This window comes from Gordonia mangrovi, assembly GCF_024734075.1.
Taxonomy (GTDB): domain Bacteria; phylum Actinomycetota; class Actinomycetes; order Mycobacteriales; family Mycobacteriaceae; genus Gordonia; species Gordonia mangrovi.
Genome location: NZ_CP102850.1, coordinates 1,548,807 through 1,606,477, shown reverse-complemented (window position 1 = coordinate 1,606,477; position 57,671 = coordinate 1,548,807). Strand labels below are relative to the sequence as shown.

The window sequence follows — 57,671 nt, the reverse complement described above, 5'->3', positions numbered from 1 at the left end:
CTCCTCCGCCGATACTGCGGTCAGGGTGGGCCGGCGCCGCGTCCGGTTCTGCATCCTTTTTCTACTTCATGGTCATCGGTCGTTACAGCCAGAGAATGCGAGATCCGTCACGTCGGCCGTCTGTGCCGGTGCGTTTCCGGCCATTCGGCCACCAGATCGCGGGCACCGGGAACATTCCTCGGGTCGTCGCCGTTGGAGTCAGTGAGAAACTTGAGTCGATATCACTCAACTCAGTTGACTCCGGCTGATTCTTTCAGTAAGACATGAGTCGGATGCGCTGAAGTTCGGGTCCGACGCGGGTTTCGACAGCATCAGCCGAGGTCGTTCGCGAGTGAGCTCGCGGGCACCCCTCGGACCCGACACGAACTTGGGTGCACACCCATGAACTAGGAGGAACACACATGTCTCGTGCAGTTGGAATCGACCTCGGTACCACCAACTCGGTGGTCTCCGTGCTCGAGGGCGGCGAGGCCGCCGTCATCGCCAACGCCGAAGGCTCCCGCACCACCCCGTCAGTCGTCGCGTTCGCGCGCAACGGCGAGGTACTGGTCGGGCAGCCGGCAAAGAACCAGGCGGTCACCAACGTCGACCGCACCATCCGGTCGGTCAAGCGCCACATGGGCGAAGGCGACTGGTCCGTCGAGATCGACGACAAGAAGTACACCCCGCAGGAGATCAGCGCGCGCACGCTGCAGAAGCTCAAGCGCGACGCCGAGTCGTACCTGGGTGAGGACGTGACCGACGCGGTCATCACCGTGCCGGCCTACTTCAACGACGCACAGCGTCAGGCCACCAAGGAAGCCGGCCAGATCGCCGGCCTCAACGTGCTGCGCATCGTCAACGAGCCCACCGCCGCGGCGCTGGCCTACGGCCTGGACAAGGGCGAGAGCGAACAGACAATCCTGGTCTTCGACCTCGGTGGCGGCACCTTCGACGTCTCGCTGCTCGAGATCGGCGACGGCGTCGTCGAGGTCCGCGCCACCTCCGGTGACAACCATCTCGGTGGTGACGACTGGGATCAGCGCGTCGTCGACTGGCTCGTCGAGAAGTTCAAGAGCCAGAACGGCATCGACCTGACCAAGGACAAGATGGCCATGCAGCGTCTGCGTGAGGCTGCCGAGAAGGCCAAGATCGAGCTGTCCGCCTCGCAGAGCACCTCGATCAACCTGCCCTACATCACCGTCGACGCCGAGAAGAACCCGCTGTTCCTCGACGAGCAGCTCTCGCGCAGCGAATTCCAGAAGATCACCTCCGATCTGCTGGAGCGCACCCGCTCGCCGTTCCAGGCCGTCATCAAGGACGCCGGCATCGCTGTCGGCGACATCGACCATGTCGTCATGGTCGGTGGCTCCACCCGTATGCCGGCCGTCACCGAGCTGGTGAAGGAACTGACCGGCGGCAAGGAGCCCAACAAGGGTGTCAACCCGGACGAGGTCGTCGCCGTGGGCGCCGCCCTGCAGGCCGGCGTGCTGCGCGGCGAGGTCAAGGATGTGCTGCTGCTCGACGTGACCCCGCTGAGCCTGGGCATCGAGACCAAGGGCGGCGTGATGCACAAGCTGATCGAGCGCAACACCACCATCCCCACCAAGCGGTCGGAGACCTACACCACCGCCGAGGACAATCAGCCGTCGGTGCAGATCCAGGTGTATCAGGGTGAGCGCGAGATCGCCTCGCACAACAAGCTGCTCGGTTCGTTCGAACTCGGTGGCATCGCCCCGGCGCCGCAGGGTGTCCCGCAGATCGAGGTGACCTTCGACATCGACGCCAACGGCATCGTGCACGTCACCGCGAAGGACAAGGGCACCGGCAAGGAGAACTCCATCCGCATCCAGGAGGGCTCGGGCCTGAGCAAGGACGAGATCGACCGGATGATCAAGGATGCCGAGGCGCACGCCGACGAGGATCGTCAGCGTCGCGAGGAGGCCGAGACCCGCAACCAGGCCGAGTCCTTGGTGCACCAGACCGAGAAGTTCCTGAAGGACAACGAGGACAAGGTGCCCGGCGAGGTCAAGGACAAGGTCAACGCGGCCATCTCCGAGGCGCAGGAGGCCCTGAAGGGCACCGACATCGCGGCCATCAAGTCCGCGGTGGAGAAGCTCTCGACCGAGTCGCAGGAGATGGGCCAGGCGATCTACGCGGCGTCGGCCGCCGAGTCGCCCAACGGCGAGGCCCCGCAGGGTGACAACGCCGGCGCCGACGACGTCGTGGACGCCGAGGTCGTCGACGAGCCGTCGAGCACAGGGGAGAACAAGTGACCGAGCACGAGCCCTCGCACGACGCCGACACCACGGCGGTCGAGCCCGAGCTCGAGGCGGTCCCGGCGGAGCAGGAAGCCGACATGCCGATCACCGTCACGGACCGGCGGCTCATCGATCCCGAGACGGGAGAGGTGCGCCCCGGTGCCGCCGGCGCGGCCGCAGCGGAGTCGGCCACCGACGCCGCCGACGAGCGCGTCGCCGAGCTGACTGCGGATCTGCAGCGGGAACGGGCTCAGTTCGCCAACTTCCGGCGGCGTGCCGCAGAAGAGAAGCAGGGATCGGTCACCTACGGCAAGCAGTTGCTCATCGACAAGTTGCTGCCGGTACTCGACGACCTCGACCGTGCCCGACAGCACGGCGATCTCGACGAGGGACCGCTGCGCAGTGTGGCCGACAAGTTGGTCGCCGCACTGACGAGCGAAGGCCTCTCCACGTTCGGCCAGCCGGGCGATGTGTTCGACCCGGAGCTGCACGAGGCCGTCCAGCACGATGGTGACGGGGCAGAACCCGTCATCGGCGCCGTGTACCGCACCGGCTACCGGCTGGGCGACAAGGTCATCCGTCACGCGATGGTCACGGTCACCGATCCGTCCGACGCACCGAGCGATGCGGCCGAACAGACTGGTGCACAATAAGCGCACCGACGACGGGCCACGAGGGGTTGTCCAGCACGATCCCTCGTGGCCCGCTCCACACAACTTCATCCAGAACAACTTCATCCAGACAACTGAGACATCGAAGGAGGTGACGTCTGGTGGCCCCACAACGGGAGTGGTTGGAACACGACTTCTACAAGGACCTGGGCGTTGCTTCTGACGCTTCTGCTGAAGAGATCAAGAAGGCCTACCGGAAGCTCGCCCGCGAACTCCATCCGGACGCGAACCCCGGCGACACCGCGGCCGAAGAACGCTTCAAGCGGGTGTCCGAAGCACACAGCGTGCTGGCCGATCCAGAGAAGCGCAAAGAGTACGACGAAACCCGCGCAATGTTCGCCGGCGGGCGATTCCGCGGCGGCGGCAACGGCTTTCCCGGCGGCTTCCCCGGGGCCGGCGGAACCCATTACACGACGTCTACGGGTGCCGACTTCAACATCGGCGACCTGTTCGGCGGCGGTGGTGGCGGCGGCGAGTCGGCAGGTGGATTCGGGGATCTGTTCGACGGGCTGTTCAATCGCGGTCCACGAACCTCGACGGCGACGCGGCCCAAGCGTGGCAACGACCTCGAGACCGAGACGACGCTGACGTTCAAGGACGCCGCGACCGGTACGACCGTGCCGCTGCGGGTGACGAGCCCGGCGCCGTGCACCACCTGCCACGGCAGCGGCGCCAAGCCGGGCACCAGCCCGCGGGTCTGCCCGAACTGCAACGGTTCCGGATTTGTCAGCCGCAACCAGGGGGCGTTCGGGTTCAGCGAACCCTGCCAGGACTGCCAGGGCACCGGGTCGCGGATCGACGATCCGTGTTCCGACTGCGACGGCAGCGGCGTGAAGGTCCGCGCCCGCACCATCAACGTCCGCATTCCGGCGGGTGTCGAGGACGGTCAGCGAATCCGCTTGGCCGGCCAGGGCGAGGCCGGACGCCGTGGCGCACCCTCGGGCGACCTCTACGTGGTGGTTCATGTGACCGCCGACAAGGTGTTCACCCGCAGCGGCAACGACCTGAAGGTGCAATTGCCGGTCAGCATCTCCGAGCTGGTGCTCGGCGCGACGGTGTCGGTGCCGACCCTCGACGGCAGCGTCGGGGTGAAGATCCCCGCCAACACCAGCGACGGCCGCACCCTGCGAGTGCGTGGGCGCGGTGTGCCGAAGCGATCGGGTGGGGCAGGTGACCTGCTGGTGACGGTCAAGGTCGCGGTTCCGCCGAAGCTCGACGACGACGCGGTCGAGGCCATGCGCCGCTACGCCACCGCCGAGAAGGCCGCCGGGTTCGATCCCCGCGCCGGATGGGGGCGGTGACCGTGGCCGGCAAGTTCGACAGAAACAGCTTCGACGGGGAGGCCGCCGCGACCTTCATGATCTCGGTCGCGGCGGAACTCGCCGGTATGCACGCGCAGACTTTGCGCACCTACGACCGGCTCGGTCTGGTCACCCCGCAGCGCACCACCGGCGGTGGCCGGCGGTACTCCGCACGCGACGTCGAGGTCCTGCGCGAGATCCAGCGCCTGTCCCAGGAGGAAGGCGTCAACCTCGCGGGGATCAAACGCATCATCGATCTGGAGAACCAGGTCGACGCGCTGCAGCAGCGCATCCGCGAACTGCAGGCCGAGGTCGACAACGCATCCTCCCGACGCGGTGGTGAGCTGGTGCCGGTGCCCCGGACCAGCGCACTGGTGGTGTGGCAACCCCGCCGCAAGCGCAAGACCGACTGACCGGCACCTCTGCCCACCCGCTACCCTGACTCGGGACAAAACGTCGGTGTAGACAGGACGAGGACATGGCCGAGACCAGGAGCGCCCAGATGGGGGGCGGTTCGAACTCGGACGGATCGGTCCTCGGGATCTCCGTGGTCGAGGACCGGGTGGCGTCGGTGGTGCGCAGCTCCGACGGCGACATCATCGCCAGCAATCTGGTCGACCTGCCCGACCCGTCGGCACAGAGCGCCGAGAACGCCATCCACGAACTCGTCGACTCCGTGCCCTACGACATCGACCACATCGGTGTCGCCTGCGCCCGGCCCGCCACCGAGAACTATCTGCGGGCCAATCTCACGCCGGGGACGTCCCGGCCGGGCTGGTACGACAAAGTGGCTGTCACCGACATGCCGGCGGCGTTGGCCGAGACCGCCCGGGGTGTGGCGTCGGGCTCCGGCATCGTCGCGGCGATCGACCTGGATCGCGACGCCGTACCGTCGCCGGGATCGTCGGTGGTCACCCTCGATTCCGCAACCGGCGAGGTGTTGGGGACGGCCGAGTTCGCCTACGGTTCGCCCGGCCCGGTCACCGATCCGGCTCATGCGAGCGCCGTTGCCGACGCGGTGATGGCGGCGCCCGGTGGGTCGTCGGTGACGTCGGTGGTCCTCACCGGCCCCGGCGCGGACATCGACGGGATACCGGCTGCCCTCGAGTATGCGCTGGCCCGGCCGGTCACCGTGGTCGACCAGCCCGCACTCGCCGCAGCCGTCGGAGCGGCGGTGTTGGCATTGCGCCCCGGCGTCGCCTCGCGCGCCACATCGACGCGTCGTTGGTGGCTCATCGGCGCCGCGATGGCGGCCGCTCTGGCGCTCGGTGCGATCGCGGCGTCCGCGGTCTTCGCCGGTGTCGACGCCGCCGAGGAGGAGGCAGCGCCGACGACCACGACGATCACCGAAACGGCGCCGCCGTCGACGGTGACCCGGACCGCTCAGCCGGTCACCGAGGTCCGCACCCGCGTCGACACGACCACGGTGACCGTATCGCGGGAGGCCTCGCCCAGCACCACCACGGCGACCGAAACCGAGACCGAGACGTCGACGGAGACCGAGACGGTCACCGAGCAACCGACCGTGACGGTCACCGAGACGACCACCGAGACCGTCGGCGGCCAGGGGCCTGGACCGGGCAACCCCGGACCGTGACGTCTGAGACGGTCAGACCACCGGGTCGTGCTGGATGAGACTGGCCCGCGCACCTGCGATGAGCATTCGTTGCCGCGTGGCCGCGATCATCTTCGCCGACCCGGCGATGAGCACTTGATGTTCATCCCACGGGCCGGCTGCGGCGGCGACCTCGGCGAGGGTGCCGATGTGGTGCTCGATGCCGAGCACCTCGGGGGCGGCCACCGCTGTGATCCACCACGGGTCGGTGCTCTCCTCGGACACCGCGGTGATGCGCAGCCACGGGTTGGTCGCCGCGATGCGGCGTAGCACGACGAGATCGTAGAGCTCCCCGGGATAACGCATGCCGTAGAAGATGTGGGTCGGTGGGGTGTCGGCGCGCTTCGACATCTCGATCAGCAGCGCCCGCAGCGGCGCCAGGCCGGACCCGCCGGCCACCATTACCACCGGACGACCGGGCTCGATGTGCAGCGTCCCGTGTCCCTGGGCGAAGTGCCAGACGTCGCCGACCCGGGTCTCCCCGACGATCGCGCAGCTCACCGAGCCGCCCTGGATGGCGCGCACGTGGAACTCCAACTCGCCGCGCGGATTGGGTGGTATCGCCGGTGACAGGTTGCGCCACGCCTTCGGACGCTGCGGGATCTGCACCTCGAGGTACTGGCCGGGTGCGAACCGCAGCTGCGCCTTCGTCAGCAACCGCACCACGGCGAGGTCGCGGGTGATGCGGAACTTCTCCACCACCTCCGCCGACCACAACGCCGGGAACGGTGCGGTCTCGGCCGCCCCGCGCATCACCCCGGTCGTGAGCATCATCGCCTGCGTGACGGTCTGGGCGGTCTCGTCGTCCCAGTAGTCGCCGAGCACCGACGCGAATTCGGCGATCAGGGCCTGATAGATGACGCCATAGTGCTCGGGACGGACGCCGTATTTGCGGTGATCGCGGCCGAGCTGAGCGAGGAACTCGACCAACTCGGGGTGCCCGTCCGGCTGCGGGACCACCTCGAGCACGTGGTCGATGACCCGGAAGAACGCATCGCGCTGACCGGACATGACCGCCGGGAACAGTTCGCGAAGATCGGGATCGATGGCGAACATGCGGGTGTAGATGTTCGTCGAGAACCGGTCGGGGTCGCGGTTGATCAGCTCGCGGAGCTGGTGGAGGGTGTGTCGCGAATGGTTGGGCACGGGCCGGTCACCTCCCCTGACTGTGTCGATTCGTCGGACGGAGCAATGCCCCGCTCCAGAGAGCCTAGCGGTCCGTTACCGGTGACTTACGATCGATCAATCGATGTCGGGGTGGCGGGGACTGTGGCAATCTCGGGTACGTGAGCTCGCTCGATGGTGTTGTGCGCGGCATTGTCGACGCCCATCTGCACCAGTGGAATCCGCGGAGCACGCCGTGGGCGGCCAATCGGCTGTCCCGGCTCTATCGGTTCGTGCCCGCGTTCGGTGATCGGGTCTTCCCGATGGTGGTGTCGCAGGCCGACCGGGAATACGTCCTCACCCCGAGCACGGTCGCCCGCGTCTACGAACCGATGCAGTATCTGGCCGACACCGCGCCCGTCGTCAGCACCGCCGGAGTGCGGGTCGACACCGTCGTGCATATGGAATCGCACTGGCGCGGTGACGAGGCCGCCGGTCGTATCGAGAGTCCGGCCGGGCGCTCGGCCGTCGAGGAGACGCGGTACGTGACGACGCTGCCGTTCGGCGCGGACTCGCTGCCGCAGCTGGGAGCCATCGTCGCCCACGCCGACCCCCGTGCCGAACGTTTCGCCGAGCTCATCGACGAACACGCCGCCCTGACCGACCGGCTGCGCGGCATCCGGTGGATCACCACCCGGCACCCCGACCCGAAGATCCGCAACGGTGCCGACACCGACGGCATTCTGTCCTCCTCCGCGTTTCTCAAGGGCTTCGCGGAAGTCGCCGACCGACGGCTGGTCTTCGACGCATTCGTCTATTCGCATCAGCTCTACGACGTGGTCACCCTGGCACGGGAATATCCCGAGGTGATCATCGTCGTCGACCACATCGGCGCGCCGGTGGGTGTGTTCGGCCCCGTCGGTGCGCGCACCGGTGCGACCGCCGGGGCGCGCGCCGACATCATGCGGCTGTGGCGCGAACGAATGGTCACTTTGGCGGCTTACCCGAACGTGATGGTGAAGCTGTCCGGTCTCGGCCTGCCAATCCTCGGCTACGGCCGGGAACGGTGGGGCAACGTCGGGAGCCGGGCGACGCTCACCGAGATGATCGGCCCACTCGTCGATCATGTCCTCACCCACTTCGGTGCCGACCGCGTCATGTTCGGATCGAACTTTCCCATCGACAAGCCGAATGTCTCGTTCGACATGATCGTCGGGTCGCTGGTCGACCTGATCGCGCCCCTCGGCGGCGATTACGCACTCAGGAAAGCTTTTCGCGACAACGCTTTACGGGTCTACCGGATCAATCCACCCAGCTGAGTGGAATCGAGCTGATTCGACAAGCCGGCACGGATCGCCGGTCCACGGTGTCGCGTACCGCGCACCACAATGGTTGTCGTGCAACTTGTTGTGGCCGTCGGGTACGCGACACCATGGTGGCGGCGCCGGTTTACGCTGTGGAGTTCTCAAGGGACGGTTGCGGTCCCGACCGGGGGTCGGGTGCGTGGGAAGTGGTGGCTGGGCGACTATTCGGCCGTGGGGTCAGGTGGCGGCGGTCAGGCGGCTGCGGGCAGGTTGTCGAGGTTGAGGGTGCGCCTGTTGTAGGCGGGTATGGGTCGGCGTTTGGGGTCGACCGAAACGGGTGGGATGAGCCAGGGGTGTCGGTCGTGACCCATGATCACCTCCCATCCGTTGTGGTGGATGTCGGCGTGACACGACGGGCACAGCAGACATCCGTTGTCCAACACCGTGATTCCACCATCAGCCCAATGCACGAGATGATGCCCCTGGCAGCGGGTGGCCGCCACTCCGCATTTGATGCAGCACTGGTCCCGCTTGTGCAAGGCTTTGCGCAGATGCGGCGGGAACAGGCGTTTCTCCTTACTCATCTCCATCGGCACCTGCTCACCGTCGACGATCGCGACGGTCGCGGTGGTGTCGCAGGTCAGGGTGCGCAACGTGGCTTCGGTGAGTGACCCCATGAACGGCAGTTCGGCCAGGTCCGGGGTATCGGCGGGCACGGAAACGAGCATCTGGTGTCGTGGTGCGGACGCGGCATCCCCGCTGCGGGCGGCGATATCCAAGAGCGCTTCGAGGGCGTCGGCGTGGCGGCGCTCGGTGCTGCGGGCATCGGGTGAGCCGTCGGGTTCGGGGCGGGGTGCGGCCAACTCTTCCATCGCGGCGGAGAATTTTTCGCCGACTTCGGTGTTGAGGTCGGCGCGCACCTGCAGGCGCCCGTCGCCGTCGACGTCGTGGGTGAGGGCATTGAGGTTGCGGTCCTCGCAGGCGGGTAGCCCGCCGGTGTCCTCGGCGTGCTGGTTACCCAGTCGGCGGGCGTGTTTACCGATCTCGGCGGGGGTGGCGCCGGAGAAGAATTGGGCGAGGAGGTCGGTCACGATGTTGAGACGCGCTGGGTCGTCGATCGGTTCCGCCGATCTTTTCTCGACATGCTCGACCCCTTTACCCACCGCATCCACGTGTTCGGCCGAGACAGCCCCGTCGGCGGCATGGGCGGCCAGGGTCGGCAGTTTCGTGCGGGCGGCGGCGATCCGGATCAACCGGGAGGCGACTGCCGGGGCCAACCCCATCACGATCAACAACTCACTCAACTTCCGCCCGTGATCGGTGGCCACGCCGAGCCGGTCGAGATGGCCGACCACCGTGGCGGCGTGATGCTCGATCAGATTACGCAACGTGACCAGCGCGGTCATCGCGTCGAACGCCGCCCGCCCGGACATGTCGTCGGCGAAACGCAGTTCACGCAATGAATCAGTGATGGTGGTGAGATCCCCCGAAGTTCTCATGACTCCAAGGTAATCGCAAGAGTGTTCGATGTCAAGGGATCGGTCGTGAGAATTATTCTGGGACAGAGGGTTTGGACGGAAACGCGGTGAATTGTGCTTTTCAGTGGACTTTGGTGATCAGGAGTCACAGGAGTTACATGTTTCGGGTAAAAATCACCGCGAGAAGATAATTCGCCCGAGCGTGCAGCGAGTTCGGCTGGGTAGGCGACTGGTCGCGTGACAACGCGCGGCGCGGTTGGCCGCGGCCGCGCGCCAGGCGCCGGGAACGCGGTGGCGGTGCGCGAGGCTGCCCCGCGCTCGCCGAAGTGCCCCTGCGATGCGCTCAGGGTGTCGCAGATGCGGGGGCATGTGACCGGTCGCTGCCTCGATCAGCCGGCGGTCTCGCGCGCCCACGGCCACCACCGACGACGAGGCGGGCCGGGGACCGGAACATCCTGGAGTGCACGACGAATGATGTCGGAGAATTCGGTACACGTCGCGTAGCGGTCGGTGGGATCTTTCGCCAGCGCCTTCGCGAACACCGAGTTCAGCGACGACGGGAGCCAGGGCTGGGCTCTGGTCAGCCGGGGGACCGGGTCGTTCAGGTGTGCGTAGGTGATCGCGAACGCGGTCGCGCGGGGAAACGGCGGTGCTCCGGTCAACAATTCGAACAGTCCGGCGGCGAAGGCGTACTGATCGGTGGCGGGAGAGAGGCGTTGGGCGGTGAGGAGCTCCGGTGCCGCATAGGCAATCGATCCCTGTACGCGACCGTTGCGGGCGAGTGGTCGGGCGTCGTCGAGCAACTGTGCGATGCCGAAGTCGGTGAGTACCGCGCGCGGGCCACCGGGCCTGGTCGAGACCATGATGTTGGCGGGCTTCACATCTCGGTGCAGTACTTCGCATCGGTGGGCATAGTCGAGGGCGGCGCCGACCTGGGTCGCGATGGCCACGATGGTCGCGATATCGGCCGCCGTCGGATGCGGGTCGACCAGATCATTTGCCGGCCGGCCGTCGATGTATTCCATGGCCATCCACAAAATGGTTGCCCGCGTGCGCTTCTCGTCTGGCACTTCCGGGGGATCGATCTCGCCACGTGCGTACATGTCGACGATGTTCGGATGGTCGAGCAGAGAGGCGATGGTGAACTCGCGATGGAAGCGTTCGCGCACACGTTCCTGATCGCTGGGCGGGGTGTGCAGAACCTTGAGCGCGACCGGTCCGGGCTCGCCGGCACGGTGAGCCCGGTAGACCTCGGCGCTGCTGCCGCTGCCCAGACATTTGTCGATGACGTAGCCCGCCACCTCGTCGCCCACCCGGTACACAACGTCAGAGTAGTCGGGCGTAATCGGATCGGCGCGCCGGTCTGAGTCGGTTCCGACACCGTCGGTGGACAGGCGCGAGTCCAAAGCCGGGAAAGCTCTCACACCGACCCATTCTGCCGTCCCGGGTGGTCGGCCGGGGCGGGATTCTCGATCGGGCGGTCATCGCCTTCGGTCAGACTGCGGGCGAACCACGCTCCCATCGCGAGCAGCAACAGCCCGGTGACGATGAACGCCAGGACCCGGAAGACGCCGTCGAGGGTGGCAAGGTCGAAGAGGAACAGTTTCGCGATAGCCGCACCGACCACTGCCAGCCCACCTGCCAGCAGCGGGGTTCGCACAGTCGACGGCAACCGGCTCGCGCGTGCCAACGCCGCCGCTGCGGCGATCATCCAGGCGACGGTGGCGACCAGATGGCCGGCGAAGAAGCCCTCCTGGGTCCCTGCGGCGAGAACTCCGGCGGTAACGGCGAATTGGGTGAAGGCGTACAACGAGACCACGCCGAGCACCACCCACCACAACTGCTCGCTCGACCGATCGCGGCGGCCGGCCCGGATCCACATGTCGGCCAACGCCCAGACCGCGCCGACGAGCAGCACACACTGGACGAGGATCGTCGCGGCGGCGCCCGGCGCCAGAGTCGTGGCGTACGCGAGGTCGGCGGGCGGCACCAGCGAGAACGTGCCCAGCCCACCGATCACCACGAAGGCGGTGGCGATCACCCGCATCGCACGGGCCATCGAGGTGCTGCGTCGAGCGGACACCGCGACGATCGACCCGAACCCGAGGATCACGACCACCTCGATCCCACCGTTGAAGGCGGTGGCAGTGGCGACCAGTGTCATCAGAGCGACGGTCGCAGCCCAGATCTCCCGAACCCCGGTGGTCACCGCATCAGACCGTGCGCCTCCGACCACCACCAGGAGCAGCGCCGCGGCCGACGTCGCGATGAGCGATGCCGCCGACAGATCATCGAGCAGGGCGCCGGACATCAGCACCGGCAGCGACGTCAACGCGGTGACCGTCGCGAGCAGCGTCGGTTGCGACGAGCTCGGCAGCGCGACCAGAGCGCTGCCGACACCGACGAGCAGCGTCAACCCGGCTGCCACACCGTACGACCACATGCTCTCGTCAGGGCCTACACCGACACTCGCGAGAGCGGCGAGAAACACCAGCGGCACCGTCGGCGCCGCCATCCGGACCAGGAACAGCCACGGCCAATCACGCCCGAGCTGCACCCAACCGGTGGCGGCGGCCAGCACGATCATGAAGGACACCAGGACGATGTCGACGCCCTCGGTCAGTGCCGGTGCCAACACCACGATGGGAGTCACCACCAGCAGGCCGAGCGCCTGACTGCTCCACAGTCGGCTGAGTATCAGCCCGCCACCCGCGATCACTGCGGCCACGCCCAGCGCGGCCGGCACCGGCAGCCACTCGTAGATCCGGGTCGCCGCCAACACATCCAGGTAGCCGGCGGCCACCCCGGTCGCAGCCAACGCCACCGCGCCGGTACGACCTGACGGACGACGCTGCCACCACAGCGAGGCGCCCACCAGACCCGCCGCGAACACGGCACCGCCGGCCACCCGGAACTCCGGACGCAGGATGCCGGCCTGAGCGGCGAGCACCAGCAGCAGCACCACCCCGATCAACGTGACTCCCACTCCCGCCGTGGCCAAGAGGGTCGCGATCGTGCCCCGGCGCGATGCCGCCGCGATGCGGTCGGTCAGCGGGGGACGCGCAGGCCGCGGCGGGGCCGGGTGCCACGCCGGAGGCGCAACGTGGGACGGCGGGGGCGGGACGTAGCCGCCGGGCAGACGGGTGGGGTTCGGTGGCGTCGCTGGTGGCGGTGGCACCCGAACACCGGGATTCCACGGAGCCCCGGGATTCCACGGAGCTCCGGGATTCCACGGATCCCCGGGCATCACGGGTCCGGCAGGCATCCCGGGCGGCGGAACCGGGGACACGGGCGGCGGTGTGGGCGCCGGCGGCGCAGCCGGTTGTGCGCCCTCGGGGTGGGCTGCGGGGTGCTCCGCCATGCCCGACTGCTGGCTCAGCACTGCTCGCAGCGCAGCGAAGTCGTCGGACAGGGAGTGCATCTGACGAGAGATGTCCGCGAACTCGGCGGAGATCCGGGTCAGCAGGTCGTCGGCCTTGGTGGTCATGTGCCAAGAATCGTCTGCGACGCCTCCGCGCACATGAGTAGTCCTACCCGGTCCGGGGGCGTAAACCTGCGTTGTGCAGGCCTTTTGTCAGCTGACGGGTGAGGTCGTGGTCATTCGGATGCCCGACGACCGCCCGACTCACCCCTGTGCGGGAGGTCCGCCGGGCCCACCCGGGGGTGGGCCACCGGGCCCGCCCGGCCCACCGGCCGGAGGCGCACCCATGCTCTGCTGGTTGTCCTCTGCAGACGCCACGCCGATCGTGATCGAGATGTCCATGCCGTCGGCGGGCGTGCCGGTGACGGTCGCGAGTTCGGCGTCCCAGCCGTCGCCGAACACGTTGTCCGACGACAACGTCACGTTCGACATGTTGGAGATGCTCTGCGCGTAGCCGCTGTCGTGATCGAACACCTCGGTGCAGGCGTCTTCGGGTAGCGCGATCTGCGAGGTCAATCGGGCATCCGAGCCGGCGACGGCCTGCTCGAGGGAGTCGAAGACCTCGAAATGGATGTGCGGCCATCGGCCCGCGTAGCAGGCGGGGAAGATCGTGGTGAAGCGCACGACGCCGTCGGCGTCGGCGACCTGCACGCCGCGCAGGTAGTTCTCGTCGGCTGCCGCATCACTGTAGAGGGAGTAGTTGCCCTCCCGGTCGCAGTGCCAGACGTAGACGGCCATCCCCTGGCCGGGCGAACAGTCGTCGACGAGGTCCTGCAGGGTGATGGTCAGGGTGGTCGGCACGCCGTCGGCGGTACCCGAGGCATCGCCGAAACTCGACCGGATGTCGCTGCGGACGATGCCCGAGGCGATCAGCACGTTCGGTCCGTTGCTGCCGTCGCCGGGGTAGGGGCCGGCGGTCTCGCCGGGCGCTGCTTCCACACACTGCTGGGCGGTGCCCGAGGTGCCGGCCGCATCGGTGGACGATGCCGCCTCGGCGGCCGTCGTACCGGACCCCGAAGTGTCGGTACCGCACGCGGCGGCGGTGGTGGCGACCGCGCCGGTCGCCAACAGCATCAGCGCTCGGCGGCGGCTCAGGGAACGCAGGTCATAGCGGAGACCGCGGTCGTGTTCGTGTGTGTCATCGTGGCGCTGCATGGACACAACGTACAAACCGGACCTGCCCGTCGTCGGAAATTCAGCTGTGCGGTTGCTGGGAGGTCTCGGTGTGAGAGAACGCCGGCGACGGGACGGCGGCGTCCTACAGTGAGGTCATGACCGATGTCGTGAGTCCCGAGTCACTGGCTGCCGAACTTCCGCAGGGCATGGTGGTCACTGATCCTGACATCCTTGCGGCCTACCGGCAGGATCGGGCACAGGATCCCGACGCCGGAACGCCGTTGGCGTTGGTGCGTCCGACGACCACCGCCGAGGTACAGGTCACGGTCCGATGGTGTGCGCATCACCGGATACCGCTGGTCACACGCGGGGCCGGTACCAGCCTGTCGGGTGGGTCCACGGCGGTCGACGGTGCAATCATGCTGTCCACCGAGAAGATGCGCGACCTCGTCGTCGACACCGCCACCCGCACCGCGGTGGTGCAGCCGGGACTGTTCAACGCCGAGGTCAAAGCCGCAGCGGCTACACACGACCTCTGGTACCCGCCGGACCCGTCCTCGTTCGAGATCTGCTCGATCGGCGGCAACGTCGCCACCAACGCCGGTGGGCTGTGCTGCGTGAAGTACGGCGTGACCACCGACTACGTCCTCGGACTCGAAGTGGTGCTCGCCGACGGGCGGGCGGTGCGGTTGGGCGGCAAACAGCTGAAAGACTCGGCCGGTCTGCCGCTGACCAAGCTGTTCGTCGGCAGCGAGGGACTGCTCGGCATCGTCACCGAGGTCACCTTGCGGCTGCTGCCGCCGCAGGCTCCGGCGTGCACGGTGGTGGGGAGTTTTGCGACCGTGCACGAGGCCAGTGAGGCGGTTCTCGCCATCACCGCGCAGATTCGTCCTGCGATGCTCGAGTTCATGGACTCGGTGTCCATCAACGCCGTCGAGGACATGCTGCGGATGGGACTCGACCGTGCGGCCGGGGCGCTGCTGGTGGCCCAGTCGGATGCACCCGGACCCGCCGGGACCGCGGAGGTGGAGATCATCCAGCGCGCCTTCGAACAGCACGGCGCCACCGAGGTGTTCGCCACCGACGACGCGAAGGAAGGTGAGGCCTTCACTGCTGCCCGCCGGGCCGCGATCCCGGCGGTCGAGAAGCTGGGGTCGCTGCTGCTCGAAGACGTCGGGGTGCCGCTGCCGCAACTGCCCGCCCTCATCGACGGTGTCGCCGGGATAGCGGCGGCGCGGGAGGTGATGATCTCGGTGATCGCGCACGCCGGCGACGGCAACACGCATCCGCTCATCGTGTTCGATCCCACCGACGACGACGAGGCCGGCCGCGCCCAGACCGCCTTCGGCGAGATCATGGATCTCGCGATCTCATTGGGCGGCACCATCACCGGTGAGCACGGTGTGGGCCGATTGAAGAAGGCCTGGTTGCCGAATCAGGTCGGCGACGACGTGATGGAGCTGACCGCGACGATCAAGAAGGCTCTCGATCCGCACGGGCTGCTGAACCCAGGTGTGCTGCTCTAGGAGGAAGTGTCACGAAGAGCTTCCGCTGATGACCCGATACGTATCTCGCCCGGCATTCTTCGCTTCGAAGAGTGCACGGTCGGCGGCCCGGATCGCGGTGTCGACAAACGTTTCGTCGCCCGTGGGGTGGGTGTGACCCTCGTAGACGACTGCGCCGACGCTGACGGTGATGCGGCGCTCGGTGATCACGTCGAACCGTAGTCTGCGAATGCGGTTGGCCAGGCCGATGGCGGCCGCTTTGTCGAGCGCACCGGCGATGGCGAACTCGTCTCCGCCGAGCCGGCCGACAACTCCGTTGTCTCCGACGACCTCGACGAGCATCGACGCCACCTGCGTGAGCACGGCATCACCGACCGCGTGTCCGTATCGGTCGTTGACGTCCTTGTAGTTGTCGATGTCGACGACGGCGACGGTGAACGGCTTCCCCTGCGGCACTCCCACCGTTGCGATGTAGTGGAAGCCACGACGGTTGAGCACGCCGGTCAGCGGGTCGGTGTTCGCGGACTCGATCTGCAATCGAAGTGCCTTCTTCGATTCGGAGCTGAATATGGTCAACAGCACAACGGTGCCGTTGGCGGCTGCCAACGACACCATGGTGGCGTAGAGCACCGACGGCAGTGCGAGGTTCCCGGAGAGGGCCGACCGCACACCGAGGCCGATGATGATAGCGGTGGTGAAAACCACGTGCCAGAGCATGGGGCGTGCGCGGAGGAAGTGGGCCACGTAGCCGCTGACGACGGCAAACAGTGCGGTGCCGTGCAACCCCATGACCGGGTTCTGGAAGGTCGCGAAGGCGGCGGTGAGGCCCAGGTCCGCGTACACCACGAAGGCGATGTTCACGCTGCGCAGGGATGGCTGCTCCGACCACCAAATCGAGCCGAGATGAACACGGGCCATGACCACCGCCACCGGCACGGTGGAGGCGGAGAGAAAGACGATCGCAGCGACCCGGGCCGGACTGCCGGCTGCGCCATCTGGCGCTGTCGTGGCGATGAGGCCCACCAAACCCACCACCAACGTCAGCCCGGCGATCCCATAGCGCGGCAATCGCTCCGAGATCTCGATCTGATCCAGCACATGCAGCGGATCGTCGTACGCTGCCGTCCGCGCCGGATGGGGCTCTTCACCGAGATTGTCTGCCCCCGCAGACCGATTCTGATCGACAAACACCGTTCGCGTCCCACCCCTGAGTCGTGCCGAGATACCGAACGCACCTCCGCCGCCCCGATCAGGGTGAAGCGTTCCTACGCGATCCTAAAGGGTTCGGCTTCGCTGGACCAGCGTCGGGTGCGACCGGTCAGTGTCGCGCCAGGATCGCGTCGAGATCGGCGTCGCCCGCGAGTGCGCCGTACTCGAAGGCACGGTTCTCGCCCAAGCGGGCTGCGATGAATGCATCAGATACGGGTTCTGGTGAGAACCGGACCAACAGACTGGCTTCGAGCGCCAAGGCCATGGATTCGACGACGCCGCGCGCGTGTCGCTGCGCCGACGACGCATCCATCCGGGCGAGTTCACCGAGTCGGTCCCGCAGTCGCTCGAGGTGCAGGTCCAGGGTGCGGTTGGCGCCCAGAGCCTTCGAGATCTCGGCGTCGAAAGCCGCGACCGACTCCGGCTCGCGGGTCATCGCCCGCAGCACATCGAGAGCGATCACGTTGCCGGAACCCTCCCACACGGCCATGACGGGCTGCTCGCGATAGCGCATCGCCAGCGGGAAGGCCTCGGTGTATCCGTTGCCGCCCAGGCATTCCAGCGCCTCGTAGGAGTGGTGCGGTCCGCGCTTGCAGATCCAGTACTTGGCGACTGCAGTGGCGAGACGTCGGAACGCTTTCTCCTGATCGCTCGCATCCTCGTCGTGCGCCCGTGCCAGACGTATCGCGGTCACTGTTGCTGCTTCGGATTCCAGCGCAAGGTCGGCGAGCACCGCGGTCATCGCCGGCTGATCGGCCAGCGTCGCCCCGAAGGCGGCCCGATGACGAGCGTGCCACACCGCCTCGGCCACCGACTGCCGCATACCGGCGGCACTGCCGAGTACACAGTCCAGCCTGGTCTGCGCGACCATCTCGATGATGGTGCGCACGCCGCGGCCCGGCTCGCCGACCATCACCGCGACGGTACCGTCGAGTTCGATCTCCGACGATGCGTTCGACTTGTTGCCCAGCTTGTCCTTGAGGCGTTGGATACGGAACACATTGCGGGTGCCGTCGGGCAGCACGCGGGGCAACAGGAAGCACGAAAGTCCTTCACCGCCGGGTCCTTCCGCCTGGGCCAAGACCAGAAACGCATCCGACATGGGAGCGGAGCAGAACCACTTGTGTCCGGTCAGCAGATAGTCGGCGCCGGGCCCGCCGCGGCCGACCGGTTTCGCTACGGTGGTGTTGGCGCGGACGTCGGAGCCGCCCTGCTTCTCGGTCATCGACATCCCGAAGATCGCGGACTGCTTGTCGGCGGACAGGTCGGGGGAGTAGTTACGCGACAGTGCTTTCGGTACCCACTGAGCTGCCACGTCGGGTTGCAGCTCCAGTGATGGGATCACCGCGTGGGTCATCGACACCGGGCAGGCGTGGCCGGGTTCGATCTGGCCGAACAGCATGAACCCGGCCGCACGGGCGACATGGGAGCCGGGCTGCGGATCGGCCCAGCATCGGGTGTGCGATCCATGGGCGACCGACGCCTCGATGATCCGGTGGTAGGAGGGGTGATACTCGACCTCGTCGATCCGGTTGCCCCAGCGGTCGTGGGTGTGCAGCACCGGCGTGATCGTGTTGGCCACGTGGGCGTCGTGCTGGAACTGTGCACTGCCCACGTGCGCACCGATCTCGCGCAGTTCGTCCTCGGCCCATCCGGCATCGTGGCGTCGGATCGCCTCGACCAGAACGGTGTTCATGTCGAACTCGTTGATGTCGATCCGCGGGGCGGACTGGTTGAGGACGGTGTGGGTGAGATGCGGTTGCGGGTGGGTGGTGGTCTCGGTGGAGTGCGTCATGGGTTTGCCTTTCGGACGGCGTCATTGCTGGTCGATCTCGATACAGGCCCTCGCAAGCTCGGTCCCACTCGATCCAAGGAGTAGGTCGCGAACGAAGTGAGTGACCGTATCGAGACCACGTCAGATCGCATGGGCCAACACCTGTTTCGGGATCTGCAGGTTGGTGAATACGATCGCGACCGCGTCCTCGAGTCCGGAGCCGAGCTGATCCCCGGCGGCCGCTTGCTGGATGACGAGGCCGAAGATCGCCGACCAGAAGGCCTTCGCCTCCACATCGATCGGCGCCCGCAGCTCCCACCCGGTCCGCACGAGGGTCCGCATCAAGGCTTCGGCACCGCGGTCATGCAGCACAGCGAGTGCGTCGGCGATCTGCGGGCGCAGGTCGGCGCGGCGCGACGCCATCGACATCGCCGTGGTGAACAACTCGACATCGCGGGCGCGCTCGCCGAGCAGGGTGGAGATCAGTACGTGGGTGTACTCGCCGACCGTCGTGGCCGTCGCGGCGGCCTCCTCCGCGGCACGCCCCGCGCGCAAGACGGCACCGCAGGCCACCTCGACAAACAGTTGATCCTTGGAGCCGAAGTAGTAGGTGACCTGGTTGGGGTGCGTGCCGGCGCCCGCGCAGATCTGGGCGACCGATGCCGTCTCGCCGTGCTCGGCGAATACGTCGGCCGCCGCGCGCAGCAAGGCTTGGCGGGTTGCCTTACCCGCTTCCCGGCTACCGCGACCCGGTGCATTCATGTGACCACGGTCCCACATTTTTGTTTGTATGACAAACAAGAAAGTGGTCGCCCGGCAGCATCAGTGAGCGGGGACCACGAACGCGCAACAGCCGCCGTCCGGGGTGGGGACGGCGGCTGTCGTGGTCGAACATTCGACGACGGTCCCGCACAATGCGCCTCTCGGCGAGTGGCCGCTCGAAGCGGCGAAATGAGTTGGGGCCCGGGGCAGAGATTCCGAGACCGTCAGCTCTTTCAACGGGGCGCCACCGGTATCTATTCCGCCCGGCATCATCCCTGCGAATGCGGCTTCCGCCCGGCGTCGGACCGGCACAATGACCCCATGATCCGGATGGCGACGATCGGTACCAGCACCATCACCGGCCGGTTCATCGCCGCGGCCGCCGAGGTGCCGGCCGTGCGGGTGGCCACGGCGTATTCTCGCGACGCCGACCGCGCCGCCCGATTCGCCGCCGAGATGGGCCTGACAGGCTCGGCGTCCGATCTCGATCAGCTGCTATCCGACCCGGCCATCGACGCGGTCTACATCGGATCACCCAACGGCATCCACGCCGATCAAGCGCACGCCGCGATCGCCGCCGGCAAGCATGTGCTGGTCGAGAAGCCCGCAGTACCCACCGAGGCCGAGTTCGGCGGCCTGATCGCCGCGGCCTCGGACGTCGGGGTGACCCTGCTGGAGGCGATGCGCAACTGTTACGACCCGGGAATGCAGGCGGTGGCCGCTCTGCTGCCCGAACTCGGGGTGCTGCGACGGGCGTCGCTGGCCTACTGCCAACGGTCGGCCCGCTACGACAAGGTCCTCGCCGGTGAACGCGTGAACATCTTCGATCCCGCTCTGGCCGGGGGTGCGCTGTACGACCTCGGCGTCTACCCGGTCGCGGCGATGGTCCAACTGTTCGGCGAGCCGCAGCAGATCCACGCCGCCGCGGTGCCGATCGCCGGCGGCGCAGACGGCGCCGGTGCGGTGTTGGCCGGGTACGACGGTTTCGTGGTCGATCTGTCGTATTCGAAGATCACCGCATCGGACCGGGCGAACGAGATCCAAGGCGAATCGGGGACTCTCACCTTCGAGCACGTCGCCGAGCCGAGATCGGCGACGCTGACGCTGCTCGACGGAACAGTCACCGAGTACACCTTCGACGGACCGGCCAACAACATGGTCCACGAGGTCCGACGATTCGCCGAACTGGTGGCGGGGGCCGACGACCCGACACCCGATCACGCCCGCACCTTGGCCACCTTGCGGATCGTCGAACGGATTCGCGCGGCGATGTGAGCCATCCCCGAGCGGCACCGGTGATTCCGATGTCCGAGATGCGAATCATCGGGTATGGATGACACATGGCACAGATGCTCGGACCGTATTCGACTCGGCCCGGGCGCTGGTCGCTTGTGGTGGTGATGGCGATCGCCGTGCTCGTCGCGGCCTGCGGCTCGGAGGGCGGCACCGTTGAATCGTCCTCGTCGTCGGTCGCGTCCGCCGATCCGGCGAAGGCCGACGAGATCGTGCGCATCGTCGAGGACGTCATGGCGAACAAACACCTCAACGCGGCGATCGTGCGGGTCACGGTCGATGGCCGGGAGGTGATCACCCAGGCCTTCGGCGAGTCGATGACCGGGGTTCCGGCCACCACCGACATGCACTTCCGCAACGGTGCGGTCGCGATCTCGTATGTGGCGGCCGTACTGCTGCAACTCGTCGACGAGGGCGCGGTCGCCCTGGACGACACCATCGAAGCATGGGTGCCGCAGATACCCAACAGCGACAAGGTCACGCTGGGCCAACTCGCGACGATGACCTCGGGGTATCAGGACTACATCCTGGGGAACGACGCCTTCAACGACGCCGAGTACGCCAACCCGTTCCGGGCCTGGACGACCGACGAACTCCTGGCCTTCGCGGTCGACAAACCGCTGTACTACGAACCCGGCACGAACTGGAACTACGCCCACACCAACTACGTGATCCTGGGCCTGGCACTGGAGGAGATCACCGGCACGTCCGTGGCCGAGCTCATCGACGAACGCATCCTCGAGCCGCTGGAGCTGACGAACACCCAAGCCGACCTCACCGCGACGATTCCCGAACCGACGCTGCACGCGTTCACCAGTGAGCGACGGGAGTTCTTCGACATCGCGCCGACCGCACCCTTCTACGAGGAATCCACCTACTGGAATCCGTCGTGGACCATCACGCACGGCGCGATCCAGACCTCGAACATCTACGACGTGGAGGCCACCGCGAGCAAACTGTTCGCGGGACAGACCTTGTCGCCCGAATCGCATCAGGCGATGGTGTCCACCCGCCTGCGTGGCCAGACGAGCGCACTGCCGGGCTGCCCGACCTGCCGGCCGATGAACGAGCAGTACACCTACGGCATGGGTGTCGCGATCGCCGGGGACTGGATTCTGCAGAATCCGCTGTTCAGCGGCTATGCGGCGGTCACCGGATACCTACCGTCGCAGAAGGTCGCGATCGCCGTCGCGGTGACCTATCTCCCCGAGGCGTTCGGGCCGGACGGCAGCTACGACAACGGCGGCAACACCATCTTCTCGCGCGTCGGGGCACTGATGGCGCCCGAGGATGCGCCGCCGCTGCCGCGGGATTGAGTGGCGGCCCCGGGCGCCGAGATCGCGACCGTCACATGCCGCACGCCATCGTCAGTCGCCGTCGGGCGGCCACCGCTCGGTGATCATCTCCGTCATCGCGTCGACCCACGCGTCGTCGAGTGCCGCGTCCTGGCGGATCAGGATGCGGAAGATCGCGGTACCCGCCACCACCTCGGCGAGCATGGGCAGGTGGTCGTCGGTGCGACGCCCCTGGCCGAACCGGTTTTCGAACGCTCCGAGATTGCCGGCCAACCGGCTGATCATCATGGTGTGCACCTGCGGGTCGGCGACGGTGTCCGCGATCAGTCCGGGCAGCGCCATACGGACCTCCGGACGATCGAACATCGCGCGGACGGTCTCGACGACGGATCGGATGTCGGTGCGGATGTCGCCGGAACCCAGGGGTGGGGGGATCGTATCCGCGGGCAACACCGCCTCGTGGACGAGCTGCGCCTTGCCCGCCCAGCGTCGGTAGATGGCGGCAGTGGTGGTGCCGGCGCGGGCGGCGATCGCCGACAACGACAACGCCGGATAGCCGCTCTCGAGTATCAACTCGCGGGTCGCGGCGATGATCGCGACATCGATCCGGCCGTCGCGCGGACGCCCCGGCGGCCCGAGGGCAGAGCCGTCGGCCCTCTTGCCTTCGCTGCGGCTTTCTGCTGTCATCATTCCATCGTAATTCCAATACAGTGCGCATCGTATTTGAGGGAGAGTTCGTGCAACTGAGCCCGCTCGACGAGTACCCGATCCATCAGACGCCGGCGCCGGTCTCGTGGCCGGCCACGTCCGATCGCAACTTCTACGACCGCTCCTACTTCAACGTCCTCGAACGCGACGGCCGCTTCATGGCGCTGACCGGTATCGGCTACTACCCGCGCCTCGGTGTCAAGGACGCCTACTTCGTCATCCGGCGCGGCGACACCCAGACCGCGGTGCGCCTCAGTGACGCCATCGACGACGACCGGCTCAACCAACACGTCAGCGGCTACCGCCTCGACGTGATCGAACCGCTGAACCGGATGCACCTGACGCTCGCGGAAACCGAGGGGATCTCCGCGGACCTGACGTGGCGCGGCTCGTTTCCCGCAGCCCTGGAACAACCGCACGACATGCTGACCGAGCGGCGAGTCACCTTGCAGGCATGCCGCTTCGCGCAGGTCGGCACGTGGGAGGGGTGGATCGACGTCGACGGTGAACGGCTGACCGTCACGCACGACACCACAGTGGCCAGCCGTGACCGATCCTGGGGCATCCGACCGGTCGGCGAGCCCGAACCGGCCGGTCGTCCCGACGCCGCCTTCCGCGGCATGTGGTGGCTGTATCTGCCGCTGACCTTCGCCGACTACCAACTGTTCCTGATCCTCCAGGAGGACCCGGACGGCCACCGCAGCCTGTACGACTGCACCCGGCGCTGGCGCGACGGCCGCGTCGAGCAGCTCGACGGCGTGCGCGTCGCCATCCACTACACCTCCGGCACCCGGATTCCGCACGGCGCCCACGTCGAGTTCCTGAACCGCGCCGGCGACCGGATCCAGCTCGACATAGAGTCGAAGCTGTTCGCCCCCATCGCCTTCGGTGCAGGCTACGGCGGCGACTCCACGTGGGCGCACGGTTCCTGGAAAGGCGAGGCGTTCACCGAGCGCGTCACCTTCGACCTGACCGACCCCGAGGTGATGGCCAAGGCGCCGTTCAGCCTCATCGACCATGTGGCCCACGCCGTGTGCACTGAGCCTGATGGCCAGAGCATCGAGGGCGCGGGCCTGTTCGAGCACGGCGTCATCGGACCACACCATCCGTCGGGGTTCTCCGACTGGACCGACGTCGCCGAGTAGGGCCAGACGATGAAGATCATGACCGCGCTGTTCGGCCCCAGCGACGCGATCGAGCGCGCGAAAGCGCTACAGGAGGCCGGCGCCTCCGGCGTGTTCACCTTCGAAGGTCCGCACGATGTGTTCACACCGCTGGTGTCGGCGTCGGCCGTCGGAGGGCTCGACCTCATGTCCAACGTGGCGATCGCGTTTCCTCGCAACCCGATCCAACTCGCCCACCAGGCCAACGACCTGCAACTGCTCAGCGAAGGCCGGTTCATCTTGGGGCTGGGTACGCAGGTGCGTGCACAGATCGAGAAGCGCTACGGCACCGAGTTCGACCACCCCGTCGCGCGGATGGCAGAGATGGTGGGTGCGTTGCGTGCCATCTTCGCTACGTGGAACAGCGGCGAACGTCTCGATTTCCGCGGCGAGTACCACCGACACACCTTGATGACACCGACTTTCACGCCTGGCCCCAATCCCTATGGCCCGCCGCCGATCTATCTCGGTGCGCTCGGCCCGTTGATGACGCGCATGACCGCCGAGGTCGCCGATGGTCTGCTGGTGATGCCGTTCGGTACCAAGCGGTTCCTGCACGAGACCACGATGCCCGGCGTCCGTGCCGGGCTTGCGGCCGCCGGTCGTAGAGATGACGACTTCGAGGTGATCCCCGAGATCATCGTGTCGGTCGGCGACGACCACACCTCGACCCGAATGCTGTTGGCCTTCTACGGTTCCACTCCGGCGTACCGTCCGGTGCTCGAGGCCCACGGGTGGGGTGACCTGCAGCCGGAACTCAACGCGATGTCCAAACAGGGCCGCTGGCAGGAGATGGCCACGCTGATCGACGACGACATCCTGCACACGATCGCTGCCTGCGGCAGCCCCGCCGAGGTGGCCGCGCACATCCGCGACCGCGTCGACGGCGTGTCGGACCGCATCTGCCTGTACCAGCCCGGCCCCATCGACACCGACATGCTCGCCGAGATCGTCGACGCGCTGGTCTGAATCCATGACCGCGACCACGCTCGAGTTCGACGACGTCACCGACGACCGCTTCGGCGGCAAGGCGGCCGGACTCGCCGAGCTGCGGCGGATCGGACTGGCGGTTCCGGTGGGCTTCATCGTCGCCGACGTCTCGCAGCCGGAAACCCTCGAGGCGGCAGTGCGTAGATTCACCGCAATGCGTGCCGCCGGTGCGACTCCGGTCGCCGTCCGATCCTCGGCGGTCGGGGAGGACGGCGACAGCCACTCGTTCGCCGGTCAGTACGACACCGTGCTGGGGGTCGACACCGAGGCCGCATTCCTTGCGGCCGTGCAGCACTGTGCCGCGTCCGTACACTCCCGCCGCGCCTCGTCGTATGGCGGAGAACACCACGCCACCATGAATGTGGTTGTGCAGCAGATGATCGACGCACGCGCTGCCGGCGTCGTATTCACCGCGGACCCGACGTCCGGCCGGCGCGACCTCGTGGTGGTCGACGCCGTGGCCGGTCTCGGTGATGCGCTCGTCGACGGATCGACATCACCCGAGCACATCATCCTGGACCACAGCGGCACTCCCATCCTGCATGAGGTCGCCACGCAACAGGTCCTGGTGGACGCGGAGATCGACGACGTCGTGTCTGGTGCACTGCGAGCTGCGCAGCACTGGGGCAGACCCATGGATCTCGAATGGGCCATCGACCGAGCCGGGAGACTGTGGTGGCTGCAGGCGCGACCGATCACCACGCTGCCGGGTGATCTCACCGAGATGGATTCGCCGGTGGCGGGTGCCAACCACGTGTACACCCGCTGCAACATCGGCGAGATGATGCCCGGCGCCTTCTGCCCGCTCACCGCGTCGGTGTCCGGCTTCGCGATCGACTACGCGATGCAGATGATCCAGGTGGTGGCGCGAGCACAGCCGAACTACGAGCAGCCGTGGCTACAGGTCGGCTATTTCTCCGGGCACATGTTCCTCAACCTCACCGAGGGCACGGCACTGAGCTCCGGTATCCTCGGCAACTCTCTCGAACAGTTCTCCACTTCCATCTGTGGCCGGGTGATCGACGAACTGGAACCCGCACCACCGCAACCATTCCTCCGCAAGCTGACCAACACGATCCGACTCAGCACGCATGCGCTGTCCGTGGGACCGGCCGTCGGCCGCCTCGACGAGCAGATCGCGCAGTTCCGCGTGCCGGCCGGCGATGACCCGCGGCTGATCCTGCGCGAGTTGGAGTCCGGAGTCGAACAATATTGCGATGTCACGCTGACTCATGTGCGCTCGTCGTCGCGGGCCGCGGTGGCCGCCAATGTCTTGGAGAGCGTGCTGATCCGGCAGGCGCTCGAGCAGGGACGCACGGAAGATGATGGCCGGGCCGAGGCGAACCGCCTGCTGGCCGGCGCCGCCGACGTGGAGAGTGCGATCATGCTCGCCGAACTCGATGCGGTGGTACACACCATCGCCGCCGATGCGGCCGGCGCCAACCGGTTTCGCAGGGCCGCACCGGACGCTGCGGTCACGGATCTGCGCGCGACGCCGAGCGCCGCCGGTATCGCGTTGCAACAGTTCTTGAGTCGGCACGGTCATCGCGGCTACCGCGAACTCTGTATGCGCGACCCGTCGTGGGCCGACGATCCGGCCGGATTGGGCGCGATGATGCAAGTCATGCTGCGGTCGGCTCGTGATGGTGCGGCACGGCGACCGGACACGAGCAATCCCGAACCGACATCGCGGACGATCCGACTCCTCGCCCGACTCGCGCAGCGCGGCGCACGCGGGCGCGAGGAGACGAAATCGAAGATGGCGTTGATGGCGTATCGGCTCAAGCGTGGCTATCACCATCTGGGTGAGGTGCTGTCGGCAACCGGTCGGCTGCCCGATGCGGACCTGGTGTTCTTCTTCGACCGATCGGAGTTGTCTCAGGTCGTCGGGTCGGGCGACATCACCGAACTCGTGCAGCGTGCCGGGAAGCGGCGAGAAGCGTTGGCCTTCCAGCAAGCCCTCGACTTCGACGACGTTTCCGTCGGGCGGCCGACACCGCGGGTCACCGCACCGCCGCGCGGCGCCACCGGCGACCGGCTCGTCGGGCGCCCGGCCGGCCGGGGGACCGTCGAAGGCGTGGTGCGCGTCGCCAAGACCATCGCCGACGCACGTGACGTCGAGCGTGGAGACATCCTCGTCGCCCCGGTCACCGACGTCGGGTGGACGCCCTATTTCACCGTGATCGCCGCCCTGGTCACCGACATCGGCAGTTCGGTGTCGCACGGTGCGGTGGTGGCGCGTGAGTACGGGCTGCCGTGTGTGGTGAACACCCTCGTGGCCACGCAGGTACTGACAACGGGGGATCGGGTGCGGGTCGACGGTGATCGGGGCGTCGTCGAACGTCTGCCGGACAGTGCCGTGTCCGCGCCGGACATCACTTCACCCGGCGGGAACAGGTGATCTCAGCGTGGCGAAACGGGCGTCGATAGGGTGGCCGAATGGCCGGAACCCCCAAGCGACTGCTCCCCGGCCTCGTCTACGCAGCACTGACCACGGCGGTGGTCAGTTCGCTGGGCATGCTGCTGGTACCCAGCGTCGCGCAGGAGTACGACGTCGCCGTCGGCACCGCGCAGTGGATGCTGACCATCAACCTGCTGGTCGGCGCAGTGACGACACCGGTGATGGGCCGCCTCAGCGACGGCCCGCACAAGAAGCGGCTGCTGATCTGGGCACTCGCAATAATCCTCGTCGGTTCGGTGATGGCCGCGATCGCGCCGACATTCTGGGTGTTCCTTGCCGGCCGCGCACTGCAGGGGCTCTCGTACGGCATCGTCCCCGTCACGATCGCCCTCGCACGCCGCTACCTGTCGGACCAGCAGATGCGGCCGGGCATCTCGGCGCTGTCAGTGACCGTCGCCACCGGTCTCGGTATCGGCTATCCGCTGACCGGCGTGTTGGCATCGGGGTTCGGCTTCCGCATGGCGTTCGTCGCCGCCGCGATCTTCCTGGTCACCGCGATGGCCACCGTGTGGGTCGTCGTCCCCGCCGGACCCGACGAACGAGCACCGCACCATCGCTTCGACATACCGGGCGCGGTACTGCTCAGCATCGGGCTCTCGGCGTTGTTGCTGGCGATCAGCGAAGGCCCCGATTGGGGGTGGATCGCGCCGCGCAGCCTGATCGTCGCGGGGGCCGCCATTGCCGCGCTCGTGGCCTGGGCGGTGGTCGAGCTCCGGGCCGAGCACCCGATGATCAACCTGCGCATCTTCCGGCACACCGACGTGATCCTCGCCAACGGGACGGCCATCGGTCTCGGTGCCGCCCTCTACATCGGCCTGTCCATCGCCAGCCTCATCGCGCAGGCGCCGACCGACACCGGGTACGGCATCGCGCTGCCGCTGCTGTGGGCCGGCTTCGTGATGCTGCCGCTGTCGATCGGGAGTTTCGGGGCCAACCGGATGGTGCGGTTGGTCTCGTCGCGGATCGGCTTGCCGACACTGCTGCGGCTGGGCACCGCGACCATGGCCGTCGCCGTGTTCCTGATGCTGTTCGCACACGACGCCCTGTGGGAGATCCTGATCGGCATGTTCCTGTTCGGCGTCGGGCTCGGCACGGGATATGCGGCCATGCCGGCGCTGATCGCGCGCACCGTCGTCACCGAGGAGTTGGGCAGTGCGGTCAGTTTCAACCAGGTGCTGCGCACCGTCGGTGGCGCTTGCGGTAGCGCGCTGTCCGGCGCGGTGCTCGCCGCGCATCCGGGGATGGACACCTTCCCGGACAACACCGGGATCGTGCTTGCACTGGCGTTGAGCGCGATCGGCTGTTCGATCGTCTTTGTCGCCTTGGTGATGCACTTCGTGATGCGCTGAGTCTCGGCGGTTGAAGATGGCCATCGCGACCGCTGACCAGGCGATTTGCAAACGCCGCACGAGGTGCGTAACTTTCTTCGGGTCAGAGCGACACGGCGCCGCCCGGGCCGGCCGAGAGGTTGGTGGGGAAGGGAAACCGGTTTTTGCTCTGGCCGCCCCGGAGAATCTGTTGTTGGTTGTGTGATGCGCTGACAGGGGTTTTGTGGGTTGCCAGTCATTCTGGTTCGGACCGCGACGCATGGTTGCGGGCTGGCGAGGGTGTCTGGTAGGTTGGAAGAGTTGCCCCGGAGACGGGTGGCGAATCCAATCAGGACCGAAGCTTGCTGGTGAGCGCCCTGTTGGGGGTGGTGCCGGTGGGTGTGTGTTCTTTGAGAACTCGATAGTGTGTTGATGAATTGTCTGATGCCATTTGTTTGGCATCGTGTGTCCAAGTGTTTTTGGATATGAGATGAATTATTTTTTGTGGCACCTGCCCTGTGGGGTGGGTGTTGCTAGTTTTTGTTTGGTCAGGTTTTTGTCTCTCTGGCTGAGATTGTGTTGAAAGTGCTGGTTTGCCGGCATTTTTCGATAGGTTTTCATGGAGAGTTTGATCCTGGCTCAGGACGAACGCTGGCGGCGTGCTTAACACATGCAAGTCGAACGGAAAGGCCCAGCTTGCTGGGTACTCGAGTGGCGAACGGGTGAGTAACACGTGGGTGATCTGCCCCTGACTTTGGGATAAGCCTGGGAAACTGGGTCTAATACCGGATAGGACCCCTGGTTGCATGACTGGGGGTGGAAAGCTTTTGCGGTTGGGGATGGGCCCGCGGCCTATCAGCTTGTTGGTGGGGTAATGGCCTACCAAGGCGACGACGGGTAGCCGACCTGAGAGGGTGATCGGCCACACTGGGACTGAGACACGGCCCAGACTCCTACGGGAGGCAGCAGTGGGGAATATTGCACAATGGGCGCAAGCCTGATGCAGCGACGCCGCGTGAGGGATGACGGCCTTCGGGTTGTAAACCTCTTTCACCAGGGACGAAGCTTTTGTGACGGTACCTGGAGAAGAAGCACCGGCCAACTACGTGCCAGCAGCCGCGGTAATACGTAGGGTGCGAGCGTTGTCCGGAATTACTGGGCGTAAAGAGCTCGTAGGCGGTTTGTCGCGTCGTCTGTGAAATTCTGCAGCTTAACTGCAGGCGTGCAGGCGATACGGGCAGACTTGAGTACTACAGGGGAGACTGGAATTCCTGGTGTAGCGGTGAAATGCGCAGATATCAGGAGGAACACCGGTGGCGAAGGCGGGTCTCTGGGTAGTAACTGACGCTGAGGAGCGAAAGCGTGGGTAGCGAACAGGATTAGATACCCTGGTAGTCCACGCCGTAAACGGTGGGTACTAGGTGTGGGGCTCATTTCACGAGTTCCGTGCCGTAGCTAACGCATTAAGTACCCCGCCTGGGGAGTACGGCCGCAAGGCTAAAACTCAAAGGAATTGACGGGGGCCCGCACAAGCGGCGGAGCATGTGGATTAATTCGATGCAACGCGAAGAACCTTACCTGGGTTTGACATACACCAGACGCGGCTAGAGATAGTCGTTCCCTTGTGGTTGGTGTACAGGTGGTGCATGGCTGTCGTCAGCTCGTGTCGTGAGATGTTGGGTTAAGTCCCGCAACGAGCGCAACCCTTGTCCTGTATTGCCAGCGGGTTATGCCGGGGACTTGCAGGAGACTGCCGGGGTCAACTCGGAGGAAGGTGGGGATGACGTCAAGTCATCATGCCCCTTATGTCCAGGGCTTCACACATGCTACAATGGCCGGTACAGAGGGCTGCGATACCGTGAGGTGGAGCGAATCCCTTAAAGCCGGTCTCAGTTCGGATCGGGGTCTGCAACTCGACCCCGTGAAGTCGGAGTCGCTAGTAATCGCAGATCAGCAACGCTGCGGTGAATACGTTCCCGGGCCTTGTACACACCGCCCGTCACGTCATGAAAGTCGGTAACACCCGAAGCCGGTGGCCTAACCCCTCGTGGGAGGGAGCCGTCGAAGGTGGGATCGGCGATTGGGACGAAGTCGTAACAAGGTAGCCGTACCGGAAGGTGCGGCTGGATCACCTCCTTTCTAAGGAGCAACGTATGGGGGCGCTGCCCCCATAGGCCCCCGGTTGTGGCCGAGTGTGCTGCACGGGGAGCTCGAGGGTGAAACATCAGACTCATCGCTGTGGTGCCGGCTGTCGTGCTGGTATCGGGTGGTGTTCACGTTGGGTGACCGGCGTGATGTCATCAATGCACTATCGGGGTTCTGAGGGAACACACGTTTCTTCTGGGCCGGTCGTTGCGCTGCCGTGTTGATGCTTCCTGTGGTGGGGGGTGGAGTGGTGTGTGGGTGGCTGGTGTGTGTTGTTTGAGAAGTGCATAGTGGATGCGAGCATCTTTATTTTGCAATGCATGACGAATCATTTTTTGGTTTGTGTGTTTTGTTCGAGTTTTTGTTGTTTTTTCTACACTCGTGGGGGGTGTTGTTTGCCTGTGTGTCCCTTGTTGTGGGGGTGCATGGGGGCGGAGCCCCTGTGGGTGTAGGTGTTGTTGTAAGTGTTTTAGGGCGTTCGGTGGATGCCTTGGTACCAGGAGCCGATGAAGGACGTGGTAGGCCGCGATAGTCCTCGGGGAGTTGTCAAACGAGCTGTGATCCGAGGGTGTCCGAATGGGGAAACCCAGCACGAGTGATGTCGTGTTACCACCCAGTGAATGTATAGCTGGTGTGGGGGGAACGTGGGGAAGTGAAACATCTCAGTACCCATAGGAAGAGAAAACAATTGTGATTCCGTGAGTAGTGGCGAGCGAAAGCGGAGGAGGCTAAACCATGCGCATGTGTGACCGGGTAGGGGTTGTGTGTGTGGGGTTGTGGGGTTCATCTTCCCGGATCTACCTGTCTGGGCGTGAGTGATAAAACCAGAGGTTAGGTGAAGTGGCCTGGAATGGTCTGCCGTAGTCGGTGAGAGTCCGGTAGCTGAAAGCCTGTGGTCTTGCGTGATGTTCTCCCAAGTAGCAGCGGGCTCGTGGAATCTGCTGTGAATCTGCCGGGACCACCCGGTAAGCCTGAATACTTCCTGGTGACCGATAGCGGACGAGTACCGTGAGGGAAAGGTGAAAAGTACCCCGGGAGGGGAGTGAAATAGTACCTGAAACCGGACGCTTACAATCCGTCAAAGCCTGTGCACCCTTTGGTGGGTGGTGGGTGATGGCGTGCCTTTTGAAGAATGAGCCTGCGAGTTAGTGCTCGGTGGCGAGGTTAACCCGTGTGGGGTAGCCGTAGCGAAAGCGAGTCTGAATAGGGCGTGGAGTCGCCGGGTCTAGACCCGAAGCGGAGTGATCTACCCATGGCCAGGGTGAAGCGTCGGTAAGACGTCGTGGAGGCCCGAACCCACTTCAGTTGAAAATGGAGGGGATGAGTTGTGGGTAGGGGTGAAAGGCCAATCAAACTCCGTGATAGCTGGTTCTCCCCGAAATGCATTTAGGTGCAGCGTGGTGTGTTTCTTACTGGAGGTAGAGCTACTGGATGGCCGATGGGCCCTACTAGGTTACTGACGTCAGCCAAACTCCGAATGCCGGTAAGTGAGAGCACTGCAGTGAGACTGCGGGCGATAAGGTTCGTAGTCGAGAGGGAAACAGCCCAGATCGCCGGCTAAGGCCCCTAAGCGTGTACTAAGTGGAAAAGGATGTGGGGTCGCGAAGACAACCAGGAGGTTGGCTTAGAAGCAGCCACCCTTGAAAGAGTGCGTAATAGCTCACTGGTCAAGTGATCCTGCGCCGACAATGTAGCGGGGCTCAAGTACACCGCCGAAGCCGCGGCACTCCACCATGACATCCACAGTCGTCTACGGATGGCTGTGTAGTGGGTGGGGTGGGTAGGGGAGCGTCCTGCATCCGTGGAAGCGCCCGTGTGAACGAGGTGTGGAGGGTGTGGGAGTGAGAATGCAGGCATGAGTAGCGAAAGCAGAGTGAGAAACTCTGCCGCCGGATGACCAAGGGTTCCTGGGCCAGGCTATTCCGCCCAGGGTGAGTCGGGACCTAAGGCGAGGCCGACAGGCGTAGTCGATGGACAACGGGTTGATATTCCCGTACCCGTGTATCCGCGTCCATGCTGAATCAACTGTACTAACCATCCAAAACCAGATGGATCACCTTCGGGTGACCGGATGGGGCTGCATGGGACCTTGGTTGGTAGTAGGCAAGCGATGGGGTGACGCAGGAAGGTAGTGGGGCCAGTCAGTGGTTGTACTGGTGTAAGCCTGTAGGACGAACGGTAGGCAAATCCGCCGTTCATGTGTCTGAGAGGTGATGCGTAGCCGTTGCGGTGAATTCCATGATCCTATGCTGCCGAGAAAAGCCTCTAGTGAGTTGGTACACGGCCCGTACCCCAAACCAACACAGGTGGTCAGGTAGAGAATACTAAGGCGATCGAGAGAACTGTGGTTAAGGAACTCGGCAAAATGCCCCCGTAACTTCGGGAGAAGGGGGACCCATCCCGGTGACCGCCCTCGCGGTGTGAGCTGGTGTGGGTCGCAGAGACCAGAGAGAAGCGACTGTTTACTAAAAACACAGGTCCGTGCGAAGTCGTAAGACGATGTATACGGACTGACGCCTGCCCGGTGCTGGAAGGTTAAGAGGACCGGTTAATCCACTTTTGGTGGGTGAAGCTGAGAATTTAAGCCCCAGTAAACGGCGGTGGTAACTATAACCATCCTAAGGTAGCGAAATTCCTTGTCGGGTAAGTTCCGACCTGCACGAATGGCGTAACGACTTCTCTGCTGTCTCAACCACAGACTCGGCGAAATTGCAGTACGAGTAAAGATGCTCGTTACGCGCGGCAGGACGAAAAGACCCCGGGACCTTCACTATAGCTTGGTATTGGTGTTCGGTTCGGTTTGTGTAGGATAGGTGGGAGACTGTGAAGTGGGCACGCCAGTGTTCATGGAGTCGTTGTTGAAATACCACTCTGATCGTATTGGACTTCTAACCTCGGACCCTGATCGGGTTCAGGGACAGTGCCTGGTGGGTAGTTTAACTGGGGCGGTTGCCTCCCAAAATGTAACGGAGGCGCCCAAAGGTTCCCTCAGCCTGGTTGGCAATCAGGTGTTGAGTGTAAGTGCACAAGGGAGCTTGACTGTGAGACGTACATGTCGAGCAGGGACGAAAGTCGGGACTAGTGATCCGGCACCAACGTGTGGAAGTGGTGTCGCTCAACGGATAAAAGGTACCCCGGGGATAACAGGCTGATCTTCCCCAAGAGTCCATATCGACGGGATGGTTTGGCACCTCGATGTCGGCTCGTCGCATCCTGGGGCTGGAGTAGGTCCCAAGGGTTGGGCTGTTCGCCCATTAAAGCGGCACGCGAGCTGGGTTTAGAACGTCGTGAGACAGTTCGGTCTCTATCCGCCGCGCGCGTCTAGAAACTTGAGGAAACCTGTCCCTAGTACGAGAGGACCGGGACGGACGAACCTCTGGTGTGCCAGTTGTCCTACCAAGGGCACTGCTGGTTAGCTACGTTCGGAAGGGATAACCGCTGAAAGCATCTAAGCGGGAAGCCTGTTCCAAGATGAGGTTTCTCACCACCTTCGAGTGGTTAAGGCCCCCTACAGACCATGGGGTTGATAGGCCAGAACTGTACGCCTAGTAATAGGTTCAGGTGACTGGTACTAATCGGCCGAGGACTTACAACAACACTCAACACCAAAAACAGTGTTAAATAGAGCTCTGTTCGCATCCACTATGCACCTTCTGAAACAACACACATGGGGGCTTCGCCCCCATGAACCCCCGACAGTGGTCGGGAGTTCGCGTGGACAAACAGACAACGGACTGATCAAACCCGGCAACGGTTTTGGGGGTCCACGGGGGCGTGCCCCCGTGTGTTGTTTCACAATGTTTCGGCGGCCATAGCGGAGGGGAAACGCCCGGTCCCATTCCGAACCCGGAAGCTAAGCCCTCCAGCGCCAATGGTACTGCACCCTAACCAGTGTGGGAGAGTAGGACACCGCCGAACTACACATCACCGAAGGCCCCCAACACCGTTGGGGGCCTTCGGCATATCTACACCAGTCGACCTGGGTGGTTGTCGGCGCTACCCCCGGTCGAACTTTCGCTCGCCGCGGATAACTGTGCAGCGCACCATATCTGACCGTGGGTCGTCGAGTACCTCGGCGAGCGGGCGGTCGAACAGCACCAGGTCGGCGTCTGCGCCGGGACGTATCTGCCGCGCCTCTCCGCCGGGATCGTCGAGGGGGGCGAGATGGCAATCGAGAGCTTCGTCTGCGCGGATTCGTTCGGCTTCCCCGACGATCTCGCCGGTCGGCGCCCGACGTTCGATCGCGGCACGGATCACCGCCCACGGGTCGAGCGGGCCGTACGGCGCATCGCTGGACAATGCGGTGGGCACGTGGTGATCGAGCAGGCTGCGACACCGGTACAGATCGGGGAGATCGGCCGCGTCCACGCGAGCCAGATAGTCATCGCCGCGGTCGGCGAGGAATCCGGGTTGGGTCACCACCCGCACGCCCAGCTCCGCGAGCTCGGTGACGGTGCCGGCGCCGATGATCGCGCCGTGCTCGATGCGGTCCCCGTCGATCACACCGGCATCGCGGAACGCGGCCAGTAGCAAGGCCAGCGCCACCCGACTGACACAGTGCACCGCCACCGGCCGACGATGTGTGTGCGCCTGCCGGATGCGTTCGGTGAGATCGGCGAGGTCAGGCAGGCCGGAGTCGGCGATGACGATCTTGTAGGGGCCCACCGTGACGGCGGGTCCGGCGTCGGGCAGGTCGTCGCCGATACCGACGCCGAGGAGGTGCAGGCGCTGTGGCAACTGCCCGGTGCGGTGTGCGGCGATCAGGGCGTCGCGCGACTCCCTGCTCAGGTCCGGGCTGGCGTCGGTGATCCCGGTGATGCCGAAGGCCGAGAGGCTCTCGCCGAGGGCCGACAGCGATGGCGGACCGGCATCCGGCAGGTGGTCGCGGAGCCAGTCGTCGGCGCGCCAGAGGCGGCCGGTCGGCCGACCGCGTTCATCGCGTTCGATGCCGGGATGATCGGCCTGCTCGAGGTCGACCAGGTCGGCGGCCCGGGTGTTGAGAATCCACAGCGCACCACTGCGGTGCTGGATGCGGACCGGTCGGTCGGGCGTGCACCGATCGAGCGCCGACCGGTCGATCAGACCGCCCACCGTCTCGGTGTACCCGACACCCCGAATCCAGCCGTCACCCGGCGCTCCCGTCAACGCCGCGGTCAGTCCGGCGAGATCGGTCACCTCGGGTGGGCCGCAGCGGATCGACTCGGCTGCGGCGGCCGTCGCGTGCAGGTGCAGATGATGATCATGCAGGCCGGGAATGAGCGCTCCGCCCCGGCCGTCGATCACCACCGAACCGTGCGACGGTGCGTCGTCGGTGATCTCGACGACCCGCCCATCGCGGACCACCACGTCCCGGATGCCCACCGGCAGTTCCACGCGCCGGAACGTGAGATCGGTCATCGAGGTATCCCGAGGTCGCGCAGCACATCGTCGGTGTCCGCACCCGACTTCGGTGCCTCGCCGTACACCGGCCGGGCCCGCGGTGCCGCGATCGCCACCGCGCCGTCGTCGGCGTCGACGAGCCAGCCGCCGTGATCGGGATACGCGGTCACGTCGTGCGTTCCGGTGAGTGTGGCCGCCACTGTGCCCTCCATCGAGACATCGTGCAGCACACCGCTGTCCCGCGTGTGTGCTGTCATCGCCAGCGCGGCTGCCGTGAGGCCGGTGAGCGGATCGGCGATGGCGTCGCCGACGAACATCAGTCCCTGCGCGTCGTGCGCGACCAACCCGGCCGACGCGGCCACATCGTCGCCGAAGCCGATCCGGTTCGATGCCCGGCCGTGCGCGGTGATCGATATCCACGTCGCGCCGGCCGCGACGAATTCCTCTGCGTCCAGACCGAATCCGCGCAGTGCCCGGGGGCGTGACGCCTCGATGACGATGCCGGCGGCCGACACCAACGCGTGCAACGCCGCCCGGTCGTCGGCCACTGTCGGGTCGAGCATCACCGATCGGTGGCCGGCATGCAACAGGTGGTAGAACTCGGGATTGCCGCGGCGGGCGCCGTCGGGCCGCGAGGGCGTCTCCACCTTGACCACCCGGGCGCCGGCCAGACCCAGCACATGCGCACACAGCGGTCCGGCCCACAGCGCGCTGAAGTCCACCACGAGCATGCCCGCCACCGAGCGATGTGCTGCCGGATCGGTCGCGCTCGCCGGCGCAGCGCGCGGCGGGCGCACACTTCCGGCCGCCACACCGAGCAGCTCGGCACGTTCGTCGAACTCGTCGCCGGTGTGGTCGCGCAACCACCCGGCCACCGCCGGCCACGGATCATCGCCGAGCTCGCCGCATTCGATCAGTGCGCCGTACAGCGCGGGGTCGTCGGGCCGAGCGATCGATACTGCCGCCCAGCCGTCCGCCGTGGGCAGCAACCGGCACGCGCCACCCGCCGACGTCGCGCCCGCCCGCCGGTGACCGGTGAATGCCGCACGTTCGGCGAGCAGCGCCGCCCCGTCGAGCCGCACCCCACCGGCGGTCGCCTCGGCGATCTGGTCGGTGAGTGCACGTGCCACCGTGGCGGCCGTGCCGGGCGGGATCAGCGGCGGACCGGCGGACCGACCGGTCAGATAGGCCACTCCGCTGCGCGCCCAATCCCGAACGGGATCGCGCGGCGCGGGGATCGACACGCGGGCGATGCTACCTCCCGATGCCGGCCCGCCGGCCCGAACAGGTCAGGATGGAGAAATGACATCGCAGCCACCGACTGTCACGGTCGCCGAACTGGCCGACGGCGTACTCGGCGCCACCGCGCTGGGTGACCGTGGGGACCTCGTCGCGCCCGTGCTTGTCGTCGACCTCGACGGCGCCGAAGCCGGTGCTGTCGACGCCGCGGCCGAGGTCGCCCGGCGGTCCGACGCCATCCTCGTCGGCCGCCGCGCCGACAAGCCGTCCGCGGATCTCACGCCGCTGCTCACCGCCCTGGATCTGACCTACGGTGGCGGTTCCGACGAGCGCCGCGAAACCATCCCGGTCGTCGACGTCGAGCAGGCCGTCATCGACTTCACCGACGCGGTGGCGAACCGACCGCAGGCATCGGTGGTGGTGGCGCAGGTGATCCGGGCGTCGGAGTCGCTGCCCGTGCCGGCCGCCATCGATGTCGAGTCGCTGGGCTACTCGACCCTGCAGGGCGGTGCCGAGTTCGGCGGCTGGCTCGAGGAGCGGCGCGCGCTCGGACGACCGCTGCCGCCTCCGCCGACGGCCGACCCTGTGCTGGTCGACCGCCGGGCCGGTCAGCTGCGCATCACGCTCAACCGGCCGGAACGCCGTAACGCCTACGGTGTCGCGCTGCGCGACGCGTTTGTCGAGGCGTTACGGATACCGCTGCTGGACAACAGTATCGACTCGATTGTCGTGGACGGTGCCGGTCCGTGCTTCTGTGCCGGCGGCGATCTCGACGAGTTCGGTCACACCCCCGACCTCACCACCGCCCATATCGTCCGCACCCGTGGTGGCGCCGGTCGGCTGGTGGCCCGACTGGCCGACCGGATCGAGTTCCGGCTCCACGGCCAGTGCGTGGGCGCCGGGATCGAGATCCCGGCATTCGCCGGACGGGTCGTCGCGGCACCGGACACGGTGATGCGGCTGCCGGAGGTGACGATGGGGCTGCTCCCAGGTGCCGGGGGCACCGTCAGCATCCCGCGACGGATCGGCCGATGGCGGGCGTTGCATCTGTTCGTCATCGGCGCGCCCATATCGGCCGACGAAGCATTGGCATGGGGGCTCGTCGACGTCATCGGATGAGGCCGAGGTCAGGCCGGCATCGCGTGTCCCGGGCCGGCGTCGATTCGCCGAGACGCCACCTCGTCGATGGCATCTCGCACGGCCGGATCCAACGTGGTGTCGGTGCTCAGCGCTTCCCGTAGGCGGGTGAAGTAGGCGACCTCGGTGAGCCCGAACCGCACCAGGATGTCGTCGGGATCGCCACCGCCGTAGCGGTACCAGCTCTCGGCGTAGGCGACCAGTTCTGTCGCATCGTTCATGGTCACCATGGTGGCTGACCATTGTGAACTGCAGATTGCGGGTTCGTTCGGCCGAATGATGGCACGCACGTCTCAGTTACTTCCCCGGGACCTCACCTGCCACAGCAGACCTGCGACGCGCGGAGAATCTGTGGCGACACGCGGGATTTCAACCCGTGGCCACCGATCCGTCGATCTCCGGCAGCGTGGCTCGTCATACTCGGATGTATGACCGCACTCGATCAGCGGGACGTCTTCGCGACCGCCGCCGACCACCTCGTCGACCTCGTCGGTCGCATCGGCGCCGACCAGTGGGACCGTCCGGGCCTCGGCGCCTGGACGATTCGCGCGCTGGTCGGGCACACCGGCCGGGCCCTGACGACCGTCGCCGACTACATCGACAAACCGGCCGAGACCTGCCGGATCGCCGACGCGGCCGACTATTACCTGACCGCTGCCGCCGAGGCGGATGCGGAGTCGGTGCGTCGGCGCGGGGAACAGGCCGGTGCCGCTTTGGGAGAAGATCCGGTGTCGGTGCTGGCCGGCGAACGTGACCGGGCGCTGGCCGCGATAGCCCGAGTCGACAACCCGATCGTCACCACCGTCGTCGGCGGGATGCGGCTGCTCGACTACCTCCCCAGCCGCACCTGCGAGCTCGCGGTGCACGGTCTCGACATCGCCCGCGCCCTCGGGGTGGAGGAGCCGGCACTGCCCCGCGACGTCACCGAAGTCGCGTCGACCGTGCTCGCGGCTGTTGCCGCGCGACGTGGCGACGGCGTCACGACCCTGCTCGCACTGACCGGGCGGACGGCGCTGCCGGATGGATTCACCGTGGTCTGACGACGGGCAGCGGGGGTCGGGACCAAATCCGGGCCGAGGGTTGTTGTGCAGGGTGACGCCGCAGCCAGCGGCGTCGACAGGAGGAGTAGTGACCACCAACCAGCACCAGACCGACCAGCACCACACCAACCACCGCACGACCGACTACCGCAGAACCGACTATCGCAAAACCGATGAGGCGGTCCGCCGACTGACCGATGCCCAGTATCGCGTGACCCAGCGCGACGGCACCGAGCCGGCCTTCCACAACGAGTACTGGGACCACCACGAACCCGGCATCTACGTCGACGTCGTGTCCGGCCAACCGCTGTTCACCTCGATCGACAAGTACGACAGCGGCACCGGCTGGCCCAGCTTCACCAGGCCGATCGACTCGGACGCGGTGACCACCACGACCGACCACACCCTGTGGATGCGCCGTACCGAGGTCCGGTCGGCGGGCGCCGACAGCCACCTCGGGCATGTCTTCGACGACGGGCCCCGCGACGCGGGTGGTCAGCGCTACTGCATGAACTCGGCGGCGCTGCGCTTCATCGGGGTCGACGACCTCGAGGCGCAGGAGTACGGCGCGTACCGCTCGTTGTTCGACGACCGCACCACCGACTCGACCAACACGGAGGAGTAACAATGACCACCGACACCGGACAGATCACCCGACGCCCCGGCACCGAGACCGCCGTCCTCGCCGGCGGATGCTTCTGGGGCATGGAGGATCTCATCCGCCGACAGCCCGGTGTGCTCGACACCCGGGTCGGCTACACCGGTGGCAGCAACGATCACGCCACCTATCGCAACCATCCCGGTCACGCCGAGGCGGTGGAGATCGTGTTCGACCCCACGAAGACCACCTACCGTGACATCCTGGCGTTCTTCTTCCAGATCCACGACCCGACGACCCGGGATCGGCAGGGCAACGACGTCGGGTCGAGCTATCGGTCGGCCATCTTTCCGCTGACCCCGGAACAGGACCAGGTGGCCCGCGACACCATCGCCGACGTCGACGCCTCGGGATTGTGGCCGGGCCAGGCGGTCACCACGATCGAAACCGCCGGACCGTTCTGGGAGGCCGAGCCGGAGCATCAGGATTACCTGCTGCGCTATCCGAACGGCTACACCTGCCACTTCCCGCGGCCGGGATGGGTCCTGCCGAAGCGGGAGGATGCCGCGACGTCGTAGGAGCGCTCGGATGTCGTCTGGTGTCAGGGCGAGTACGCCCTCACGTCACTGGACTCCGACGACGTCCTTGGCGATCTCGGCCAGGCGGTCCTCCGCGGCCGACACGACGCGCTGCCGGTTCTTGTGGGCTTCCTCGTAGGCGAGGACGACCCGGATCTCGGTTGGTTCGGTGAGTTCCTTGACCGCCGAAACAGCCTCACCCACATTGAGATCGGCGTAGCCCTCGATCGGGAGCTCGCCGGATTCGACGATTCCGGTGGCCTCGCGAACCTGATGGATGCTGTCGGCGACTCCCGGCGCACCCTGAGCGCGGGCGCTGCCCTCGACAGCCTCCAGGGCCGCGTCACGGCCGGCGGCCACACTGCGGGCGGCCGTCTCGCCGGCATTCACCACGGTGTCGCCGGCTCGGTTGGCGGTCTCGGAGACCTCGTCGACCGTCTGGCCCACCCGGTCTCGTAGCCCGCCGACGACCGACGGAGCGTTGCGCAGCGCGTCGGCGGCGCGATCGAGGCCGCGCGCGGCCAGTGTCGCGGGCAGGGTGACGGCGCGGGTCGCCATGCCGCTGACCCACTGCGTCGGCGTGCGGCGCAGCGCCGCCGGTCCACCGAGCGCCTCTTCGGCCAGCACCGTGGTGATCCATTGAACCGTCTCGGTGTGGGCGTCGATCAGCTTGTCCGCCAGTGCGACCAGCTCGGAATCCTGCCGGCCGGTGGCCAGTGCCTTGAGATACATCGCGCGGCCCACGAGCTGCTGCTCCAACGCGAGGTCGCCGAGCAACGCTTCGTCAAGGGGTTGCGCCTGCTCGATGACGCTCTTGGCCGCCGCGGTGGCGCGGCCGATCACCGGCCGGACGACATCGACGACACCGCCGCGTTCGCGTAGCGCCTTCTCGATGTCCTGGGCGCGCGAGCGGCCCTTCTGTGCGTTTCCGGCGAGTTCATCCCGGACGGCATCGGTCCGTGCCTGGGCCTGCCGGATCTCGGCGATCTGGATCTCGGCGTTGGTGAGCGCGAGGATCGTGCGCAGCTGCTGCGCAATCGTGGTGTGGGAGATGGTGCCGGTGGGGCGGGTCTGCGTCGAGACCATCATGGGGAAATCGCTCTCTTCGTTGTATGCGGGTGCGTACGACTTCAGCGTGACCATGGGCTGGTGGTCTGAAACCTCGGCGCGGAGAATGTGCTCGAATCAAGCCCTAAAAGTCCACCGTGAGCTGCGACTTCCGCCGACGGGTGGTACATGTCACAGCGCGGGACACCAGTCGCCGACCGCATCGAAGATCACCGGTCAACGCTGACCGCTATGGTTTCTCCATGCCGGAGAATCGTCGTAGGCACTGCGTGGTCGTGGGTGGGGGACTGGCCGGCCTGGCGTCGGCGGTCTGGCTGGCCGAAGCCGGACAGCAGGTCACGCTGCTGGAACGTCGGGGTTCGCTCGGCGGCCGCACCATCGCGATGCCGGTCGCGGCCGTCGACGATGTGCCCGACAACGGCCAGCACGTGTTCGCCAGTGGTTACGAACATCTGATGCGTTACCTCGACAGCGTCGGCACCCGCGAGCACGTCAGCTTTCCCGGGCACATGACGATGCGGATGCCTGGCGGCGCCACCCGGGTGTCGTCGTTTGCCGGGGTTTCCGGGCTGCGCACCGCCATCGGGGATCTGCCCGGGGTGACCGGTGTGGACCGGCTGCGCACCGCTCGCGCGCAGGCCACGCTGATCCGTCAGGCGCTGCGCCAGCCGGCGTGGCTCGATGACATCACCGCCGACGAATGGTTCCGGCGGATCGGGTTGCCGCAGTCGGCGCGCGATGCGTTGTGGGACGGCATCGTGATCGGCCTGACCGGCGACAAACCTGACATCTCGTCGGCCAAGGTGCCCGCCGACCTCCTGGTCACCGGTATCCGGCGGGCACGGGCGACGCGGACTCCGATCTCGATCGGCTATCCCACCGTCGACCTCGACACCCTGTTCATCGACGGGGCGCAGAAGGTGTTCGCCGACAACGGGGTCGACGTGCGGCACCGCGCCGTGGTTTCGTCGATCGACGTGGCCGACGGGGTGGTCACGGGCGTGACCCTGTCCGACGGGGAGAAGGTGACCGCCGACGCCGTGATCTGCGCGGTCCCGGTGTGGAGTGTGAAGGGGCTGCTAGACCAGGTGCCCGGGCATGAGGCGATCTACGCGGCGGTCGATCAACTCACCCCCGTGCCGATCGTCAGCGTCAACCTGTATCTGGACCGGTCGATCGGGATGAGCGACTGGGGCGAGATCCTCTACGGCGGTGAGGGTGTGCTGGAACAGGTCTGGGACCGTCAGCGTATGCACGGGCGTTCTGCCGAGCAGCACCATCTCTACTCCACCACGGTGTCGGCCGCCTATGACCTGACGCGCAAGAGCAACGCCGAGATCACCGACATCCAGATGGCCATGCTGCGCAAATATTTTCCGGACGCCACCGATGCCGAGGTGATCCATAGCCACGTGGTGCGGATGCCGAAATCCACCTTCGCGCAGCGGCCCGGTACCGCCGGAATCCGCCCGGAGCAACGCACCGCGGTCGCCGGACTGGCCCTGGCCGGGGACTGGACGCGCACCGACTGGACCACCACCATGGAGGGTGCGTGCCAAAGCGCCGCGCGCGCCGTCGAGGTGATCCTGGCTCGCGACCGCAGCGGAACCCGTGAGCAGGGCGCGCCTACGCCCTGATCGCCCGGAAGTCGTCGCGTTCCAGCATCCACGACACCGCGATCCCGGCGACCAGCCCCCAGAACGCCGAGCCGATGTTCAGTACGGTCAGATCCGAGACCGACACCAGGAACGTCACCAGCGCACCCATGGTGAAGCGGGTGCCGAATGCCGACCGAAAGGCGTTGTGCAACGCGCCCAGCAGCGCCAGACCGCCGACGGTGGCGATGAAGGCTGCCGGCATCGCCAGCACCAGCGCCACGAACACCGGGGCCGCCAGGCCGACGCCGACGGCGAGCACGCCGAAGGTGAGTGCCGCGGTGTACTGCCGACGCCGTTCGCCACCGGCCACCAGCAGTGCGTTGGTGGGCCCGGCGAGGCAGGTCGAGATCGATCCGACGGCGGCGGCGAGCATCGACCACGCGCCGCACAGCATCGTCACCACGTTGACCGGGGTGCGATGTCCGGCTGCATTGAGCACCGCGGTGCCCTGGCCGTTCTGCACCACGATCACCGTGATCGCCAACGGGACCACCAGCTCCAGCAGCGCACGCACGCTGAAGTCGGGTGTCTGCAGCACCGGGGTGGCGATCCACGATGTCGGGCCTTCGGTGAAGTCGAATCGTCCGCTGACCGCGACCGCGACGGCCCCGGCGAGACAGGCACCGATGATCGGTGGCATCCAGCGGGTCAGGGTGCCGTGACACTGGAGTGCGAAGAACACCACCACGATCGGTACCGCCACCACCGGATCGGCGCCGATGGAGGTGACCACACCGACCCCGAACTGCAGGAACACCCCGGCGACCATCGCCATCACGATCGGTTCCGGTAGCGCCGACATGAGTCGACGCACCCGCCCGGTCATGCCGACCACGAGGATCAGAACACCGGTCACCAGGAACGCGCCCAACACCTCCGCCCAGGACAGGTGGCCCAATGCCGATCCGACCAGCACGGTGCCGGGGATGGTCCAGGCGAATGCCAACGGCATCCGGTACATCCAGCTCGCCACGACGGTCAGGATGCCGTTGAGCACGAAGACCCCGAAGATCCACGACGACAACTGGGCAGCAGACAGCTCACCCACCGATCCGGCGGCCAGGATCACCGCCACCGGCCCCGAGGCGGAGAAGATGAGCCCGACGATGCCGTTGCCGAGGTAGGTGCCACCGATGTCATGCAGCACTGTCCGCGGTCCGACACGTGGACGTGGGGCCCGCTCCACCAGCGGGCTGCGGTCCGCGTCGCCTCCGGACACCTCGGCGGCGCCCGCAACGCTGTCGGGTGCAGGCATGACGATCCTTCTGTGCCTTCTGCGCGCTCAGCGGAGCCGGCATCGGGTGGGCGGTGGTGGCGGTCGTCGCTATGCTAGGCGGTTCCGCAGTCCGAGTTAAGGACACAGATTCGCGTCAGTGATCGACGGTGCTTATCGGTGCCGGACACACGGATGACGGCTGCCGACGGTGTCGCGGCCGCACACGCCCGTGACCGTTTCGCCGGGACAGCGGTGGTGATCGGACTACGCTGGATGGTGCACTGACAACGCGCCCGACGCGCGATCGAGGGCACCAACAATGGCCGAATACGATCCGCAGACCACTCAGCGCGATGTCGCACCCGACATCGCCGGAGAACTCGTGGGCGCGGGATTCGTTGAACCGACGTTGATCGGGCACGGCGGTTTCGGCGCCGTCTACCGCTGTGAACAGGCCGAACTGGACCGGACGGTGGCCGTCAAGGTGCTCACCGATCATCTCGACGAGGAAAACCTCGAACGGTTTGTGCGTGAGCAGCGTGCGATGGGCCGGCTGTCCGGACACCCGAACATCGTCAACATCCTCGAGGTCGGCAGCACGCCGGGCGGACATCCGTTCATCGTGATGCAGTACCACCCCCACGATTCGCTGGACTCCCGCATCCGCAAGCACGGTCCTCTCGCCTGGCAGGACGTGCTGCGGTTGGGGGTGAAGGTGTCGGGCGCGCTGGAGACCGCGCACCGGTCGGGCACGCTGCACCGCGACGTCAAACCGGGCAACATCCTGCTCACCGAATACGGCGAACCGCAGCTCACCGACTTCGGTATCGCGCGCATCGCCGGTGGTTTCGAAACCGACGCCGACATGGTCACCGGGTCGCCGGCGTTCACCGCGCCCGAACTGCTGTCCGGGGCGTCGCCGTCGGTCGCCACCGACATCTACGGCTTGGGCGCGACGCTGTTCTGCGCGCTGACCGGCCACGCCGCCTTCGAGCGGCGCAGCGGTGAGCAGGTGGTGGCGCAGTTCTTGCGGATGGCGGCCGAACCGGTGCCGGACCTGCGGGCGGCAGGGATTCCGGCACCGTTGTCACGCGCGGTGGAATGGGCGATGGCCCGGGATCCCGACGACCGTCCGGGATCGGTCGCCGAGTACGGCGAGGGTCTGCGCGACGTGCAGCGGCAGCTGGGCCTACCGGTCGACGAGATGGCCTTGCCGATCGAGAGCGCTGCCGACCCGATCGGGGCCGTCCCGGACCGACGGCAACGCACCGGGATCACGACGGCTCCGCCGACCCCGTCGACCAAGTTCCGCCCGCCGTTGCGGCCGCGGGCACAGGTGCCGCGGGATCGGTTGATGGAGATCCTGCGTGCCGGTGAGGAGCGGCGGCTCGTGGTCATCCATGCCCCGGCCGGGTACGGCAAGACCACGGTGGCCACGCAGTGGGGTGAGGAACTGGCCCGGAACGGGGTGACGGTCGCCTGGTTGACGGTCGATGACGACGACAACGACCTCGCTCGATTTCTCGCCAACATCGTCGAGGCGTTGCGTCGTGCGGCGCCGGTGGTGGTCGGCGACCTCGCCGACGTCATCGAAGAGCACGGGGCGAAGGCCGAACAATACGTGCTGACCTCGCTGATCAACGAGATCCACGCCCGGCACGAGCGGATGGCGATCATCGTCGATGACTGGCACCGGGTGACCGACCCGGCGCCTATCGGCGCGATGGACTTCCTGCTCGAACGCGGTTGCCATCACCTGCAAATGGTGATCACCAGCCGCACCCGCGCCGGATTGCCGATCAGCCGGATGCAGGTATGCGATGAACTCGTCGAGATCGACATCGCCGGGCTGTGTTTCGATGCGGCCGAGGCAAAGTCGTTTCTGGTCGACGTCGCCGGACTGGAGTTGCAGGGCGACGAGGTCACCGAGTTGCGCGACTCCACCGACGGCTGGGTCGCTGCGCTGCAACTCGCCTGCTTGTCCCTGCGTGGCTCAGACACCCCCGCCGAACTCATCAGCCACATCTCGGGTCGGCATCACGCCATCGGCGACTTCCTCGCCGAGAACGTGCTGTCCACCCTGGAGCCTGAGTTGCTGGAGTTCCTCCTCAAGGTCTCACCGCCGGAACGGATCTGCGCGGGTCTGGCGACCGCGATGAGCGGGCAGCCCCGCGGGCAGGCGTTGCTGGAGGAGGTCGAGACACGAGACCTGTTCCTGCGCAGGGTGGATCAGGACGGTGAGTGGTTTCGGTTCCATCCCTTGTTCGGCGAGTTTCTGCGGCGTCGACTCGAACGAGATATGCCCGAGGCGATCACCGGTCTACACAAGACGGCGTCGGAGTGGTTCGCCGCCCACGGCATGCCCGCCGAGGCCGTCAATCACGCACTGGCAGCCGGCGACACAGACCGCGCGGTGGCGTTGGTGGAGGCTGATGGGCGCACCCTCATCGAGCACTCGCACATGGCGACGCTGCTGGGGCTCGTCGACAAATTGCCGCCGGCAGCCGTGTCCGCCAGCCCCCGGGTGCAGTTGCTGTTGACCTGGGCGAATGTGCTGCTCCACCGAACCGCGGCCGCCGAGGACGCTCTCGAGCGGGTCTCGGCTGCGCTGGCGGCGCATCCCGACCTCGACGATTCCGGCATCAGGGTAGAGGCCGATGTGTTGGAAGGATGTGTCCGGGTCACCGCAGACCGTACCGACGGCGTCGATGAACTGGTGGGTGAGGCGTTGTCGCGTCCGGAGACGTTGCCGGCGTTCGTCGTGTCCGCGGCGGCCAACGTGTCCACCATCGCAGCGACGTTCCGCTTCGATTTCGCCGCGGCACATCGTCGGCAGGAGTGGGCCAGGCCCTACCATCAGCAGAACACCGGGCCCTACGCCGTCATGTACGGCCACGCACTCGACGGGATCGTCCACTTCGAACAACTCGACCTCGATCGCGCCGAGGACTGCTTTCGCAGCGCCCTGCGGGTGTCCATCGACACGCGGTCGGCCACCAAATCCCAGGGTGCGCGACTGGCCTGCGCTGTGCTCGCCGACGTGCTCTACGAACGGGGACGGGTCGACGAATCGCGGCGGCTGATCGAGGAGAGTTCCAAACTGGGTGCCGACGAAGGCGTCATCGACATGATCAAAGCGCGCTTCATCATCGGTGCGCGGCTGGCCTTGCTCGATGATGATCGTGCCGGGGCGGCGGCGTTGCTCGACGAGGCCGTCGACATCGCCGAACGGCTGGACTCACCGCGCCTGCGGGCATTCGTGGAGGCAGAGTATGTGATCCACGACCTGCCCGCGCGGCACGGCATCGAACCTCGCGTCACCTACGACAGCCGGAGGTTTCCCGAGGTGGGCATCGACGCGATCGTCGCCCAACTCGACTCGGCATCGGCCATCCGTCTGCTGCGCGACAGCTCCGCGGCGGCCGACCGCGAGCAGGCGTGGCGCTGGGCGCAGGAATGGGTGGACCATCTCGCCGACACCGGACGTGAGCGGGCCAAACTGCGCGCGGAGCGGCTGCTGGCCACCTGCCTGGCGGCGGCCGGCCGGATGAATGACGCGAAACGGCATGCGGCACATGTGGTGCTGCGCTGCGCGGACACCGGTATGGTGCGCTATCCGCTGGATGGCGGCGTCACTTTCCTGCGGCTGGTGGAGGCGATCCGGTCCGACATCGGCAAGGACAACTGGGTGGACGCGGGCCGCCGGCCGCCGGTGCGGTTTCTGGACGAACTGCTGGGCAGAGTCGAGGCCTGACGCCCACCGGAGGGCTTACGAGGTCCGCAACTGCAACATGCTGATCTCCGGTGGCGCGCCCACCCGCACGGGTGGGCCCCACGCTCCGGCGCCGCGGGAGGTGAAGACGGTGGTGGCCTCGACCTGATCGAGTCCCTGAACTGTGGGTTGCTGCAGCGGAACGAGATACATGATCGGCCACATCTGACCGCCGTGGGTGTGGCCGGACACCTGCAGATCCACCCCGGCGTCGGAGGCGCCGAACGCCTGCAGCGGTTCGTGCGCGAGCAGCAGCACGAACCTGTTGGTGTCGCGACCGGCCAGTGCCGCGCCCAAGTCGGGTTCGAACGGTGCGGGCGCCGTCTCGTCGTGGACACCGGCCAGGTCGATGGTCGCCCCGTCGACGGTGATCTCGGTGCGCTCGTTGCGTAGCGTGCTGATCCCCAGTCGTTCCCACTCGTCGAGCCACGCCCCGCCGTCGTCGAAGTAGAACTCATGGTTGCCCGACACCCCGAACACACCCAGCGGTGCGGACAGCTCGGCGAGCGGCTCGAGGTCGTCGCCCACCTCGGCGACGGTCCCGTCGGTCAGGTCACCGGCGATGAGGACGAGGTCGGGATTCTGCGCGTTGACCTCGTCGACCACCTGCTGCACCAGGCCGCGGCCGCGGGCGGGTCCGACGTGCAGGTCGGCGATGAGCGCGACGCGGGTGCCGTCGAATTGCTCTGGCAGGTCCGGCACCGCGACCTCTGTGTGGGTGACCTGCAGGCGGGTGGCCTCGACAACGCCATAGCCGACGGTGACCACCGAGGCGACCACCACGACCGCACTGCCGATCTGGATCGTGCGGCGCCGCATGGTGTCGACGGCCTCGCGCCGACCGGCGCCACGCAGCCGGCCGACGAGACGCACCACCAGTGACAGCACGCCGATGACGAGTACGCCGAGCAGCAGATAGAACACGACCGCCAGCCACGCCAGACCGAGGAAGGCGGGTGCTCGCGCCCACCCGGGGTCGAAGAAGGCTCCGCTGCCGACCCCGATGAAGGCGAGAACCGCGAACACCACCAGCACGATGTCGGCGACGGTCGACCACGGACGCGCGAGCTGCGTGGCGCGAACCAGTCTGCGATGCAGTGCGAACGTGAGGAGGGCCAGGAACAGGGCGAGTACCGCCGCCATGACTATCGGCATCGACGCCGTCACACCTCCTGTCGCCGGCCACGATCTGGCCGGAACCGAGCGCGAGTGTAGCCGAGCCATCTGTGATCGGGCGCGCGCGAGTTTGGCCGGAGGGGTGAATGGATGGGCCGACGTGTGTGGCGAATGTCTCAATCGTCCGGTGGCGTGGACTCGTGGTGCTCGACGGCATCGTCTCCGCAGATAAGCGCGAAAAATCGCCCGAAATCGACCATAGCGGGAGGTCGTCGCGTTTTTAGGGCGGCCTTGCACCCCATGTGTATGGCTGGCAACCTCGGTGTGGCGCACGAAGCTGAAACACCACGCCAATGTGCCCGCAATATTTGCGAAACAAAACAACAGAACACGGCGAAGATGCCGATTGAGGGAAAGGATCGACGTAGATCGTGATAACTCAAACAGCAACGAAACCAGTTGATGTATACCGCACCCGCTTGGCCAAGCGTGGCCAGATCGAGCCACGGCCGCACCCGACCGTCTGGGGGGACACGTCGGTACGTGGACCGCTGTCGGCCGACCAGCTCGCGGCCTATGCCGAGCGCGGCTTCCACACCGCGACCAACGTCCTGAGCGACAACGACATCCGTACCTGCATGAGCGAGGTGGATGTCATCACCGACCGACTCGGCAACGATGAGCGGGTGGTCCGTGAGTCGTCGTCGGGTGATGTGCGATCGCTGTTCGCGGTCCACCACCTCAGCGACGCCATCGCGGAGATCTGTGCGCGACCGGAGATCGTCGGTGTGGCCGAGCAGATCCTCGACGACGAGGTCTATGTCCACCAGAGCCGAATGAACCTCAAGCCTGGCTTCGCGGGCGGCCCGTTCTATTGGCACTCGGACTTCGAGACCTGGCACGCCGAGGACGGGATGCCCAAGCCGCGGGCGCTCAGTGTATCGCTCGCGCTGACCCCGAACTACGAGTACAACGGCGCGCTCATGATCATCCCGGGCTCGCACAAGAAGTTCCTGACCTGCGTCGGGCAGACCCCGGGCGACTACCACCGCGAGTCGCTGACCTCCTACCGGCCGCCGTTCGGGACGCCGGAGGAGGACGACGTGACCGCACTCGCCGAGGAGCACGGCATCGACATGATCACCGGCCCCGCGGGTTCCGCGTTGTACTTCGACTCGAACTGCATGCACGCGTCGTCGGGCAACATCACCCCGTTCCCGCGCAGCAACCTGTTCGTGGTGTTCAACGCGAAGTCGAACGCCATCGGTGAGCCGTTCGCGGCCGCGAAGCCGCGCCCGGATTACCTGGCGCACCGCTGATCGGAGCGCAGGGCGCGCGAACGGACTCGCGGCGACTGGCCGGTGAAGCGCACGAACCCCTCTCGAAGTTCTCGAGAGGGGTTCGTCGTATGCGGGCTCAGGAGCGCGCCGCGGGCACCGTCTCGCTCGCCTCGGGGACGGTCCGGTGGTCATCCTTCTTGCGCAGCACCGGAATGCACAGCGTGATCGCAACACCGATGAACGCGGCCATCGCGCCGATCAGGAAGCACCACCCGAACGCCGAGTGGCTGGGCACCTCGACGGAGCCGTAGGTGACGGTCGAACTCGTCAGCACCAACGCCATCACGGCCGAGGCCGAGGTGGTACCGATCGACCGCATCAGCCCGTTGAGCCCGACGGCCGCGCCGGCCTCGCGGATCGGCACCGAGTTCATGATCAGGGTGGGCATGGCGGCGTAGCCGATACCGACACCCGCCGAGCAGATGACCGAGGCCAGCGCCAGCTGCCATGGGGCGTTCATCAGCAGGAAGGCGCCGAAGTAGCCGAGGCCCAGCACCGTCGCACCGATGGCCATCGTGAACTTCGCGCCGATAGTGTTGATCAACGTGCCCGAGACGGGTGCGAACACAAGCATCATCAGGCCGCCCGGCGCCATCCACAGTCCGGCGGCGAGCAGCGTCTGGCCCATACCGCCCATCGCCTCCGGGATCTCCAGCAGCTGCGGCATCACGACGGCCTGCGCCATCATGCCGAAACCGATCGCGATGGCCGCGATGTTGGTGAGCAACACTGCCGGACGCGCCGTGGTGCGCAGGTCCACCAGGGCGTCGTCGTGACGCAGTTCGTAGGCGCCCCAGATGAGTAGCACGACCACACCGCCGAACAGCAACCCCAGGGTGGTGGCCGAACCCCAGCCCCAGTCGTTGCCCTTCGACACGGCGATCAGGATGCCCGACAATCCCACGGCCAGACCCAGCGCGCCGCCGACGTCGAAGTGGCCACCGTTGCTGTCATCGATGTGTGGCACGAGCACCGCGACGAGGATGGTGACGATCGCCGCCAGGGCGGCCGACACCCAGAACAGTGCCCGCCAGTCGAACTCCTGGGCCACCCACGCGGACAGCGGCAGACCGATCGCGCCGCCCACACCGAGGGTCGCGCTCATTGCGGCAACCGCCATCGACGTCAGCTTCGGCGGCGTCACCTCACGCATGAGGCTGATGCCGACGGGGATGAAGCCCATCGCGAGACCTTGCACCGCGCGTCCGACGATCATCGGGATCAGCGAGGCGCCCAGCGCACAGATCAAGGACCCGACCACCAGCAGCGCGGCACTGGCCAGCATGATCCGCTGCTTGCCGAACATGTCGCCGAGGCGACCGGCGATCGGCATCGCCACCGCTGCCGCCAGCAGGGTGGCGGTGATGACCCACGACGCGTTGGAGATGGACGTGTCCAGCAGCCGCGGGAGCTCCGGCTGGATCGGGATGACCAGCGTCTGCATCAACGATGCGACGAGGCCGCCGAAACACAGCACGGCGACGACCGCGATGGCCGCGCCGGTGTGCTTCTCGTCGGTCAACTCGGCGTCCACCGGGACGGCCGACCGATCGCCTGACGGCGAAGTGCTCATGGGACTCCCCTTCCTGACTCACGCGGCTTCCCGACGGATGTGTAGCGTACATATGTATGGTGCACACGCCAACTCGTGAGTAGATTGCGATGTATCGCGACCGGGAGGGGATGTCGGATATGCCGGATGTCGGTGATGAGTCGTTTTGGCTGACGCCGCTCTATCAGGGCTTGGCCGAAGAGTTACTCAGAATGGGCCGCCGCAAGACCCACATCGTTCCCGGGGCCGTGCTGGAGGCATCGGCATTCACGATCCTGTGGACCCTGTCGGACGGCGCCCCGCGCACGCTGCGCGACCTCGCCGACGAACTCGACCTCGAGCAGTCCACAGTCAATCGGCAGGTCAATGCGGCCATCAAACACGGCTACCTCGAACGTTTCGAGGTGACCGGTCAGGCCAGTCGCCTGATCCGGCCGACTCCGGCGGGTCAGGCGGCGTTCGAACACGACGGGCGACTCCGTGCCGATCGGCTCCGGCGGGTGTTCGCCGACCTCGATCCCGGCACACCCGAAGCGTTGCTGCACGAGTTGCGTGCGTTCAACGACGCCTATGAACGGACCTACCTCCGCCAGCACGAGGCTGCGCAGGGGTGACCGCATCCGGGAGGGTCGCAGAATCGGGCGGCACGTATCTGGTGACCGGTGCCGCGTCCGGGATCGGCCGGGCCGTCGCGGAGCGGCTGCGTGCCGACGGGCACATGGTGATCGGGGTGGATCTGCGAGACGTCGAGGTCTGCGCGGATCTGTCCACACCTGCCGGCCGGCGCAGCGCCATCGACGCCGTCCTCACCGCGGCGGGCGGGCGGCTCGACGGTGCCGTCCTGGCCGCGGGACTCGGACCGGCGAAGGGGCACGAGGACGTCATCGTCGCGGTGAACCTGCTCGGTGTCACCGAGCTTCTCGAGGGCGTACGCCCGGCGCTGGCCGCCGCAGGTGACGCCAAGGTGGTGGTGCTGGGTTCCAACTCGACCACCACGACCCCCTTCGTGCCGCGACGCGCGGTGCGGCTCCTGCTCGACGGCAACCCCGACCGCGCAGTTCGTCAGATCCGTCGGCGCCGCGGGCTGGCGGCGCCGGTGGCCTACGCCGCGTCGAAACTGGCGGTGACGCGATGGTGCCGAGAGCATGCGGTCGCCGACGACTGGGCGGGCGTGGGCATCCGGATGAACGTGATCGCGCCCGGCCCGGTGCTGACCCCGCTGCTGCGCGCCCAGCTCGACAGCAGCACCGGATCGCAGGTCCGGTCCTTCCCCGTCCCGATCCGCCAGTACGGCACCCCGCAACAACTCGCCGACTGGATCGTGGTGATGCTCTCGCCGAGCGCGGACTTCCTCGTCGGCAGCGTGCTCACCGTGGACGGTGGGACCGACGCGCTGCTGCGACCCGACGGGTGGCCGCGGCGGCTCCCGCTGCGCGCCCTTCCGCGCATGTTGTGGACGATGTACCGTGCCCCTCGGGACGGTCGCGTCGCGCAGTACTGAGGCGCGAACCATCCGCCGACAACTCGTGACGAGAGGACGCACATGTCCGCATTCCGGCAGGCCATCGACGCACGGGACATGGACGCGGTGGAGCAGATGCTCGCCGACGACGTGGTGTTCCGGAGCCCGGTCGCATTCAAACCCTATGCGGGCAAGGCGATCACCAGCGCGATCCTGCGCACCGTCGTCCAGGTCTTCGAGGACTTCCACTACGTGCGCGAGATCGGGGAGCCGGACGGCCGCGATCATGCCCTGGTGTTCGAGGCCAAGGTCGACGGCCTGGCCGTCACCGGGTGCGACTTCCTCCAATTCGACGACAACGGCAAGATCGTCGACTTCATGGTGATGGTCCGACCGCTGCGGGCCGCGGAAGCGCTGGCGAAAGAGATGGGCGCGCGATTCGACTCGATCGTCGAGATGGCCTCGCGCGGGAACTGATTTACCTTTCTCGTCGTCTCCCTCGCTGCGGCGACTGATCGCACCGTGGCATGCGATCACCGCACGGGTTTACATTTGCCGATATAGGAATATGATGGTGCTATGGCGCGAGCGGCGACCACCTCCGACGCATTCAACGCGATTGCCGAACCGCAGCGTCGCGACATCCTGATCCTGTTGCGCGGCGGCGAGCGGCCGGCGGGTGACGTGGCGCGGGATCTCGGCATGAGTCAGCCGCAGGCGTCCAAGCACCTGCGGGTGCTGCGCGAGGTCGGGCTGGTGCAGGTCCGCGGGGACGGGAAGCAGCGCCTTTACGACCTCGACGCCCGCGGGCTGCAACCGGTACGCGAATGGCTCGGTGGTTTCGAGCAGTTCTGGAACGACAGCTTCGACCGACTCGACGAGTACGTGCAGGAGCTGAAGCAGACGCGACGAAAGGAGCAGGCAGATGGCGACGGATCGCAGCGGTGAGGCCGGCGAAGCGATCGCCGATCGCGAGGTCGTGGTGTCGCGGGTGATCGACGCACCACGCGAGTTGGTGTTCGAGGCGTTCACCCGGGTTCGGCATCTGTCCCGGTGGTGGGGTCCCGACGGATTCTCCACCACCACAAGAACGTTCGAGTTTCACGTCGGCGGCGTCTGGGACTTCGTGATGCACGGGCCGGACGGGACCGAATTCCAGGAGTGGATCACCTGGCGGGATATCGTCCCGCCGGAGCGAATCGGGTTGCTGCACGGATCATTTCGTGACGACCCCGACGCCTTCGAGTCGGTTGTCACCTTCGAACCGGCCGGTGCCCGAACCCGAATCGTGATGCGCACCCTGTTTCCCACCCGCGAACTCCGGGACGAGGCCGTGGAGCGTTACCACGCCATCGAAGGTGGCGAGCAGACGCTCGGCAATCTGGCGTCCTACGTCGTCGACCTCGTAGCCGACTGTGCCGGCCGAGGCGGCGTCTCGGTGGATGGTCAGGAGGGCTAGATGTCTCTCGTTCGGGTACACAACTTCTCGGTCTCGCTCGACGGTTTCGGCGCCGGCGACGGCCAGCAACTCGACGCGCCGTTCGGGCATGCCGGCCACCGCCTGATGGAGTGGGCGTTTCCCACCCGGACGTTCACCCGGATGGGCTTTCACGGCGACGGTCCGGGTTCGGTGGGGGTCGACGAAGCCTTCGCCAGTCGGTGGGCGACCGATATCGGGGTGGAGATCATGGGGCGCAACAAGTTCGGGCCCCAAAGAGGGCCGTGGGCCGACGAGGAGTGGCGGGGTTGGTGGGGTGAGGACCCGCCGTTCCACACCCCGGTCATCGTGCTCACCCACCACCCGCGCCCCACGCTGGAGATGGACGGCGGCACCACCTTCCACTTCGTCGATGCCCAGCCCGCCGAGGCGCTGGTCCGAGCCCGAGAGCTCGCGGGTGGCAGGGACATCCGGATCGGCGGTGGTACCAATACCGTCCGCCAGTTTCTTGCCGCGGATCTGATCGACGAGATGCACATCGTCGTCGTGCCGATCCTGCTCGGCCGCGGCGCACGTCTCTGGGATGGTCTCGAAGGACTCGACGAACGGTTTCGGATCGAGCCGACGACGTCGCCGAGTGGGGTTGTGCACCTGAGCTTCGCGCGCCGACGGTAGGCGCGTGTGCTTGGGTCGAAGGGCTGATGCGATTGTGGCGCTGCTGGTCTCGATACGTCACTCGCCTAGCGGCTCGTGACTACTCGACCAGCGGTTTGGCGGTGTGGGGGGTTGTGGCTGCTCGGTGAGCGGTTTCGGGCTCGTGACTACTCGACCTGCGGTTGCCGCAGATCGCGCCAACCGGCCAGCACCGTGTGGACCGCTTCGGCGCCGTGCAGGGGATCGGGTGGGTGTGGCAGGTCCGTCGGGAAGAGTAGGAACGGGGTGCTCTGCGGGCCGCCCATCCCGCCATGGGAACCGACCTGTTCCTCGAAGGCGGCCACCTCGTCGGTTTCCGGCCAATAGGCGCCGCCGACCATGATGTCCGCGACGTTGTCGAAGGTGTCCGTGCGACGGACCTTCGCGAGTGCATCGGGGCCGAAATGGCGCAGCGGGTCGGTGCCGGTGACCACGCCGGTCGTCACATCGACGGACCCGTCGGCGCCGAGCACCACCGATCCGCCACCGGGCTGCGCCACCAGGAGGAAACCGACCCCGGGATGACCGCGCAGTCCGTCGAGCACACCCGGGTAGGTGTCCTCGATGTCGGCGGTGTCGGCGCGACCCGCGATGCGCGGGAAGCTGATCAGCCCCAGATTGCCGGACCCGAGCACCACCGGTCGATCCGACGACGGCACCACGTCGGTCTGCTCGCCCGCCGAACCCATGCTGGCCGAGGCGTACAACCTGCCCTCGGCATCGGCCTGCGCCGAGCGGTCCTCGTCGGCCGGGCGATCGGGATCGCCACACAACCGGTCGACGAGGTGCCCCAGACTCTCGCCGTATCGTCGGCTGAAGGTGGCGCCCTGGCTCTGCCCGTGATCGGAGAGCAGGACGACGTGGTAGTCGCGGTCGGCCTGCTCGACGGTGGCCAGCAACAGCCGAATCGTCTCGTCGATCTTCGTCAGCACCGCAAGGGTTTCCGGCCGGGAGATGCCCGAATGATGCGACACCTCGTCGTAGCCGATCAGATCCGCGTAGATGATGCTGCGCCCGTCGATGAGGTCGCGGACCACTGCGGCGACGGTGATGTCGTTGGCCACCACGGTCGTGAACGCCCGCACGAACGGGTAGAGGCCGCCACGCGGAACCCGCGGCCGGATGTCGCGTCGTCGCTGATGGAATGCCTGGCGCAGTTCTCGCTGGATCTCGGCGACCATCCGCGCCACCGTGCGCAGCGCGCTGGACGGATCGAAGAAGTACGACGCGTATCCGGCGCCGCCGCCGAGTCGGGCGCCCCGCATCCGGCTGACCACCAGCACGTTGTCGTCGGCCCCGCCGGTGAACAGGTTGCCGCGGCTCGCGCCGTCGAGGGCGAGTAGCCCCGGTCGGTCGGCGCGTTCGGCCTCACGCTCTTCGTTGTCGCGGGGATTGCTGAACACCGCGATGGTCCCGGTGGCCTTGTCGTACCAGCGGAACGCGGGGACATTGTGGTTGCAGCCGTGCAGGATACCCAGCTGTGAGGCGCCGGTCTGGCTGCTCCAATCGGTGTGCCAGGCCAC

Annotated in this window: 43 protein-coding genes and 3 rRNA genes (1 of these 46 only partly in view); 29 read left to right on the top strand and 17 right to left on the bottom strand. The window is 66.6% G+C overall.

The annotated features are described in order from the left end of the window. The first annotated feature begins 401 nt into the window (after positions 1–401). The 5 genes from dnaK to NWF22_RS07335 all read left to right on the top strand — a co-directional run bounded on the left by dnaK (position 402) and on the right by NWF22_RS07335 (position 5,809). On the top strand, positions 402–2,255 hold the full coding sequence (gene dnaK / locus NWF22_RS07355; RefSeq protein ID WP_160903776.1) for a molecular chaperone DnaK: 1,854 nt from the start codon (positions 402–404) through the stop codon (positions 2,253–2,255). Further along, positions 2,252–2,893, top strand: a complete 642-nt coding sequence (grpE, locus tag NWF22_RS07350; protein WP_160903775.1) for a nucleotide exchange factor GrpE — start codon at positions 2,252–2,254, stop codon at positions 2,891–2,893. Before dnaK ends, grpE begins: the two co-directional genes overlap by 4 nt. 119 nt (positions 2,894–3,012) lie before the next feature. After that, positions 3,013–4,212, top strand: coding sequence for a molecular chaperone DnaJ (dnaJ, locus tag NWF22_RS07345; RefSeq protein WP_160903774.1), 1,200 nt, complete (start codon positions 3,013–3,015; stop codon positions 4,210–4,212). 56 nt (positions 4,213–4,268) lie between these two features. After that, positions 4,269–4,625: a heat shock protein transcriptional repressor HspR gene (locus NWF22_RS07340; RefSeq protein WP_373692007.1), complete on the top strand. Its 357-nt coding sequence runs from the start codon at positions 4,269–4,271 to the stop codon at positions 4,623–4,625. 65 nt (positions 4,626–4,690) lie between these two features. Further along, a complete protein-coding gene (locus tag NWF22_RS07335; RefSeq protein ID WP_160903772.1) occupies positions 4,691–5,809 on the top strand; it encodes a DUF7159 family protein in 1,119 nt (372 codons plus the stop codon). Between the two features lie 12 nt (positions 5,810–5,821). Here the strand turns inward: NWF22_RS07335 and NWF22_RS07330 are convergent, their stop codons facing one another. Next, positions 5,822–6,973 carry an FAD-binding oxidoreductase gene (locus NWF22_RS07330; RefSeq protein ID WP_160903771.1) on the bottom strand — a complete coding sequence of 384 codons (1,152 nt, stop codon included), beginning with the start codon at positions 6,971–6,973 and terminating at the stop codon, positions 5,822–5,824. Between the two features lie 140 nt (positions 6,974–7,113). Between NWF22_RS07330 and NWF22_RS07325 the strand changes: the two genes are divergently transcribed. Next, positions 7,114–8,250 (top strand): amidohydrolase family protein, encoded by a 1,137-nt coding sequence (locus NWF22_RS07325; RefSeq protein WP_160903770.1) that lies wholly within the window; start codon positions 7,114–7,116, stop codon positions 8,248–8,250. A gap of 236 nt (positions 8,251–8,486) precedes the next feature. On the opposite strand, the gene NWF22_RS07320 is transcribed toward NWF22_RS07325, so the two are convergent. The 4 genes from NWF22_RS07320 to NWF22_RS07305 all read right to left on the bottom strand — a co-directional run bounded on the left by NWF22_RS07320 (position 8,487) and on the right by NWF22_RS07305 (position 14,289). Continuing rightward, the gene (locus tag NWF22_RS07320; RefSeq protein WP_160903768.1) at positions 8,487–9,734 is read right to left on the bottom strand and encodes an HNH endonuclease; all 1,248 of its coding nucleotides are present in this window, start codon (positions 9,732–9,734) and stop codon (positions 8,487–8,489) included. Positions 9,735–10,102: 368 nt separating this feature from the next. Beyond that, the gene (locus NWF22_RS07315) at positions 10,103–11,035 is read right to left on the bottom strand and encodes a serine/threonine-protein kinase (RefSeq protein ID WP_160903767.1); all 933 of its coding nucleotides are present in this window, start codon (positions 11,033–11,035) and stop codon (positions 10,103–10,105) included. A 98-nt stretch (positions 11,036–11,133) separates the two neighbouring features. Then, positions 11,134–13,200 (bottom strand): DUF2339 domain-containing protein, encoded by a 2,067-nt coding sequence (locus tag NWF22_RS07310; RefSeq protein WP_160903766.1) that lies wholly within the window; start codon positions 13,198–13,200, stop codon positions 11,134–11,136. Positions 13,201–13,338: 138 nt separating this feature from the next. Next, positions 13,339–14,289 (bottom strand): intradiol ring-cleavage dioxygenase, encoded by a 951-nt coding sequence (locus tag NWF22_RS07305; protein ID WP_160903765.1) that lies wholly within the window; start codon positions 14,287–14,289, stop codon positions 13,339–13,341. A gap of 116 nt (positions 14,290–14,405) precedes the next feature. Here NWF22_RS07305 and NWF22_RS07300 point away from each other — a divergent pair, with 116 nt between their 5' ends. Then, a complete protein-coding gene (locus NWF22_RS07300; RefSeq protein ID WP_160903764.1) occupies positions 14,406–15,776 on the top strand; it encodes an FAD-binding oxidoreductase in 1,371 nt (456 codons plus the stop codon). A 9-nt stretch (positions 15,777–15,785) separates the two neighbouring features. On the opposite strand, the gene NWF22_RS07295 is transcribed toward NWF22_RS07300, so the two are convergent. From NWF22_RS07295 to NWF22_RS07285, 3 genes are all read right to left on the bottom strand, one after another. After that, entirely contained in the window at positions 15,786–16,946 is a 1,161-nt protein-coding gene (locus tag NWF22_RS07295) for a GGDEF domain-containing protein (protein ID WP_160903763.1), read from the bottom strand. Between the two features lie 127 nt (positions 16,947–17,073). Continuing rightward, positions 17,074–18,759 carry an acyl-CoA dehydrogenase family protein gene (locus tag NWF22_RS07290; RefSeq protein WP_160903762.1) on the bottom strand — a complete coding sequence of 562 codons (1,686 nt, stop codon included), beginning with the start codon at positions 18,757–18,759 and terminating at the stop codon, positions 17,074–17,076. Positions 18,760–18,879: 120 nt separating this feature from the next. Further along, on the bottom strand, positions 18,880–19,500 hold the full coding sequence (locus NWF22_RS07285; RefSeq protein ID WP_160903761.1) for a TetR/AcrR family transcriptional regulator C-terminal domain-containing protein: 621 nt from the start codon (positions 19,498–19,500) through the stop codon (positions 18,880–18,882). A 321-nt stretch (positions 19,501–19,821) separates the two neighbouring features. Between NWF22_RS07285 and NWF22_RS07280 the strand changes: the two genes are divergently transcribed. Further along, positions 19,822–20,775 carry a Gfo/Idh/MocA family protein gene (locus tag NWF22_RS07280; protein WP_160903760.1) on the top strand — a complete coding sequence of 318 codons (954 nt, stop codon included), beginning with the start codon at positions 19,822–19,824 and terminating at the stop codon, positions 20,773–20,775. A gap of 74 nt (positions 20,776–20,849) precedes the next feature. Next, a complete protein-coding gene (locus tag NWF22_RS07275; protein WP_202398952.1) occupies positions 20,850–22,109 on the top strand; it encodes a serine hydrolase domain-containing protein in 1,260 nt (419 codons plus the stop codon). Positions 22,110–22,160: 51 nt separating this feature from the next. On the opposite strand, the gene NWF22_RS07270 is transcribed toward NWF22_RS07275, so the two are convergent. Then, positions 22,161–22,775, bottom strand: coding sequence for a TetR-like C-terminal domain-containing protein (locus NWF22_RS07270; RefSeq protein WP_160903759.1), 615 nt, complete (start codon positions 22,773–22,775; stop codon positions 22,161–22,163). A gap of 50 nt (positions 22,776–22,825) precedes the next feature. On the opposite strand from NWF22_RS07270, the gene NWF22_RS07265 reads away from it, so the two are divergent. From NWF22_RS07265 to rrf, 7 genes are all read left to right on the top strand, one after another. Continuing rightward, positions 22,826–23,941 carry an Rv3169 family protein gene (locus NWF22_RS07265; RefSeq protein ID WP_160903757.1) on the top strand — a complete coding sequence of 372 codons (1,116 nt, stop codon included), beginning with the start codon at positions 22,826–22,828 and terminating at the stop codon, positions 23,939–23,941. Positions 23,942–23,950: 9 nt separating this feature from the next. Then, positions 23,951–24,928 (top strand): TIGR03617 family F420-dependent LLM class oxidoreductase, encoded by a 978-nt coding sequence (locus NWF22_RS07260; RefSeq protein WP_160903756.1) that lies wholly within the window; start codon positions 23,951–23,953, stop codon positions 24,926–24,928. Between the two features lie 4 nt (positions 24,929–24,932). Continuing rightward, complete coding sequence (locus NWF22_RS07255; RefSeq protein ID WP_160903755.1) at positions 24,933–27,350, top strand: PEP/pyruvate-binding domain-containing protein; 2,418 nt, start codon at positions 24,933–24,935, stop codon at positions 27,348–27,350. A 38-nt stretch (positions 27,351–27,388) separates the two neighbouring features. Then, positions 27,389–28,759, top strand: coding sequence for an MFS transporter (locus NWF22_RS07250; protein ID WP_160903754.1), 1,371 nt, complete (start codon positions 27,389–27,391; stop codon positions 28,757–28,759). 574 nt (positions 28,760–29,333) lie between these two features. Further along, positions 29,334–30,856: ribosomal RNA gene (locus NWF22_RS07245) — 16S ribosomal RNA — on the top strand. A gap of 464 nt (positions 30,857–31,320) precedes the next feature. Continuing rightward, positions 31,321–34,457 (top strand): 23S ribosomal RNA (locus NWF22_RS07240). Between the two features lie 206 nt (positions 34,458–34,663). Continuing rightward, positions 34,664–34,780 (top strand): 5S ribosomal RNA (gene rrf / locus NWF22_RS07235). Together the 16S, 23S and 5S rRNA genes form the textbook arrangement of a ribosomal RNA operon. Before the next feature lie 78 nt (positions 34,781–34,858). On the opposite strand, the gene NWF22_RS07230 is transcribed toward rrf, so the two are convergent. Together NWF22_RS07230 and NWF22_RS07225 are read right to left on the bottom strand one after the other, a co-directional pair. Further along, complete coding sequence (locus tag NWF22_RS07230) at positions 34,859–36,259, bottom strand: amidohydrolase family protein (RefSeq protein ID WP_160899950.1); 1,401 nt, start codon at positions 36,257–36,259, stop codon at positions 34,859–34,861. Beyond that, complete coding sequence (locus NWF22_RS07225) at positions 36,256–37,485, bottom strand: CoA transferase (protein ID WP_160899951.1); 1,230 nt, start codon at positions 37,483–37,485, stop codon at positions 36,256–36,258. The genes NWF22_RS07230 and NWF22_RS07225 overlap by 4 nt, the downstream gene beginning before the upstream one ends. Before the next feature lie 58 nt (positions 37,486–37,543). On the opposite strand from NWF22_RS07225, the gene NWF22_RS07220 reads away from it, so the two are divergent. After that, positions 37,544–38,599 carry an enoyl-CoA hydratase/isomerase family protein gene (locus NWF22_RS07220; protein WP_160899952.1) on the top strand — a complete coding sequence of 352 codons (1,056 nt, stop codon included), beginning with the start codon at positions 37,544–37,546 and terminating at the stop codon, positions 38,597–38,599. A gap of 8 nt (positions 38,600–38,607) precedes the next feature. On the opposite strand, the gene NWF22_RS07215 is transcribed toward NWF22_RS07220, so the two are convergent. Next, the gene (locus tag NWF22_RS07215; protein WP_160899953.1) at positions 38,608–38,838 is read right to left on the bottom strand and encodes a hypothetical protein; all 231 of its coding nucleotides are present in this window, start codon (positions 38,836–38,838) and stop codon (positions 38,608–38,610) included. A gap of 207 nt (positions 38,839–39,045) precedes the next feature. Between NWF22_RS07215 and NWF22_RS07210 the strand changes: the two genes are divergently transcribed. The 3 genes from NWF22_RS07210 (at position 39,046) to msrA (ending at position 40,833) form a co-directional block, all read left to right on the top strand. Next, positions 39,046–39,657 (top strand): maleylpyruvate isomerase family mycothiol-dependent enzyme, encoded by a 612-nt coding sequence (locus NWF22_RS07210; protein ID WP_160899954.1) that lies wholly within the window; start codon positions 39,046–39,048, stop codon positions 39,655–39,657. A gap of 190 nt (positions 39,658–39,847) precedes the next feature. Beyond that, complete coding sequence (msrB, locus tag NWF22_RS07205; protein ID WP_233750896.1) at positions 39,848–40,282, top strand: peptide-methionine (R)-S-oxide reductase MsrB; 435 nt, start codon at positions 39,848–39,850, stop codon at positions 40,280–40,282. Between the two features lie 2 nt (positions 40,283–40,284). Next, entirely contained in the window at positions 40,285–40,833 is a 549-nt protein-coding gene (gene msrA, locus NWF22_RS07200) for a peptide-methionine (S)-S-oxide reductase MsrA (RefSeq protein ID WP_160899956.1), read from the top strand. Between the two features lie 45 nt (positions 40,834–40,878). Here msrA and NWF22_RS07195 read toward each other — a convergent pair whose 3' ends face one another. Next, on the bottom strand, positions 40,879–41,919 hold the full coding sequence (locus NWF22_RS07195) for a ferritin-like domain-containing protein (protein WP_160901313.1): 1,041 nt from the start codon (positions 41,917–41,919) through the stop codon (positions 40,879–40,881). Positions 41,920–42,143: 224 nt separating this feature from the next. Between NWF22_RS07195 and NWF22_RS07190 the strand changes: the two genes are divergently transcribed. Next, on the top strand, positions 42,144–43,538 hold the full coding sequence (locus tag NWF22_RS07190; protein WP_160899957.1) for a hydroxysqualene dehydroxylase: 1,395 nt from the start codon (positions 42,144–42,146) through the stop codon (positions 43,536–43,538). On the opposite strand, the gene NWF22_RS07185 is transcribed toward NWF22_RS07190, so the two are convergent. Beyond that, the gene (locus NWF22_RS07185; protein ID WP_160899958.1) at positions 43,528–44,814 is read right to left on the bottom strand and encodes a benzoate/H(+) symporter BenE family transporter; all 1,287 of its coding nucleotides are present in this window, start codon (positions 44,812–44,814) and stop codon (positions 43,528–43,530) included. The two genes, NWF22_RS07190 and NWF22_RS07185, sit on opposite strands and share 11 nt — an antisense overlap. A 280-nt stretch (positions 44,815–45,094) precedes the next feature. Between NWF22_RS07185 and NWF22_RS07180 the strand changes: the two genes are divergently transcribed. Beyond that, on the top strand, positions 45,095–48,529 hold the full coding sequence (locus NWF22_RS07180) for a serine/threonine-protein kinase (protein ID WP_160899959.1): 3,435 nt from the start codon (positions 45,095–45,097) through the stop codon (positions 48,527–48,529). Positions 48,530–48,544: 15 nt separating this feature from the next. Here NWF22_RS07180 and NWF22_RS07175 read toward each other — a convergent pair whose 3' ends face one another. Then, positions 48,545–49,690: a metallophosphoesterase gene (locus NWF22_RS07175; protein WP_160901314.1), complete on the bottom strand. Its 1,146-nt coding sequence runs from the start codon at positions 49,688–49,690 to the stop codon at positions 48,545–48,547. Between the two features lie 404 nt (positions 49,691–50,094). On the opposite strand from NWF22_RS07175, the gene thpD reads away from it, so the two are divergent. Then, positions 50,095–50,982 carry an ectoine hydroxylase gene (gene thpD / locus NWF22_RS07170; protein ID WP_160899960.1) on the top strand — a complete coding sequence of 296 codons (888 nt, stop codon included), beginning with the start codon at positions 50,095–50,097 and terminating at the stop codon, positions 50,980–50,982. Positions 50,983–51,079: 97 nt separating this feature from the next. Here the strand turns inward: thpD and NWF22_RS07165 are convergent, their stop codons facing one another. Next, positions 51,080–52,576 (bottom strand): MFS transporter, encoded by a 1,497-nt coding sequence (locus NWF22_RS07165; protein ID WP_160899961.1) that lies wholly within the window; start codon positions 52,574–52,576, stop codon positions 51,080–51,082. 119 nt (positions 52,577–52,695) lie between these two features. Between NWF22_RS07165 and NWF22_RS07160 the strand changes: the two genes are divergently transcribed. The 6 genes from NWF22_RS07160 to NWF22_RS07135 all read left to right on the top strand — a co-directional run bounded on the left by NWF22_RS07160 (position 52,696) and on the right by NWF22_RS07135 (position 56,130). After that, complete coding sequence (locus NWF22_RS07160; RefSeq protein ID WP_373692006.1) at positions 52,696–53,169, top strand: MarR family winged helix-turn-helix transcriptional regulator; 474 nt, start codon at positions 52,696–52,698, stop codon at positions 53,167–53,169. Continuing rightward, the gene (locus tag NWF22_RS07155; protein ID WP_160899962.1) at positions 53,166–54,056 is read left to right on the top strand and encodes an SDR family oxidoreductase; all 891 of its coding nucleotides are present in this window, start codon (positions 53,166–53,168) and stop codon (positions 54,054–54,056) included. Before NWF22_RS07160 ends, NWF22_RS07155 begins: the two co-directional genes overlap by 4 nt. Positions 54,057–54,098: 42 nt before the next feature. Next, positions 54,099–54,494 carry a nuclear transport factor 2 family protein gene (locus NWF22_RS07150; protein ID WP_160899963.1) on the top strand — a complete coding sequence of 132 codons (396 nt, stop codon included), beginning with the start codon at positions 54,099–54,101 and terminating at the stop codon, positions 54,492–54,494. Positions 54,495–54,596: 102 nt separating this feature from the next. Further along, positions 54,597–54,965 (top strand): ArsR/SmtB family transcription factor, encoded by a 369-nt coding sequence (locus tag NWF22_RS07145; protein WP_160899964.1) that lies wholly within the window; start codon positions 54,597–54,599, stop codon positions 54,963–54,965. Then, on the top strand, positions 54,943–55,476 hold the full coding sequence (locus NWF22_RS07140; protein ID WP_160899965.1) for an SRPBCC family protein: 534 nt from the start codon (positions 54,943–54,945) through the stop codon (positions 55,474–55,476). The genes NWF22_RS07145 and NWF22_RS07140 overlap by 23 nt, the downstream gene beginning before the upstream one ends. Next, complete coding sequence (locus NWF22_RS07135; protein ID WP_160899966.1) at positions 55,477–56,130, top strand: dihydrofolate reductase family protein; 654 nt, start codon at positions 55,477–55,479, stop codon at positions 56,128–56,130. A gap of 146 nt (positions 56,131–56,276) precedes the next feature. Here NWF22_RS07135 and NWF22_RS07130 read toward each other — a convergent pair whose 3' ends face one another. Beyond that, on the bottom strand, positions 56,277–57,671 hold the 3' portion of the coding sequence (locus NWF22_RS07130; protein WP_160899967.1) for a phage holin family protein. Its footprint extends 591 nt past the window's final position; the window shows 1,395 of its 1,986 coding nt (coding positions 592–1,986); its start codon lies off the right edge, out of view — the gene reads right to left on this strand; the stop codon is at positions 56,277–56,279.

Bases quoted from the DNA above. Each gene is read 5' to 3' on its own strand.
- dnaK (WP_160903776.1), top strand. From the start codon at position 402: ATGTCTCGTGCAGTTGGAATCGACCTCGGTACCACCAACTCGGTGGTC.
- NWF22_RS07340 (WP_373692007.1), top strand. From the start codon at position 4,269: ATGATCTCGGTCGCGGCGGAACTCGCCGGTATGCACGCGCAGACTTTG.
- NWF22_RS07335 (WP_160903772.1), top strand. From the start codon at position 4,691: ATGGCCGAGACCAGGAGCGCCCAGATGGGGGGCGGTTCGAACTCGGAC.
- NWF22_RS07320 (WP_160903768.1), bottom strand. From the start codon at position 9,734: ATGAGAACTTCGGGGGATCTCACCACCATCACTGATTCATTGCGTGAA.
- NWF22_RS07310 (WP_160903766.1), bottom strand. From the start codon at position 13,200: ATGACCACCAAGGCCGACGACCTGCTGACCCGGATCTCCGCCGAGTTC.
- NWF22_RS07305 (WP_160903765.1), bottom strand. From the start codon at position 14,289: ATGCAGCGCCACGATGACACACACGAACACGACCGCGGTCTCCGCTAT.
- NWF22_RS07300 (WP_160903764.1), top strand. From the start codon at position 14,406: ATGACCGATGTCGTGAGTCCCGAGTCACTGGCTGCCGAACTTCCGCAG.
- NWF22_RS07290 (WP_160903762.1), bottom strand. From the start codon at position 18,759: ATGACGCACTCCACCGAGACCACCACCCACCCGCAACCGCATCTCACC.
- NWF22_RS07285 (WP_160903761.1), bottom strand. From the start codon at position 19,500: ATGAATGCACCGGGTCGCGGTAGCCGGGAAGCGGGTAAGGCAACCCGC.
- NWF22_RS07280 (WP_160903760.1), top strand. From the start codon at position 19,822: ATGATCCGGATGGCGACGATCGGTACCAGCACCATCACCGGCCGGTTC.
- NWF22_RS07275 (WP_202398952.1), top strand. From the start codon at position 20,850: ATGCTCGGACCGTATTCGACTCGGCCCGGGCGCTGGTCGCTTGTGGTG.
- NWF22_RS07270 (WP_160903759.1), bottom strand. From the start codon at position 22,775: ATGACAGCAGAAAGCCGCAGCGAAGGCAAGAGGGCCGACGGCTCTGCC.
- NWF22_RS07260 (WP_160903756.1), top strand. From the start codon at position 23,951: ATGAAGATCATGACCGCGCTGTTCGGCCCCAGCGACGCGATCGAGCGC.
- NWF22_RS07255 (WP_160903755.1), top strand. From the start codon at position 24,933: ATGACCGCGACCACGCTCGAGTTCGACGACGTCACCGACGACCGCTTC.
- NWF22_RS07250 (WP_160903754.1), top strand. From the start codon at position 27,389: ATGGCCGGAACCCCCAAGCGACTGCTCCCCGGCCTCGTCTACGCAGCA.
- NWF22_RS07230 (WP_160899950.1), bottom strand. From the start codon at position 36,259: ATGACCGATCTCACGTTCCGGCGCGTGGAACTGCCGGTGGGCATCCGG.
- NWF22_RS07220 (WP_160899952.1), top strand. From the start codon at position 37,544: ATGACATCGCAGCCACCGACTGTCACGGTCGCCGAACTGGCCGACGGC.
- NWF22_RS07215 (WP_160899953.1), bottom strand. From the start codon at position 38,838: ATGAACGATGCGACAGAACTGGTCGCCTACGCCGAGAGCTGGTACCGC.
- NWF22_RS07210 (WP_160899954.1), top strand. From the start codon at position 39,046: ATGACCGCACTCGATCAGCGGGACGTCTTCGCGACCGCCGCCGACCAC.
- msrA (WP_160899956.1), top strand. From the start codon at position 40,285: ATGACCACCGACACCGGACAGATCACCCGACGCCCCGGCACCGAGACC.
- NWF22_RS07195 (WP_160901313.1), bottom strand. From the start codon at position 41,919: ATGGTCTCGACGCAGACCCGCCCCACCGGCACCATCTCCCACACCACG.
- NWF22_RS07190 (WP_160899957.1), top strand. From the start codon at position 42,144: ATGCCGGAGAATCGTCGTAGGCACTGCGTGGTCGTGGGTGGGGGACTG.
- NWF22_RS07185 (WP_160899958.1), bottom strand. From the start codon at position 44,814: ATGCCTGCACCCGACAGCGTTGCGGGCGCCGCCGAGGTGTCCGGAGGC.
- NWF22_RS07180 (WP_160899959.1), top strand. From the start codon at position 45,095: ATGGCCGAATACGATCCGCAGACCACTCAGCGCGATGTCGCACCCGAC.
- NWF22_RS07175 (WP_160901314.1), bottom strand. From the start codon at position 49,690: ATGGCGGCGGTACTCGCCCTGTTCCTGGCCCTCCTCACGTTCGCACTG.
- NWF22_RS07165 (WP_160899961.1), bottom strand. From the start codon at position 52,576: ATGAGCACTTCGCCGTCAGGCGATCGGTCGGCCGTCCCGGTGGACGCC.
- NWF22_RS07160 (WP_373692006.1), top strand. From the start codon at position 52,696: ATGCCGGATGTCGGTGATGAGTCGTTTTGGCTGACGCCGCTCTATCAG.
- NWF22_RS07150 (WP_160899963.1), top strand. From the start codon at position 54,099: ATGTCCGCATTCCGGCAGGCCATCGACGCACGGGACATGGACGCGGTG.
- NWF22_RS07145 (WP_160899964.1), top strand. From the start codon at position 54,597: ATGGCGCGAGCGGCGACCACCTCCGACGCATTCAACGCGATTGCCGAA.
- NWF22_RS07140 (WP_160899965.1), top strand. From the start codon at position 54,943: ATGGCGACGGATCGCAGCGGTGAGGCCGGCGAAGCGATCGCCGATCGC.
- NWF22_RS07135 (WP_160899966.1), top strand. From the start codon at position 55,477: ATGTCTCTCGTTCGGGTACACAACTTCTCGGTCTCGCTCGACGGTTTC.